The sequence below is a fragment of the Pseudarthrobacter sp. Y6 genome, from assembly GCF_050156205.1.
Classification (GTDB): Bacteria; Actinomycetota; Actinomycetes; order Actinomycetales; family Micrococcaceae; genus Arthrobacter.
Genome location: NZ_CP189574.1, coordinates 673,812 through 728,638, shown reverse-complemented (window position 1 = coordinate 728,638; position 54,827 = coordinate 673,812). Strand labels below are relative to the sequence as shown.

Below are 54,827 nucleotides of genomic sequence, written 5' to 3'. Positions count from 1 at the left end.
CCTGCAGGCGGCCGAAGGAGACCTGCTTGCCATCCTTGTCCAAAACCACCACGTCGTCGCGGCCGTTCTGTACGCCGGAGGGAACACGCGGCCGTCGGAAAGTTCCACGGTCTTGTTCTCGTCCATGCGGCCGCCGACGTTGGCACCCTTGTACCAGGTCACGCATTGATCGTTCGAATAGACGCTGTACGCCTGGATCTTGTTGGTGCCGTCGGCCTGGCGCACATCGCCGGCGTACTGCTGGATCAGGCAGCCCTTGTACTGGCCGTGCTTGAGCTGAATGCCTTCGCCGGAGGACACGAAGTTGCAGCGGATATCGCCGGCCACGGGGCTGGTCTTCCTGGTGCCCGGCTTGGTCACGTTGGTGATGAGCCTCGGCTGGCCCCACGTGACGCCGCCGTCGGAGGACTCGATGACGGCGGAGGAGATGACGGTACTGTCGGCGTCGTTGTTGCCGAACTGGCTGCCGAAGAAACCCTGGTCCTTGGAGTACACAAACAGTGCGAAGACCTTGCCGGCCTCGGCGCCGGCGTGTAGAACGTCACATGGCGAGGAGTTTCAAGAAGTTGCTTGGGAGCAGCCTGGGACAGCGCCTTCGGAACAGTGCATTTGCAGCGGAGCACCTGAGCGGGGCACAAAATGGGCGCCCCCGTTCAGGGACGCCCGTTTGAGGCTTGGGTAATGACTTGAGGGCTTGGGTAAGGAGTGGCGCCTACTGCCTGGGCGTCCGGACCACGTCGCTGATCCACTGGCGGGTCTTTTCGTCCATGGGGCCGGCCACGCGCGTTTCCCGGGCAGCCCGATCCGCCTTGATCTTCTGCACCACCATCCGGCCCAACCCGGCGAAAACGGCCACGGCCATCATCGGCAACAGCACGGATTTCGATTTTTCAGCCATGCCGCAATCCTAGTGACGCTGGCTCCGCGAGGCCATAGCCGCCGTCGTCCTTCACCTCCCAATAGCCCGCCCTGCCACGATGGCTGTGGCCGATCCCACCGAATACAGGGTGCAGCGCTCCGCCCGGTAGAATGGGCTAGCAAGCTCGCGGAGCGCCCGTCCACACCGTTCTAAAGACACTGTTCGAAAAAGAATGTCCCCAACATCCCGGAACGGCGTAAGACGGCGTGACTCCGCTGCGCCCTTACCCAATGCTCACGCACAGGAGTTGCCGGATGCCCCGGATCGTTGTTGACGTCATGCCCAAGCCCGAGATTCTGGACCCGCAGGGGAAGGCCATCGTGGGTGCACTCCCCCGCCTGGGCTTCACCAGCTTTAGCTCTGTCCGCCAGGGCAAACGCTTTGAACTGACGGTTGACGGCGAGGTGACCGACGCAATCCTGGCCCAGGCCCGCGAAGCCGCCGAGACCCTGCTGTCCAACCCCGTGATCGAAGACGTCGTCAACGTCGAGGTCGTCGAGGCCTGAGATGACTGAACTTCCCTTGATCGGCGAGGCGATCGCCGTCGCCGCCGAGCCGCGCCTTGCCGGCGCGAAAATCGGCGTCGTCACCTTCCCCGGCACCCTGGACGACCGCGACGCCGCCCGTGCAGTCAGGCTCGCCGGCGGCACCGCAGTGCCGCTCTGGCACGCTGACACTACCCTGGGTGACGTGGACGCCGTCGTGATCCCCGGCGGTTTCTCCTACGGCGACTACCTCCGTGCCGGCGCCATTGCCCGCTTCGCCCCGTTGATGTCCAAGATCATCGACGCCGCGAACTCCGATGCAAAGCTGCCTGTACTTGGTATCTGCAACGGCTTCCAGATCCTGACCGAGTCGCACCTGCTGCCCGGCTCCATGATCAAGAACGACCACCTGAAGTTCATGTGCCGCGACCAGGTCCTGCGCGTGGAAAACAGCAACACCGCCTGGACCCTTGACTACGAGGCCGGCCAGGAAATCACGGTTCCGCTGAAGAACCAGGACGGCCAGTACATCGCAGACGAAAAGATCCTGGACGCCCTCGAAGCTGAAGGCCGAGTGGTGTTCCGCTACGTGGGCTTCAACCCCAACGGCTCACGCCGCGACATCGCTGGCATCTCCAACGCCGCCGGCAATGTGGTGGGACTTATGCCCCACCCGGAGCACGCGGTGGAAGTTGGCTTCGGCCCCGAAACTGTATTGTCCGGCGGTGCCGGGATCGGCGGGTCCGATACCGACGGCCTGGGTTTCTTCACCTCCGTACTGAACAAGATTGTGGGAGGCAACAAATGACCGAGATCAATTCGGTGGTCGAGCCTGTCGAGACCTCATCCAAAAAGTTCAACATTGACACCGTCGAGAACGCCGCCAAGACGCCGGACACCGAACTGCCGTGGGCTGAGCTGGGCCTGAAGCAGAACGAGTTCGACGAGGTAGTCAAGGTCCTGGGCCGCCGCCCCACCGGCGCCGAGCTGGCCATGTATTCCGTGATGTGGAGCGAGCACTGCTCCTACAAGTCCTCGAAGAACCACCTGCGCCAGTTTGGCGACAAGGTGACCGACGAGATGAAGAAGGACATGCTGGTGGGCATCGGCGAAAACGCCGGCGTCACCAACCTGGGCGACGGCTGGGCCGTGACGTTCAAGATCGAGTCCCACAACTCGCCGTCGTTCGTGGAGCCCTACCAGGGTGCAGCCACCGGCATCGGCGGCATTGTCCGCGACATCATCTCCATGGGCGCCCGCCCGGTGGCTGTGATGGATCCGCTGCGATTCGGGGCCATCGACCACCCGGACACTGCCCGTGTGATGCACGGTGCCGTTGCCGGCATCGGCGGCTATGGCAACTCGCTGGGCCTGCCGAACATCGGTGGCGAAATGGTCTTCGACGCCGTTTACCAGGGCAACCCGCTGGTTAACGCGCTGGCTGTTGGCGTGATGCGCCACGAGGACATCCGCCTCGCCAACGCGTCCGGCAAGGGCAACAAAGTGGTCCTGTTCGGTGCACGCACCGGCGGCGACGGCATTGGCGGCGCCTCGGTGCTGGCCTCGGAGTCCTTCGACGACACCAAGCCGTCCAAGCGCCCCGCCGTCCAGGTGGGCGACCCCTTCGCTGAGAAGGTCCTGATCGAGTGCTGCCTGGAGCTCTTCAAAGGCTCGCTGGTTGAGGGTATCCAGGACCTCGGCGCCGCTGGCATCTCGTGCGCCACGTCGGAACTGGCCTCCAACGGCGACGGTGGCATGGAAGTTGAACTGACCTCCGTCCTGCTGCGCGACCCGACGCTGACCCCGGGCGAGATCCTGATGTCCGAGTCGCAGGAACGCATGATGGCCGTGGTCACCCCGGAGAACATCGCCGCCTTCGAAGCTGTGATGGACAAGTGGGCCGTGGAGTACTCCTGGCTCGGCGAGGTCACCGACACCGGCCGCCTGATCATCACCTGGGACGGCGTAGTCATCGTGGACGTCGACCCTCGCACCGTGGCCCACGACGGTCCGGTTTATGACCGCCCGTACGCCCGCCCCTCGTGGCAGGATTCCGTGCAGGCCGATTCCTTCACTGGCTCCGTACAGGACGCCGGCCGTCCCTCCGCCCCCGCGGAACTGGCCGCTGCCGTCACCGAGCTCGTGGCTTCGCCGAACATGTGCAGCAAGGACTGGATCACCAACCAGTACGACCGGTATGTGGGCGGCAACACCGCCCTGGCGTTCCCGGACGACGCCGGCGTGATCCGCGTGGACGAGGAAACCGGCCTGGGCGTTGCCCTGGCCACCGACGCCAACGGCCGCTACACCTACCTTGATCCGTACCACGGCGCACAGCTGGCACTGGCCGAGGCCTACCGCAACGTGGCCACCTCCGGCGCCGTTCCGATGGCCGTCAGCGACTGCCTGAATTTCGGCTCCCCCGAGGACCCGGACGTGATGTGGCAGCTCGCGGAGGCCATCCGCGGCCTGTCCGACGCCTGCATGGTCCTGGGCATCCCGGTCACCGGCGGCAACGTCTCGCTGTACAACCAGACCGGCACCACGCCCATCCACCCCTCCCCCGTGGTGGCAGTGCTGGGCAAGCTGGACGACGTCGCCCGCCGCACGCCGTCGGGCTGGAAGGAAGATGGCCAGGCCATCTACCTGCTGGGTACGACGGCGGCAGAACTGGACGCTTCCGAGTGGGCCAACATGCGCGGCCACCTCGGCGGACTGCCGCCCAAGGTTGACCTCGCCGCCGAACGCGAGCTGGGCGAAATCCTGATCAACGCGTCCCGCGACGGCATGGTGGACTCCGCGCACGACCTCTCCGAAGGCGGCCTTGCGGCAGCCCTGGTGGAGTCCGCACTGCGCTACGGCGTGGGTGCCCGGATTGCCCTGCAGGATGTCCTGGACCGCGACGGCGTGGACCTGTTCACGGCGCTGTTCTCCGAGTCCCAGGGCCGCGCAATTGTCGGGGTACCCCGCTCGGAAGAAGTCCGGTTCAAGGACATGTGCACGGCCCGCGGCTTTGCCCACACCCGCATCGGCGTGGTGGACGCAGCCAGCGGCAACCTTGAGATCAACGGCGTGGACACCATGTCGCTGGACGCCCTCCGCGAAGCCCACGAAGCAACCCTGCCGAAGTACTTCGGCTAAGAGATCCACGGAATCCGCGGCGGATTCGGACGAACGCTCCCCTGAACCGGGGCGCGGATGTCCGGTACCGCCGCGGATTTTTTGGAACATCACTGAGCTGCCAGCTTTTCCGCCAAACGAAGGCTTTGCTCAGTCGGGTCTTGAGGTCAGTCCTCGCTGTGGAGCTCCCGCTGCCTTGAGCTGAGCAGCTCGAACTCCGGCCGGGCGGCCACAAAGCGTTCGACGGCGGTGAGTACCTCCACGAGGTGCGCCCGGTCTGCCGCCACCAAGCCGGCGCCCACCTGCGAGCGCCGGTACTGTTCGTGGTCGCCCACCTCCGCGACGGACACATCAAAGCGGTGCTTGAGCTCGGCCAGCAGCGGCCTGATGACGGAGCGTTTCTCCTTCAGGCTCTGGACGTCGCCGAGGAGGATGTCGAATTCAATCCAGCCGATCCACATCAGATGGTCAGTTCACCCATCCGGTCCCAGCCGTCGCCGTCGAGCTGGCGGCTGATGATGCGCGGTGTTTCGGCCAGCGCCTGCGGCATGTCAGCCATGGCCTGCTTGAAATGGGTGCTGTTGACGTGGTCCCCTGCGGCGTCGTCCCGGAAGGCTTCCACCAGCACGAACTCGTTGGGGTCATCCACGCTGCGGGACCAGTCGAACCACAGGTTGCCGGGCTCCTCACGTGTGGCCTGGGTAAAGCCATCAACGAGGCCGAGCCAGCGCTCGGACCAGTCGGGTTTGACCTTGAATTTAACGACGATAAAGATCATGCAATGTTCCTTCCGTTGCGGGACATGGACTGTCCCGCGGCGAGCTGTCGTGCCCCTTCAACGTATCGCGAAGTGATGTGCCGTTGCGCGGCCCGGGCCAGCAGGCCGCCGGCCTGATAGAACCAGTTGGCATGCCGGCTGAAGGCTGTGACCTTCAAGAACACGCGCCCATCGGCGCCGATCTCAACTTCGAAAGCTTCCTCGCCGCGCTCCGGATGACCGGGCAACGTTCCGTAGCCAAAGCCCGCAGACTGCGGGCCGTCGCCCGGCACCGGCCGCCGGACCCAGACCACCTCGCAGGGGGCGTTAATCCGGAAAGGCCCGATGCCGAAGCCGCTCACCACGCGCGCACCCGGGATCACGACGTCGGACTCGGTCCGGACGATCAGGCCGGACCGCCGCTGCAGTTCCCAGGTAAGGATTCCCTGCGCTACACGGCGGTAGACCGCCAGCCCGTCCCCCAGGTAGGTCTGCGAGACCAGGCACGGGTATCCTTCGGGCGGCGGGCCATGTTCGGTGGAGCCGATGCCGGGGTAGTTGAGTCCGCCGGCAGCCATGCGCTTGCCCGTCAACGCGGTTCGCCCGGGAGAACGGCCGTCTCCGGGGAGGCGGTCAGCCGCGCCCACCCAAGCTGCTCCTGCTGCTTGCGGCTCAGGGAGACCACCACCAGGTCGTAGGAATCCTCCACCATGTCCCGGACCATGCCATCCGGGAGGTCGCCGTCCAGCCGCACACCGTTCCAGTGGGTCTTGTTCATGTGCCATGCGCCCGTGATTTCCGGGTGGGCGGCGCGCAGCTGCTCAGCGAGGGCGGGCTCGCATTTGAGGCTCACGGACCAGTCGTCAGGGTCCATGGCGGACGCCGCAAACATCTTGGCTTCTTGCCTTGCGCCGCCGGCGACGTGCGCCCGGACCTTAAACACGGAGGTCTCGGGACCGAAGGGAAAATCCTCGAAGGCCCCCGGAAATGACAGGCATAAGGCCTTGAGTTGCGCTGCGTCCATGGAGCGAGCCTACAAAGTCCTTCCCGGCGGTGCTAGTCTGCGAAGATGTCACCCGATCAGGCCACCATTCCCGTTCTGGACATGAGCGCCGCACGCCAGCCGTACGGCTCCTTCAGCCCGGAATTCATTGACCAGCTGCGGGACGCCGCCCATAACGTGGGGTTCTTCCAAATCACGGGATATGGCGCCGCATCCGGCCAGGCCGAGGAGCTGCTGGCCCTCATCAAACGCTTCTTCGATCTGCCCCTCGAGGACCGGATGAAGCTGGACAACAGGATTTCAGCACACTTCCGCGGCTACACACGGATGGGCACAGAAGTCACGCAGGGACGGGCCGACGCCCGCGAGCAGATCGACTACTCCCCCGAACGCGAGCCCGTCCACAACTATCCGGCCGACCAGCCATACTGGCTGCTCCAGGGGCACAACATGTGGCCCGACGAGGCATTACCGGAGCTCAAGCCCGCGGCCATGGCCTGGGCCGGCCTGATGTCCAGTGTGGGCATGGAGCTGCTGCGTGGCATCTCGGTTTCCCTGGGACTTCCGGAGGACCACTTCGACGAGCCCTTCGGCAACGAACCGGCCTGGATGGGCAAGCTGGTGCATTACGTCGGCGGCGTGGTGGAGGCGGCCGGCAACCAGGGCGTGGGCTCCCACGCTGATTACGGATTTGTCACCCTGCTCCTCCAGGACGAGGTGGGCGGACTCGAAGTGCTGCCGCCCGGGACAAAGGAGTGGGCGCCGGTTGAGCCTGTTTCCGGGGCACTCGTGGTGAACCTGGGCGAAATGCTGGAGGTGGCCACGGAAGGTTACCTTGCCGCCACGATCCACCGGGTTCAGGCGCCGCCACCCGGCGTGGACCGCTACTCAGTCCCGTTCTTCTGGTCGCCGCGGTTGGATGCTGTTATCGATCCGGTGCCCCTGCCTCCCGAGCTCAAAGCCCAGGCACGCGGCATCTCCGACGATCCGTCCAACCCGATGCTCGCGTCCTTCGGCCTGAACATGCTCAAGGGCCGCATGCGCGCCCATCCCGATGTGACCGAACGCCACTACCCGGAGCTGATGCAGCGCTGAGAACCGCGGGCACCTGCGCGTCCAGGGAACCAGTCAGAGGTCGTACTTCCACGCCTGCTGCGCGGGGCAAAGGTTCATCACCACGTCCAGGCCGGAGGCCTTGGCACGGTCCACTGCCGCTTCGTCGATAACGCCCAGCTGCAACCACACGGCCTTGGCGCCCACCGCAATTGCCTGGTCCACCACCGCCCCGACCTTCTGCGAATTCACAAAGCAGTCAACGACGTCGATGGGTTGCTTTTCAGGGGGGATCCCACCCAGGGTGCGGTAGCCGGTTTCGCCGTGGACGGCGTCACCGGGCAGGTTGACAGGGATGATCTCCATCCCGAGCCGGTCGCGGATAAACAGCGAGGTGTCGTGGGCTGCGCGCCACTCATTGGTGGTCAGGCCCACGATGGCCCACCGCCCTTTGTTTCGCATCAGACGCTCAATAACTGCAGGATCGTTGACGTGGCCCATGATCCAAGCGTACATCGTTCCCAAAGCGGCCCCTTGTCAAATATTTAACCGACCGGAGGTGTAAATGCCGGGCGTGAGCGAATATTACGTTCCACGGATCCCGATTTGGCGCAGGGTGTGCGGTTCAGCTCTCGCGGTAATGACCACACAGCGAAGGGTGCTAACGCCAGGGTCGATGAAGCACATCTATGACATCAGAAGTATCTTCTGCCACGCCTTTGCCCACCCTGAGTCCAGCCAGTGCCGCTTCAGCGGCCGCTGCTACGGGCTCCCCACAATCCACTTCGAACCCGACGGCGATCGAAGCAGGGCTGCGTGACGCGCCCGGCCCTTCCAGCGGCTCATCGGGATGATCCTCGGCCGAGCCCATGGACGTCGCCGTGCACGGCGCACTGTCGGGAGGGCCGGCGCGCCACAGCAGCACAACCACCGCCGGGTCCCGGCTGCAGTCGTCCACGAGGTACAAGGTGTACTTCGTGAACCCCGCGGTCAAGGAGATCCTTGGTGAACCCACCTACGCCTCACTGGCCGATCTTCCCGAGGGCCCGGACATCGTGGATGTGTTCCGCAAGCACGATGACCTCCCGGGCGTCCTGGACGAAGCCATCGCGGCCGGCGCCAAAACCCTCTGGCTGCAGCTCGGCTCCTGGCATGAGGACGTGGCCGCGGACGCGGAAGCCGCCGGGCTCAACGTGGTGATGGACCGCTTCGTGAAGATCGAGCATGCCCGGTTCCATGGCGGGCTGCACCTCGCCGGTTTCGACACCGGCGTGATCTCCTCCAAGCGGCAGCTGCTTTCCTGACGGAAAGGCCCTTCCTGACGGAGAGCCTGATTACCGGTTGAACTTCTTCAGCCAGATTGAACCGGGGCCGGCACTGCCGGCCCCGGTTTTCTCTGTCAGTGCGGGAGGCACAATGGCTGAAGTCAGGGACTCCCCCGCTTTGGCGGCGTCGGCCAGGGTACCGGCAACCAGCTTTCCGGCCTTGTCGAGCTCGGCAGCGGCGTCGGTGGCGGCCTTTGCAGGATCGTGGCTTTCCTGGGTGGAAGCGTCCCGGGACGCAGCACCGCCAGGGGTGACGCCGGCAGCGTTCCCCGGCGCGCCGCCGTCGTCCGCCTTTGTCTTGCCAGGCGCCGTGCCGTTTCCGCGGCCGGCCGGCTCCGTGCCCCGATCCTGGCCTGCGTTTTCCGGGCCGTTTGCTGGCAGGGCCGCTTCCGGTTCAACAGGTTGCGGCGGTGCCGGCACCCGGGCGTCGGGGGATGCCGGCTCCCCGGGCAACTGCACCTCCGTCGGATCGGCGGCGCTCCCGCTGGCGGCCGGAGTCCCTGCGATGGTCCAGTCAGGAGCCCAGTCCTGCAACAGCCGCTGAATGGAGCTGCTGGCCTGCGCGTTCGGAACCGTGCCGGTGGCGGCCACTCCGGTGACGCCCAGCCCCATCCCTGCGATGACAGCGAGGCCCACAACGGTGGTCCGGCGCTTGCCGAGCAGGCGGTTCCGGGCGAACTGGTGGGTGTGGCCTGACAGGATTGCCGCCAGTTCAGGGCCTGGCTCGGGGACCGGCAGGGAAGCCAGGGAACCCACCGCGAGCAGGGTTTCGCGGAGCCCGCCGGCATCGGTCCCGCCGGCGTCAAGGAGCAATTCATCCACGGTCCGGATCAGGGAGCTGGCATTGGCGGTCATGGCACCACGTATTCCTTCACTGCGGACTGCTCGCGCAACCGGATCAATGCACGGCGCTGGAGCTGTTTGACGGCGCCAGCACTCTTTCCCATCACGGCCGCCACCTGGTCCACTGTCAGGCCCGCGACGAGGCGTAACGACAGCACTTCCCGCTGATCTTCCGGCAGCTCGTTCAGGAGATCCGCGACCTCCCGCGGTGAGATCCGCTGCAGCACCTCATCCTCGGCCGAGGCCTCCTCGCGGCCGTCGAGGTCCGGTTCGAACGGGAGCTTAATGGGGGTGCGTTGCTGCCTCCGGTGATCGTCCACCATCCTGGCGTGTGCCACGGAGAAGACAAAAGTGCGCAGTCCGGCGACGCCGCCGGTAATCTTCTGCAGCCGCGGCAGTACCGCGAGGAAGACTTCCTGCATAACCGCCTCCGGATCTTCTACCCCGCGGGCTGTGAGGTAGCCCAGGACCTGTGACGCGTAGCTTCGGTACACCATGCTGAAGAGCTCCGGATCGCGGGCGCGCACACGCAGAACGTCGTCTGTCAGTGCATCGGTCACGGACACAGGGCCTTCGGTGGAGGGGACTGGGCTTGCTCAGCTTCGGGCCCGTACGTCATACGCAGAATGCCCTCGCCAACTAACTTTACCCTCCAGTAACAAAAGAACCGGGCTGGAACGTGATGGGGGACAAGTTCCAGACCGGCGCTTCAAAGGGGTAATCGCTCCAGGCACCGCAGGGGTTACGCCGTCGGACAAGAAACTTTCCGGGACCGTGACCCCGGGCTGGATTCTTGGGCTGGCTACGTCCAGCGCGGTTCAGGTCCAGCGCGGCGCGGTCACCCTCCGGCGCGAAGTCGTGTCAATGACAAAGGGGTGCGCCCGGGTGGCGGGAACGCACTGGTCGCCACAGTTCGGCTGGAGTTGGGCGGGGACCAGCACAGCCGCCGGCGAAGGGGCGATCGGTGCAGCCATGGCGGCGGGGCAGAGATCGGTGACCAGCCCTGTCCCGGCGCATTCGCGGACGGCGGCGATACCGGCAGCCACCGAGGCTTTGTCCTCAAAAGCTCCGGACACGGCCACCACTGTGCCATCCGGCGCCTTGAGGCGGAACCTGAAATATGAATCCGAGTCCAAGAAAACTTCAAACTTCCCGGCCATGGTGAATCCTTCCGGTCTGCGGGTCCCGTCCGGGCGACTGCTACGTCACCGGCGGTCCCGGAAGCATCGCTGCGTCCGGCACCTGCGGGTCTGGTTGAATGATCTGCTGATCGGTTCAGCGTGTGCTTAAGAGTCTGTCCGGCCCGCCTGCAGCCTCACAAGACCGGCCGCGTAAACGCTGTGTAAATTGCGTACAACGCCCGCCAGAACAGCGCAACAGGGGCAGCACCGACCCACTTGGGTCAGCAGACGACGACGGCGGGCCACCTTTTCAGGTGACCCGCCGTCGTCGCGCTTTACAGGCTATTAGTCGTTGATCAGATCGTGGACCACGATGGTCTGGTCGCGGTCCGGGCCGACGCCGATCGCTGAGAAACGCGTGCCGGAGAGCTTTTCAAGGGCCAGCACATAGTTGCGGGCGTTCTCGGGGAGATCCTCCAGCGTGCGCGCGCCGGTGATGTCCTCGGTCCAGCCCTCGAAGTACTCAAAGATGGGCACCGCGTGGTGGAACTCGGTCTGCGTCATGGGCATTTCGTCGTGCCGCACACCGTCAACGTCGTAGGCAACGCAGACCGGAATCTGCTCGATGCCGGTGAGGACGTCCAGCTTGGTGACGAAGTAGTCCGTGAAGCCGTTCACGCGGGAAGCGTGGCGGGCCAGGACGGCGTCGTACCAGCCGCAGCGGCGCGGACGGCCGGTGTTTACGCCGAACTCGCCACCGGTCTTCTGCAGGTACATGCCCATCTCGTCGAACAGTTCGGTGGGGAACGGTCCGGCGCCAACACGGGTGGTGTAGGCCTTGATGATGCCGATGGAGCGGGAGATCCGGGTGGGGCCGATACCCGAGCCAACGGACGCGCCGCCGGCCGTGGGGTTGGAGGAGGTCACGAACGGGTAGGTGCCGTGGTCCACGTCCAGGAACGTGGCCTGGCCGCCTTCCATCAGCACAACCTTGCCCTCGTCCAGGGCGTTGTTGAGGACCAGCGTGCTGTCGATGACCAGCGGGCGCAGGCGCTCGGCGAAGGCCAGGAAGTAGTCCACGATCTCGTCCACCACAATGTCGCGGCGGTTGTAGACCTTGACCAGGAGTTCGTTCTTCTGGCGCAGGGATCCTTCCACCTTCTGGCGGAGGATGGACTCGTCAAAGACGTCCTGGACGCGGATGCCCAGGCGGGCCACCTTGTCCATGTAGGCGGGGCCGATGCCGCGGCCGGTGGTGCCGATGGCGCGGCTGCCGAGGAAACGCTCGGTGACCTTGTCCAGGACCTGGTGGTACGGGGCAACGAGGTGCGCATTGGCGGAGATGCGCAGCTTGGACGTGTCCGCGCCACGGGCTTGCAGGCCCTCGATCTCCTGGAACAGGGCCTCAAGGTTCACCACACAGCCGTTACCGATGATCGGAATCGCGTTGGGGCTCAAAATGCCGGCCGGAAGGAGCTTGAGCTCATACTTCTCACCGCCTACGACGACGGTGTGCCCGGCATTGTTGCCGCCGTTGGGCTTTACGACGTAGTCAACGCGGCCGCCCAGAAGATCGGTGGCCTTGCCTTTTCCTTCGTCGCCCCACTGGGCTCCTACGATCACGATTGCTGGCATGGGATCCTCCCCCATTCGTTCGGGCCGCACAGGTCCGTCCACCGAGATGGCAGGCCTGCCTAGCGCCGTTCATGAGAATGCCCCGAAGGCCATAGCCTGGCTGGACCGCAACGGCGGCCAACCACGCAAGAGTTCGGGGCTCTTACCACCCAAGTTTAGCCGATGCGGGGGTTTCCTCCACCCGTTCGGCCTGCGGAGCCTGCCGCACCATCCAGGATCGTCCGCGTGCTTTCCACCCCAGTTGCGCGGGCCTGGTGTATGCCTTTCATCACGGAATGTCACCGGACGGGGTCCGCATTTCGCGGGGCTTGCTAAACTGATAGAGATCGACCAGGAATCGGTCCACACCACATTTGAAACCACGCCGGACCGGCGCGCCATCACGCGCCCATTTTCCGGATTGGCAGCATCGCCGAGCCCCGCAGGAGACATTGCACTATATGACAGCCCTGGCCCCCGAATCCCTCCGTGAACAGCTCCTGAGCCGCCGCTACGAGCCCAACGTTGCCGCCGTCAACGAGCTGTGCGATTCCCTGCAGAGCGTCAAGCCCCACACCGAAGTCCCGTACGTCGACCCCATGCACGACGTGGACGAGTGCCGCATCATCAGCCTCTACTCCAACATCGGCGAGGCTGACCCCTCCGGTTTCATCACTGCCGGCGACGAAGACGCCGCCACCCGCATGCTCGGCATCCAGTGGAAGCTGGGCCTGCGCCCCGAGTTCGTGATGCCCTGGAACGTGCACCCGTGGCACACCCCCGGCGAGGTCAACGGCAAGTTCACACCGGACCAGATTTCCGCCGGCCTCAAGCCTCTGCTGAAGTTCCTCGCCGTGGTTCCCCGCGCCTCGGTGATCGTGGCCCACGGCACCGAAGCCAACCGTCTGGCCAACCTGCTGCTCAAGACCGAAGTTCCGCTGCTCTGGCGCCGCGGGCTGAAGACCTACAAGGTCCGCTCCCTCAGCGGCCGCGCCTTCGCCGGGACGCCCGCGCGGCAGGAACAGTACCTCGAGGAAATGCGCGTCGTATACACCGACGCCATGGCCCGCACGGGACTCGCGAAGGTCTAACCAACTGGGTTCCCGGTGATTGTGCTCGTCGAAATCCAGGTTTCGACAAGCTCAACCACCGGAGCAAATCTCGACAGGTTCCACTACCGGAAATTATGACGTCGGGCGGTCACCTTCTTCTGAAAGGTGACCGCCCGCCGTCGTTCTTCTACTACTCAGCTTCGATGGCTGCCTTGGCTGCCGGGTCTGAGTCGTTGAGGAACTTCTCGATGCGTTCCGGTTCCTCGGCTTCGCCGATAGCCGCCGACGCACGGCCCAGCGAGTAGAGCGCGCGCAGGAAGCCGCGGTTGGGTTCGTGCTCCCACGGGATGGGACCTACGCCGCGCCAGCCGTTGCGGCGCAGCGAGTCCAGCCCACGGTGGTAGCCAACGCGCGAGTAGGCGTAGGAATCGACGGTGCGGCCCTCGGCCCACGCCTCCTCCGCCAGGACAGCCCACAACAGCGACGAGGTGGGGTGCTTTTCCACCAGGTCCAGGGCTTCGGCGCCGGCGTCCAACTGCTGGTAGACACCCGTCTCGGCAGGCAGGAGCGTGGGCTCCGGGCCCATCAGGTTCCTACGGAACTCGTCCGACATGGCTAGAACGTCTTGCCGAGGGAGCCGAGCTGGCGGGCGGCCTCGACGATGCGGGCAGCCATGCCGGCCTCGGCGGAGGCGCCCCAGACACGGGGGTCGTAAGTCTTCTTGTTGCCCATTTCGCCGTCGATCTTCAGGACGCCGTCGTAGTTGGCGAGCATATGGCCGGCCACCGGACGGGTGAACGCGTACTGCGTGTCCGTGTCGACGTTCATCTTGATCACGCCGTAGGAGACGGCGTCAGCGATTTCCTGGTCGCTGGAGCCCGAACCGCCGTGGAACACGAGGTCGAACGGGTTCTCCTTGCCGATCTTGGCGCCTACTTCGGCCTGGATCTGCTTGAGCAGTTCCGGGCGCAGCTTGACGCCGCCGGGCTTGTACACGCCGTGGACGTTGCCGAACGTCAGCGCCGTCATGTAGCGGCCGTTTTCGCCGGTCCCGAGGGCCTCGATGGTGGCCAGGGCGTCTTCGGTGGTGGTGTAAAGCTTCTCGTTGATTTCGTTCTCAACGCCGTCTTCCTCGCCACCAACAGTGCCGATTTCAACTTCGAGGATCATCTTGGCCGCGGCGGAGCGCACCAGCAGTTCGCGGGCGATGCGCAGGTTATCTTCGAGGGTCTCGTGCGAGCCGTCCCACATGTGCGAGTTGAAGATCGGGTTGCGGCCGGCCTTGACCTCGGCCTCGGAAGCTGCCAGCAGCGGCAGGACAAAGCCGTCCAGCTTGTCCTTGGGGCAGTGGTCGGTGTGGAGCGCGATGTTGACGTTGTAGTTCTTGGCCACTTCGCGGGCAAAGGCGGCGAAGCCGAGCGAACCGGCCACCATGTCCTTGACCGATGCGCCGGACCAGTACGCTGCGCCACCGGTGGAAACCTGGATGATGCCATCGGACTCAGCCTCGGCGAAACCGCGGATGGCTGCGTTCAGGGTCTGCGACGACGTCACATTGACCGCCGGGAATGCAAAGCCTCCGGCCTTGGCGCGGTCGATCATTTCGGAGTAGATCTCTGGGGTTGCAATGGGCATGGTGACTCCTATGCTGAGTTTTCGTCTGTGGGTTGTGACCCTGGAGAGTAGACCTCTTACGGCTAGCCACCATCCTAGCCATTTCTGTGCAGTGGCAGTGTTTCGGGTCACTCGGGCCGGTAACACTTACGCTCACACGCCTCACCGAGGTGGCACTTCGCGGCAGTGCCGAAGCCCGGGACTGCCGCGAAATGTCATCTCGGGCGCCAGCCGCGGCATTCCAGTGCGGCCCGGACTTTACGCACGACGGCGGAACGCTCCCCTGCGAGGTCGTCTTTGGACACGCGTACCTCAAGCCAGCCATACTCACGCGTCAGGGATTCCCGCCGGATGTCCCGCCGGTACTGCTCGGATCCACCATGGCCGGCTCCGTCGTACTGGATCGAGATCCGCCACTCCAGGTAGGCCGCATCCGGCCACAGCACTGGGGCGCCGTCCACTCCCCACAGCACGTGGTTCAGTTCAGGCTCGGGTAGGCCTGCCCGGACCAAGGCCAGACGCATCTCGGTTTCGGGCCGCGAGTCGGCACCGACGCGGATCAGCTCCAACGCCGCCTTGGCCAACCGGGCTCCCCTTATTCCGGGATGGTTCGCAACCATGGTGCGCAACTCCTCCACCCTGCACAGCGGTTCACGTGGCGCGGGGAACTCGGGGCCGTGGGTGCACACCAAAGAGTCTCCCGCGATGACAAGTTCATCCACACCGGCCATGGATGCCAGGTCCAGCCACGTCCTGGCGGGCGAGGTGAGCCGGACGCCGTCGTACTCAACCAGCTCGCCGGGAAGGAAGGTCAACAGGTGGCCCACCACATTGACCCTGCGCGGCATGCTGAACCCGGGTCTACGGGACAAGTGGACCCGCCAGTCATCTTCAAGCCTCCACCCCAGGGCAGCGCGCCAAATACGGGCCGCGGAAACATGCGTCAGTGCAGAGGAGTCATCCAGCTCCGTGTAGGCCCTCAAAGCCGCGCTGCCTTTGGCCTCTGATCCCAGGTGAACACGGATGCCCCGGGAAACTGTGGCCAGGTCGCTAGCCTCCGTGCGCGTCCTGCTGATACCGGCCTTGTCGGACATACGAAGCGAGAATGAACCGGCCGTCAGGTGTTCGGGAAGCGGAGCCCTATGCATCCCCGAATTCTTCCCGATCCGGACGTGCCGTGGAGGGTTATCCACAGTCCGGCGTCCCGACACGCACCGAGATGGCATTTCACTGCAGTGTTGGGGCCCTGGACTGCCGCGAAATGCCATCTCGCGCAGCGGTTCTTAGCCGTAGAGCCAGCAGTTGCTCACTGCGGACCGGTCCGAGAAGCGGCGCTCCAGGAAGATGAACGCCTGTGGGATGGCGGCAGCGTAACCGCCAACGTGGGTGGCCCCGGCCGTGACATCGAAGTACACGGAAGACCCTGCGGCGCACCAGCGCTTGGCCAGTTGCCTGCCCTGGTCAAAGGGGATCACGTCGTCGAGCATGCTGTGCGAGAGCAGCACCGGGACCCGCGGAGCCCGGCCGTTGCCAATCTTCTGGTCGGCAATGACAGCTTTGAGCTCAGGGAGGTCCAGCAAGGAACTCAGCTTTTGCCCGGACATTGTGAGCTCCGAGGTGTCCAGGAAGCCGCTCGAGGCCATCGACTGCAAGGTGCATTCGTTGTCTGTCGCCGCCAGCTTCGCCCGCCCGGCCGCGCTGAGATAGGGGCTCAGGTCCAGTCCGCCGACGGCGCTCATGCCCGTCACCGCGTAGAGCAGGAACCCCGTGTACAGGCTGCCGTCGAGGTTTCGTCCGACGGCGGGAAGATCGGCCGGAACCGCCCCCGCGTACGCTCCCCTGAGGTTCAGCTCCGGAGCGTATTGGGGTGCAAGCTCGACGGCGGCTGCCGAGGCGCCGCCGCCCTGCGAGTAGCCCGCCAGCGCCACCGGGCCGCCGGGAACGATCTGCGGGTTCCCCAACCGCTGGGCGGCACGGGCGGCGTCGAGGACGGCGCGCGCCTGCGATTCGCGCGCCATGTAGGTGTGGCTGCCGGCCGTGCCGAGGCCCTCATAGTCGGTCACCGCTACGGAGTAGCCTCGCGCCAGCAGCCCGGCGATGAAGATTCCTTCGTATTCCTCGCCGGTGGCCATGGCACGGGACGGCGCGCATTGGTCCCCCTGCCCCTGGGTTCCGGCGGCGTAGCTGACCAGCGGACGCGGGCCGGAGCCGGTCCAGGCGGCCGACGGCACGAGAACGGTGCCCGTCACGGCGATGGGCGCCCCGGATCTTTTCACGGACCGGTACATGATGCGCTGCACCAAGGCCTTGGCCCGGATGGTCTTGAGTGGATCGACGTAGAAGACAGACGGCTCCGTCCGGACCAGGTCGCCGTTGTTGGACGGAAGTGAGGCGGGGGTGATGTAGAAGTCGAGCGGGTTGGCCGTCGTCGCCGGTGTTATGGCAGGTGCCGGAGCGGCGTAGGCCACCGCGCCACAACCGAATGTGAGAACCGCAGCCAGGGCAACGGCCGAACAGACGCGTACAGAAGGATGCTTCATTGAACCTCCAGTCAGTGCCACACTCGCCAGTGAGTGTGACCCAGCCACATGCTACTGGCGGGTAACTTATGGACCTAGGGATTGGCGAAGATTACTGATAGTTTCATCTCGTATTCTCGGGCGGGGCCAGGCGCCCACCGCATCGAGATGGCATTTCACGGCAATGTTGGTCGCCAACACTGCCGTGAAATGCCATCTCGGCGGGTTTCAGAAGTGGCGCGGGTCAGACGGGCTGGCTAAAAACGTGCCGGCGGATCCACGCGTGCATGGCGATCGCGGCAGCCGAGGCGGCGTTGATGGAGCGGGTGGAGCCGAACTGCTCGATGGACAGGGTAGCCAAGGCCGCCTCGTGGACCTCCGGCGTCAGCCCGGGCCCTTCCTGGCCGAACACCAACACGCAGTCCTTGGGCAGCTCATACGTTTCCAGGGGCACGGAGTCCGGGAAGATGTCGATCCCGATGATCGCGAGCCCCTCCCCCTGCGCCCACACCACAAAGTCCTCCACGGTGGGGTGGTGGCGGACGTGCTGGTAACGGTCGGTGACCATCGCCCCGCGCCTGTTCCACCGGCGTCGTCCGATGATGTGGACTTCCTTGGCGAGGAACGCATTGGCGGTGCGCACCACGGTGCCGATGTTGAGGTCGTGCTGCCAGTTTTCGATGGCGATGTGGAAGTTGTGTCGCTTGGAATCGAGGTCCGCCACGATCGCGTCATGCTTCCAGTAGCGGTACTGGTCCACCACGTTGCGGCGGTCGCCGTCGGCGAGCAACTCCGGATCCCAGTGGTCACCCGCGGGCAGCTCCCCCTCCCAGGGCCCGACGCCGACTTCCGCCTTGGGCTCCTGCGCCTCCTCCGGCAGTGGAACGGGGAGCGGCGGGGTTTTGGGAAGATCAGTCACCCATCAACTCTAGCCCGCGTCAGCCTTAGAGCTTCCAGCGGTTGGCGCGGTACGAGTTGGCGATCTGCTCCAGCAGCTCCGGGTTTTCGTCCCAGTACGTCGAGTGGCCGCTGACGCCCACCATCTGCGGAGTGCCCCATGGGGTGACGCTGAAAAGGTTCACGGCCTGGATGGTCTCGCCGCGGGCGTTGAGGCACGTAAAGCCGATCACAACCGCCACCGTCCGGCGGAACTCGCGGGTTTCGGGGGTCGTTGTTTCAAAATTGCTGGTGCATTTGTGGCCTACGAGGTGCTGCGGTAGTTCGGCCGCAGGCATAGCGGTGAACTTGGCCTCGATCTCCTTGATGGCGGCCTGTACCTTCGCGGGCTCCTTGCCGTACTTGCCCTCTTCCGCCTCGGCGAAGAAGGCGTAGGCCAGGGCGATCCCGTCCCCGTCCCGCTCCTCGGTGCCCTGCGCTTTTTGCTGCATGGGTGCACCGGAGGTCGGGTCGGTGGTCAACCCGAAAGTGTCGTCGCCGGTCCAGGATGCGAGGTACTGGAAGGACGACTCCCCCGTGACAAACCGGCTGAAGAGCGGGTCTCCCTCGGCCGGAATATTCGCCGGCCCCTGTAGATCGGCCCAGCCCGGCGGCAGCGGGAAGGCTCCGGCCGGCACATCGTCCGCGGTGGCACCGTCCGATGGCGCCGCCGATTCTTCCGGGGCGGCGCTTTCCTCCGCCGCCCCGGACGTTGCCACGGGAGACGGGGTTTCCCCGGCCTGCGGTTTGGCGAAGGTGGGGATCACCCAGGCGAACACTGCCACAAGGGCAACAATCACGACGGCGGCAATGACGCCGAGAACGATGAAAAGGTTCTTGTTGCCGTGCGGGGGCTGCGGCGCAGGCGGCTGAGCAAACTGGCCCTGGTACTGCTGCTGGCCTGGGTACGCCTGGCCAGGGTACTGGCCCTGCTGCGGTGTCAGCGGGTTGCCCTCTGCATCCCTGGGCGGTGGCGGTGGCGCACTGTAATTGTTGCTCATGGCGGTCCCTTTCAGGTGCTGGCAGGCATCCTGCGGTTCGCGCTCGGTGCCCGGTGATTTCCGACGTCGGGGACCGACCGGCGCACGCCGACATCAACACCCACAGCGGATATCCCCCGACCCGCAGCCGATGGGCACACTCTCGTGCCAGCTACGAGCCTAGCCGACCCGCAGGACGCCAAAGCCCCCGGCTCCAGCCGTCGTTTCTTCGGCCTCAGGTCTTGCTGGGCAAGAAGCGCGTGTTGCCGGGCAAGAAGAATGAAAGACTGGACCAGGAATAGGCACATCTCGCGGAGGTAAACGTGGCAGAAGCAGACCAGGTACAGGGTTCACCGGCGGTTTACCGCAGCGGCCAGGAGATCGAATGCTGGCTGACAGACATGGACGGTGTACTCGTCCATGAAAACCATGCCGTCCCAGGAGCCGCGGAACTGATCCAGCGCTGGGTGGACACGTCCAAGCGGTTTCTGGTGCTGACGAACAACTCGATCTTCACGCCCCGCGACCTGGCGGCGCGGCTGCGTGCCTCCGGGCTGGAGATCCCCGAGGAAAACATCTGGACGTCCGCACTGGCCACTGCCCACTTCCTCAAGGACCAGGTGCGGGGTTCCGGCTCCGGGAACCGCGCCTACACGATCGGCGAGGCAGGGCTGACGACGGCGCTGCACGAGGCAGGCTTCATCCTCACCGACCAGGACCCGGACTATGTGGTGCTCGGCGAAACCCGTACGTACTCCTTTGAGGCCATCACCATGGCCATCCGCCTGATCCTGGCCGGGGCCCGCTTCATTGCGACCAACCCGGACGCAACCGGCCCGTCCAAGGACGGTCCCATGCCCGCGACGGGCGCCATCGCCGCGCTCATCACGAAGGCCACCGGCCGGGAGCCGTACGTTGTGGGCAAGCCGAATCCCATGATGTTCCGGTCCGCCATGAACCAGATCGATGCACACTCTGAGACCACAGCCATGATCGGGGACCGGATGGACACCGATATCATCGCCGGCATGGAGGCAGGCCTGCACACGGTCCTGGTCCTCAGCGGCATTACGCAGCGCGAAGACATTGCCGCCTATCCGTTCCGGCCCAACCAGGTGCTGAACTCCGTGGCCGACCTGAAGAACCAGATCTAAAAGACCGTCACCTTCGAGCCGCCGCGGGGCAGCGGGAAAAAGTCGTCCATCAGCCGCTCCACGATGGGCCGGTAGATGAGCGGATTCCAGCCCGGGCTCGCGTGCGCCGGCAGGGCACCGTCGGTTTGCAGGTCCATGGAGACCATGTGGGGTTGGAACGCTGCCGACCACGCGTCCTTGGCCGTCTGGTACCGGACCGTGCGGTCTTTCGGGTTGCCGATGTACGCCATCCGCGTGCCGCCGAGCTTGTCGACAAACCGGTTCCCGTCGAAGTGGTAGATGTACGCCGACTCGGACTGGATAAGCACACTGGACGGGGCGATCGGGGACAGCTGCTCCATGGTCTGGTCCAGGATCTGCCGCCAGGTCCGCTCGTCCTTGTGGATGACGCGCTCCCCCAGTTCGTAGCTGCCGCGGACCACGGACGGGACCCGGAAGCCGCTCTCATACAGGAACACCACACCGTCGAACCAGCTCTCGTCCAGCACGTCGCTCCGGCTGTAAGGGCTGGAGTCCAGCAGGATGAACTCCACCTCCACTCCGTGGAATTCCCTTAGGCGCGCGGCCACCTGGGTGGCCACCATGCCGCCGAAGCTGTGCCCATAGAAGAAGAGCTTGGTGAGCTTTTTCGCCCGGACGTGTTCGATGACGGCGATCACCACCTCATCGATATCCAGTCCCTGGTTGGAATAGCCGACGGCGGCCAGCTGGCCGCGCTTGTTCAGCGCGCCACGCATAGCGTTCAGGATCCAGAGCGCCTCTTCCCAGCTGGTCTTGTAGCCCGGGAAGAGGAACCAGCTGGCATTCGGGTAGTAGGCGTCGGCGAAGTCGTCCGCGACCTGCAGGATCCTGTTGACCCGCCGCTCCGCCTGGACGCGGCTGGTAAACAGCATGTCTGCTGCCAGCAGGGCCGAGGCGCCCGTACCGGCCAGGAACCCGCGGCGCGAAAACCGCTTGAGTGCGGAAGCGTTGGCAAGCAGCCGGGCATGATGAGCTCCAGGCTGTTCCTGCGGATCTGCTTCCTCCCTGTATGGCACACCTCTACCGTAGCCACAGCGGAAGCCGCCGCTGCAACCCCGGGGCTGGGCAACCGCGGGCGGGAGCGACTGCTGTACTCGCTTGGAGTGGCCGAACCTGCTAGGAGAGGCCCAGCTCGTCCTTGCCGTAGGCGAACAGGTAGGGTACGCCCGTCTCGGCTTCGATCTTTTCCTTGGAGCCGGTGTCCCGGTCCACGATGACGGCCACGGCAACGACGTTGCCGCCGGCCTTCCGGACACCCTCAACAGCGGTGAGGGCGGAGCCGCCTGTGGTGGACGTATCCTCGAGCACCAGGACCTTGCGGCCCTCAACCGACGGACCTTCAACCTGGCGGCCCATGCCGTAGGACTTCTGGGCCTTGCGGACCACAAACGCGTCCACGGTGCGGCCGGCGTCCACCGCGGCGTGCATAACAGCGGTGCCCACGGGGTCAGCACCCATGGTCAGGCCACCGGCGCACTCAAAGTCGATCCCGGCGTCGTCCGTAAGTGCCAGCATGACCTGGCCCACCAGCTTGGAGGCCTCATGGTGCAGCGTGATGCGGCGCAGGTCGATGTAGTAGTCGGCCTCGGCACCGCTGGACAGGATTACCTTGCCGCGGACCACGGCAAGTTCCTTGATCAGTTCCAGCAGGCGGGCACGTGCGGCTGTGTTGGAAGCGGCATCAGGGGTGGCAGTCATGGTCTCCAGTTTACTGGTTGCCGCGCTGCGGAAATGGACCCATGACGCAGAAATGGACTGGCGCTACGCGTATCCGCGTAGCGCCAGTCCAGATGCGCGTCGTCAGTCTAAAACCGCAGCGATAACCCTAGAGCCGCGTGTCGAAAGAATCGCAGAAGACATTCTCGTTGAACGTCCCCTGGAATTCAGAGTTGCCCATGATCTTCTCGATCGTGGCCCGGATGGCCTCCACGGATCCCGCATGGGCGTGGATGGCTGTCCTGACCATCGGCACGTCGATGAGGTGGTTGGGCTGGTTCAGCGACACAAACACCGTGGGAACCTCGGTGACGTACCACGGGATTTCCGCGGCCATCGGGGTGGACCACTTGATCCGGATAGCCGCTTCCTGGGCGAAGCCCTTGACGTTGGCGAAAACAAACGCCGCGTCGTACTTGTCCGCGTAGTCGCCGGTGGCTTCCTCGGAGATGACGGACATGAAGTTGATGCCCGTCTCCCCCGCAGCTTCGCGCTGAGCGGCGGTTTTGAACAGGTGCACCTCGAAGCCGGCCTTTTCCAGCTCGTCCTTGACCGTGTCCAGGTACGCCAGCGGGTCCGCCCGGGTGAAGTCCGAGCCGCCGGAGATACCGTACAGGCGGATCCGCTTGTGCGTCTCCGGCCGGATGGGCAGGTTGTTCGCAGTGTCCTTGACCAGGGTGACGGTCTTGTCCGCGATCTCCGCGGCAACGGCGCGGTGCGCCTTGCTGCCGATCACGGCCAGTGCCTCCACCGGAGGAACCAGTTCGTTGCGTGCCTTGAGGTGCAGCCCCAGCGAGGCTTTGAGGGCCAGGATGCGGCGCAGGGCGTCGTGCAGGCGCTGCTCGGTGATGACGCCGGACTTGTAGCCATCCAGCATGTACTGGAAGTCTTCGTCGGCGTTGCGGAAGAACAGGAACATGTCGCAACCGGCGGCAATGGTCGCAGGAACCAGGTCCTTGCGCTTCATAGCCTGGGTGAGCCCGATCATCTGCGAGGCGTCCGTGAGGATGAGCCCGTTGAAGCCGAGTTCGCCGCGCAGCAGGTCCTGGAGCAGTTCCGGGGCCAGAGTTGCGGGACGGATGTCCTTGTCCGCGAGGCCCGGGCGGAAATGCCGGGAAAGCTCCGGCGCGCCGATGTGCCCGATCATGATGGACTGCACGCCGTGCCCGATCATTTCGCGGTACACGTGCCCGTACGTTTTGTTCCACTCGTCGTAGCCGAGAGTGTTGTAGGACGTGACCACGTGCTGGTCGCGCTCGTCCATGCCGTCGCCCGGGAAGTGCTTCATGGCGCAGGCAGTGGGTGATTCACTGATGCCGTCGAAGTACTCCTTGGCCCGCTCCACCACGATCTCCGGCGTGTTGCCGAAGGCCCGGGTGGAGATGACCGTGTTCCGCCAGTTGTAGTGGATGTCCACGATCGGAGCGAAAGCCCAGTTGCAGCCCAAGGCTGCGGTTTCAACGCCGGCAATCTGCCCCATCTGGCGTGCGATGGACTTGTCCGGGTGCGAACCTGCCTGCAGGTGCGTGGACACAAACGTGCCGTCGTCGCAGCTACCTGCTCCACCCATTTCCGGGTTGGACGCCACCAGCAGCGGCACCTTGGTTTTGGACTGCGCGTGGCGGATGTGTTCCTGCACCGCGGCGGAGGGTCCGGGCCGGTAGCGCATGCCGCCCACGTGGTATTTGTCCACCACATCGTCGAGGTATTCCGGGGAGTAATCGTTGTTGTGGTTGATGAACAGCTGACCGATCTTTTCCTCAAAGCTCATGGAACCGATGGTGGAGTCCACCCAGGCGATGGCGTCGTCGTCGAGGTTGAACGGCGCGTCCTTCAGGTCCACGAGGAAGGGGCCCGGACGGACAGCGGCCGGCTGCGCCGGACCGATTTCGCCGACATCCACAAGGCCTGCCAGTGCTTCGGGAACAACCTGGTCCACGGGCGAGGCGATGTCCACCACAAAGCCTGCCTCATCGGCTTCCAGCAATTCGAGGGTGGCCAGCTGGGATTCGAGCAGCGCTGCAGGCATGAAGTGCCCGGAGCGGCCTTCCAGCCGCGCCCCCAGCACTTCCTTGCTGCCGTGGAGGTGAAGGAACACTGTATCCGGGGCCTTAGCCCGGATGGCGTCGCGGTAGCTGCGCTTGAGCGCCGAGCAGGCCAGGACAAGTCCGGCGGAACCGGAAGAAGCCAGTTTGCTGCCCACTGTGGCAAGCCACGGCCAGCGGTCCTCGTCGGTCAACGGAATGCCGGCAGCCATCTTGGCGACGTTCTCCACCGGGTGGAGGGAATCGCCGTCGATGAACGGCACGCCCAGCTGGTGCGCCACAAGGGCACCGATGGTGGTTTTGCCGCAGCCGGATACACCCATCACCACAATGCGCGGCCTGCTTTGCCGGGCGGACACGCCGGCTGCCAATGCGGAATCAGTAGTCATCACCAGTCATGCACCGTTCCGTCGACAAGGCGGTTGTAGGGCAGGTAGGCCTGCTGGTACGGGTAGGTGTTGGCTGCTTCCTCGTTGAATTCGACGCCGATGCCTGGCTTGTCGCCCGGGTGCAGGTAGCCGTCCACGAAGGTCATGGACTGCTCGAAGACCTCGTTGGTCTTGTCGGAGTGCGGCATGTATTCCTGGATGCCGTAGTTGTGGATGGCCAGGCCCACGTGCAACTGGGCGGCGAAGCCCACCGGGGAGATGTCCGTGGGGCCGTGGAAGCCGGACTTGATCTGGTACTGGGCCGCGAAGTCCATGACCTTCTTCAGCGGCGAAATCCCGCCGAAGTGCGTGGACGCGGCCCGGACGTAGTCGATCAGCTGTTCCTTGATCAGGCTCTGGAAATCGTACACGGTGTTGAAAATCTCCCCGATGGCCAGCGGCGTGGTGGTGTGCTGGCGGACCAGGCGCAGGGCTTCCTGGTTCTCCGCCGGGGTGCAGTCCTCGAGCCAGAACAGATCATACGGCTCCAAAGCCTTGCCGAGCTTCGCGGCCTGGATGGGCGTCATGCGGTGGTGGCCGTCATGGAGCAGCGGCAGCTCAGGGCCGAACTCGTTCCGCACGGCCTCGAACACGGACGGAAGGTGGCGGAGGTAGGCGCGGGTGTCCCAGTCCTCCTCCACCGGGAAGGCGCCGCGGCCGGCGGGCTCGTAATCGTAGCGCTCACCGGAGGCCTGGGCCTGCGCGGCCACACCGTAGACGGCCTTGATGCCGGGGACGGCGGTCTGGATCCGGACCGATTTGTAGCCGAGTTCCAGGTGCTCACGGACGGAGTCGAAGAGCGAGGGGATGTCCGCACCGGAGGCATGGCCGTAGGCGCGCAGGCCGTTCCGGGACGCACCACCGAGCAGCTGGTAGACCGGCATGCCGGCCGCCTTGCCCTTGATGTCCCACAGGGCCATGTCGACGGCGGCGATGGCGGCCATGGTGACCGGGCCGCGGCGCCAGTACGAGCTGCGGTACAGGAACTGCCAGGTGTCCTCGATCCGGTGCGGATCCTTGCCGATCAGCAGCTGCGCAACGTGTTCCTTGAGGTACGCGGCAACCGCCAGCTCGCGGCCGTTCAGCGTGGCATCACCGATGCCTGTCACGCCGTCGTCCGTGGTGATCCTCAGGGTCACGAAGTTCCGGGAGGGGCTTGTCACGAAAACTTCCGCGGCAACAATTTTCATAAGATTCAGCTGTTCCTTTCAGGACGTACAGGCACGGTAATCGGGGTGGCGGGCGCGGGGCCGCCGGCAAAAGTTCCACACAGACTGCGCACCAGCGCCACAATGTCCGCATCCCGGGCCAGTTCCGGGCTCAGGAGTTCCAGCAGCGAAACCACCCGGCGGTCCCCGTCCTGCGAATTAGCTGCCGCGATGTCAGCGGCGAGGGGGTCCTGGGGTTCCGCGGTGGCGCCGAGGTAATCTACCCAGGCGGCCAGCATGAGGGCACTTCCCGAACCGGAGCGGCCCAGGGCGCGCTCGGCTGACAACACGGGCACGGCCCTCATGCGCAGTTTGGTGGTGCCGTCCATGGCGATCTGCGACAAATGGTGGGCGATCCGGCGGTTGCCGAACCGGCCAAGCAGGGCCGCGCGGTACTCGGGGATGTGAAGGTCTTCACCGGCCAGATGTGCAGACGCCTCGTCCCAGAAAGCCTCCACAGCACGGAGGCACAGCCCGTCAGCCAGTGCCTCGGCAACGGTGGTGTGTCCACGCAACTGGCCGGCATAAGCCAGCAGCGAATGCGCACCGTTCAGCAGCCACAGCTTGCGGTTTTCGTAGGGTTCTATGTCATCCACAAAGACTGCCCCGGCGTCCTCCCAGCGGGGGCGCCCGGCGGGAAAATCCCCGCACAGCACCCAATCGCGGAAGGGTTCGGCAACCACCGGCGAACGGTCGCTATAGCCGCAGCCATCCTGCACTTCAATGACGTCCGCTTCGGTAGTCCGCGGCGTAATGCGGTCAACCGAGGTGCTGACAAAGCTGACGTTTTCCTCAATCCAGGCTGCCAAATCAGGGTCCCAGGCCTCGGCCATGCCGGCCACGGCGGCGCGGGCAACGGTTCCGTTGTCCGCGAGGTTGTCGCAGCTTACGACAGCGAGCGGTCCCGAACCGGCGTCCCTGCGGGCGGCGAGCGCCACCACCAGCCGGCCAATCGGCGTCGTCGGCAATCCCTGCCCGGCCTCACCCATCACCGCGAGGTCCGCGGCGACGTCGGGGGCGTTCCGGTCCAGGCGTCCGTCGGCGCCGAGGCCGTAGGCCACCTCGGTAATGGTAAGGGTGACGACGGCGGTCTGCGGGGCAGCCACCAGTTCGGAAAAGCGTCCGACGTCGGCCCCGTCCACGGCCTCCACGAGGCTACCGATCACTTCGAACGAGTCGCCGCTATCGGAGCGTTCGATCAGCGTGTACAGGCCGTCCTGCGCCGCGAGCGCAACGGCCGCATCCGGCCGCCGGCCGGTGAAGGCGGCGATGCCCCACTCCGAAGCGTCGGAAGCGTGCTGCGTGTACCACGCCTGATGTGAGCGGTGGAAGGCACCCAGCCCGAGGTGCACAATGCGCACCGGCGCCTTTGGAAGCGACTTGAGTCCGCGGCCAAGCACGGGAAGCTGACTGGCTGTCACAGCTTGAACACCCTGCGGGGGGCGGTGTCGACGACGTCGACAATGAGTTCATGGGCGCGCTCTTCGCTGATGCGGTGCTCGGCAACAAGGCGGGCGAGGAAGGCCGATTCGATTCGCCGCGACGTATCGTGCCGGGCCGGAATGGAGCAGAACGCGCGCGTGTCGTCGATGAACCCGGAGGACCGCGAGAATCCGGCGGTCTCGGTGACCGCAGACCTGAACCGCAGCATGGCATCAGGCGCGTCCAGGAACCACCACGGGGCGCCGATGTAGACCGCCGGGTAAAAGCCGGCCAAGGGCGCAAGCTCGCGGGAAAACACGGTCTCATCGAGGGTGAAGAGGACCAGGTGGAAGTCCTTGGCGGTACCGAAGTCCTGCAGCAGCGGCCGGATGGCCTCCGTGTAGTTGACGGCGAACGGGATGTCATGCCCGGTATCCGCGCCAAACGCCTCGAAGGTGGGGGCATGGTGGTTGCGGTAGGAGCCCGGGTGGATGGTCATCACGAGTCCGTCCTCCACGGACATTCTGGCCATCTGGTACATCATGTGCGCCTCAAAGACTTCCCTGTCCTCCGGGGATGCCTTGCCGGTTCGCGCACGTTCAAAGAGCCGTGCAGCCTCGGCGTCGTCGAGCTTGAGGGTTGCAGGCGTACGGACACCGTGGTCGGCGGAAACAGCGCCGTTCTCCACAAAGTAGCGCCTCCGGCCCTCCAACGCCGTGATATAGCCGGCGTAGCCGGAAACCCCGCCCGCAGCCGAGCCGATGAGCCGTTCCACCTTCGCCTGCCACTCGGGATGGGCGATGTTCAGGTAGGCATCCGGGCGGAATGTGGGAAGGACGCGTCCGGCAAAAGCCGGGTCTGCGGCCAGGGCTTGGTGGCTGTCCAGGGAATCCAGGGGATCGTCCGTGGTGGCCAGTACCTCGATGTTGAATTCCTTGAACAACTGCCGGGGCCGGAAGCCGGGTTCCTCCAGCTTCGCGGCAATGGCGTCGAAGATCCGGTCCGCGGTGTCAGCGCTGGGCTCGTCGCGCAGGCCGAACACGTGCTCAAACTCCTGGCGGATCCAGTAGCCGGAGGCCGTTCCCTCGAAGAGCGGCCACGCCGCGCAGAAGTTGCGCCAGATCCGGCGTGAGTCTACCGGTGCGTTGCCAAGACCCAGCTGGTCCATGGGAACGCCGCCGGCGTGGATAAGGCGGGTCACATAGTGGTCCGGCGTAACCAGCAGGGCCGCGGGGTCAGGGAAAGGGAGGTTCTGTTCAATCACTGCAGCGTCCACGTGACCGTGCGGCGAAATGATCGGGAGGCTCTCCACAAGGGAATACAGCGAGCGGGCTACCCGCCGCATTCCGGGATCCGCGGGGAGAAGCCGGTCCGGGTTGGCTGCTATCGGCTGTGACATCAGCGCACTCCGGCGCCCGTGCTGAGGCCGGCAAGCGCAGCCGTGCGCCGCAGGTAGCCAAGATTCCCTGCGGTACGTTCCTCAAGCGGCAGCTCCGTGGAGAAATCCTCCACGGTGACCCAGCCGTCGTAGCCGAACGCTGCCAGCGCCTTGAAATACTCGAGGACGCTGCCCTGGCCGGACTGCAGCGGTGCCCATTCGTTCTGGTATACGGCTGCACCGGAGGCATCAGGCTCGTCCCGCCGCACCCACACGGCGTTCTTCACGTGGATGTGTGCAAGGTAGTCGCCCAGCAGTTCGAAGGCCGGCAGGTAGTCTTCCTGACCCTCGATCAGCAGGTTGCCCAGATCGTGGATAACACCGACGTGCTGCGGGTCCAGGCCCTCCAGCAGGCGGCGGGCAGAGGATGCGGAGGCCGTGATGGTGCGGTGGTGCAGTTCCACCAGGGCCTTCACTCCGTGGTGTGCAGCGCGCTCCGCCACCCACTCGAAATCCCCCCGGGCACTGTCGAACAGGACCGGATAGGGAGTGCCGCTCGGCCCTTCCTGGCCCCACCCAGCCGTTCCGAGCGGTAACGTCGTCACGCGCACCTGCCGTGCGCCCAGCGCTGCCGTCGCCGCAAGCATGCGCTCGACGTCGTCGTGGTTGTCGCAACGCGCGTACCCGCCGATCCCGGAGAAATCGAGGCCCGACTCGCGGGTGATGCGCCCAATCCGTTCGAGGTTGTCTTCCAGTCCGGTCAGAGGCACATTGGCCTTGTTCCCTGCCCAGAAGCCGGCCGGTGTGGCCTCGGTCTGGTCTGTGATCCGCCATTCGATGCCGTCCCAGCCCTGGGCTGCAAGGGTTGACACGGCCTCCTCCGGAGTCCAGTCGGGCGTGGACGCTGTGAATACTGAAAACTTCATAGGTTTCAGACGCTTTCTGTTGCTGTGTTGCCGGTCCGGACTTCGAGGTGGTTGTACTTGCCTGCGAGAACGTCCTCGAACAGCACAGGCTGGTTCAATGTGGCGGACACGTAGACGGCGCGAACAGTGGCAAGCGCGTTGACTGCGTCGCTTACGGTGACTCCCGGTGCACGACCCTCAGCGATTGCGCCAAGAATGTCGCGGTATTGGCGCACGTGCCCTGCAGGGTAGACGGTCGGGTCCTTGGCCTCGTAGTCCTCGGCCGGATATTTGGCCAGTTCCTGCTCGGCCTGGTTCCCTCCGCCCTGCAGACCCATGTCGGAGGACTCGCTGGTGGCATCCGCGCTGTGGAAGTACTCCAGGCGGTCGTTGTCGACGACGGCCGACCCTTCCGAGCCCATCAGCTGCACGCGCACTGTCAGGCCGGGGTAGGCGGCGGTGGTGGCGTGCAATATGGCGAGGCCCCCGTTTTCGAAGGTCACGGTGGCAACTGCGGTGTCCTCGACTTCGATCCGGTCGTGCGCCAGCCGTGCGGTGCGGGCGTGGATCTCCACCGGACGTCCCATGAACCACAGCAGCAGGTCCACGGTATGGACGCCCTGGTTCATCAGGGCGCCCCCGCCGTCCATGGACCAGGTGCCGCGCCAGTCGCCCGAATCGTAATAGCCTTGGCTGCGCCACCATGCCACAGAGGCGATGGCGGACGTGAGCCGGCCGAACCGGCCCTTGTCCACGGCGTCGGCCACTGCGACGCTGGCCTGGTCGAAGCGGTGCTGGCTGATCACGGAAGCAACAACGCCGTGCCGGGCGGCGGCCTGCGCGGCAGCCTCGATCTCCTGAGCACGGCTCAGGTCCACGTCGAGGGGCTTCTCGATGATGACGTGCTTGCCGGCCGCGAGGACCTCCAGGCCCTGCTGGATATGCAGTCCGCTGGGAGTGGCGAGTGCCACCAGATCGATGTCCTCGGCGGCGAAGGCCTCGGCGATCGTTGTGTAGACGGCCGGCCGCGGGCGTCCGCTCTTCTCGATGAATGCGGCGAGCGTTTCGGCCGCATCGGGAATGGCATCAACGAGCGCGACGATTGACGTCTCCGGAAATTCCTGCAGGGCGACTGCGTGGGTGCGTCCGATGACCCCGCACCCCGTGATGGCAACCTTCAGAGCGCCTTTCATGCTGTCTGGACTCCTGCTTCTGCGGCAACTTTTGCGAAGGCCCTGGCCGCGATGCCGAAGGCCGTGGGGCCGGAATACCCGCCGAGGCCGTGCGCACCGGCCAGATGGGGTTCGAGGGAGGCAAAGCCGCTGTACCCGTCCGCCTTGAGGGCTTCAACGGTGCGCAGCAAATCGCCGTCGCCTTCCCCTGCCGGCGTCACATGTCCATTGGCAAAATGGGCATCCTTGACCTGAAGGTATTCCAAGTGCGGGCGGAGCTTTGCATAGGCCTCATCGAACGGCTTCACCCCCACCTGCACGAAGTTGGCGGCGTCCCAAGCCACCTTCAATGCCGGGGAGTTCACCGTCTCGATGATGTCCAGCACGCGGTCAGGCACGTCCCCGAAGATGTCCTTTTCGTTCTCGTGCAACAGCACCACGCCTGCTTCCTCGGCGACGGCGGCAAGGGCGCGCATCCGCTCGATGACGTCGTCGCGGATGCTTTCCACGGGCACCGACTCGCCGTAGTAGAAGGAGAAGATGCGGATGTATTTCGCGCCGAGCACCTTCGCGGCATTGACCGCCCGGCGCAGCCGTTCCACCTCGTGTTCGACCGGGAGGCTGATGTCGACCTTCCCGATCGGCGAGGCGACTGCCGAGACCAACATGCCCTTTTCAGCCAACAGGTCCTTCAATCGGCGAAGCTGATCATCGGAAAGTTCCACGATGTTGGTGCCCCAGGCACTGCGCACCTCGATGTGGTTGGCGCCGAGCGCCTGCAGCACTGCAATCTGGACAGCGGGATCGTCGTCGATCTCGTCGCCAAAACCAGATAGCAACCAGGGGGTCTGAATGTCCGAAACCATAGTTATTTCACTCCTCCGGCGGTCAGGCCGCCTACTAGATAGCGTTGGAAAATCAGGTACAGGATGACCACCGGCGCCGCGCAGACCAAGGCCGCGGCCATCATCTGGCCGTAATACGGGATGGCGCCGCCTTCCTGCGAGGCACCGAAGATCTGCAGTGCGACGGCGGCGGTCTGGCTTTCCGGCCGGGTCATGACCGACGCGAAGAGCACGTCATTCCAGCCCAGCAGGAACGCGAAGATGCCCGAGACAACGATGCCGGGCCAGCTCAGCGGCAGGATGATCCTGAACAGGACCACGAGGTGACTGGCTCCGTCGATGCGCGCCGCCTCCTCCAGTTCCTTGGGCAGTCCGCGCAGGTACGTGACCATGACCCAGGTGGAAAACGGCATGGCGAACGTCAGGTAGGTGACGAAGAGCCCCCACTGCGTCCCGATGACCTGGATGCCCAGATAGGTTGACGCCGAGGAGAAGAGCACAAAGACCGGGAGCACCATCAGCGTTCCGGGAACGGATTGGAGCGCCAGCAGGCCACGCAGGATGGTGAGGCGGCCCCGGAAGGTGTACCGCACCAGCACGAAGGCCGTGGAGACTGACAGTGCCGCCGACACAACGGCGGTGGACCCCGCCACCAGCACACTGTTTGCCAGGCCGGTGGCCAGGCCCACACTGGTCCAGATCTTCGAATAGTTCTCGAACGTGACCGAGGAAGGCCAGAACTCGCCGTTGGCAACGCCGATGTCGGAGTTCACGGAAGCCAGGAAGATGTACAGCACCGGGATCAGGACTATGGCGCCGAGGAACACCAGGATGATGACCAGCAAGGGACGGGGCAGCAGCCGGGTCACTTCGTGTTGCCGGGCGGATCCTGGTCGAAAAACGCCGGCGTCGGCCGCACGGCGCGCAGTGGCGGCGGAGGTACTCATTTCTTGGCTCCTGGTGACTCGGCGTCGTCGAGCTTGACGGCGCGAAGGTAAACGAACAGCGGGATGGCGATCAGCACCAGCGAGACGAAAGCCATGGCCGCGCTGAGTCCGAAGCGGAAGCTCTGGAAACTCGTGACGTAGGTGAGGATCGGGAGAACCTCGACGTCGGACGGCGCCGGTACGCCGAACAGCACATACGGCAGCGTGAAGTTGTTGATGTGATGCAGCATGCCGATCAGGAATGCGAGTGCGAGCGGGCCCTTCAGGTAGGGAAAGACCACATAGCGGAGCTTGTTCCACCAGAGGGCACCGTCCAGCGCGGATGCTTCGTGGACCTCGTGGTCCACGGACTGCAGGCCGGAAAGGGCCAGCAGGTAGATGAAGGGCCAGGACGCCCAGATCTGGACCAGGATCAGGGTCCAGTAACTCTGCGGACCGTTGAGCCACAGCCCGGTATCGATGCCGACCGTGCCGAGCGCCTTGTCCACGATGCCGCCGGGCTGGAACATGGTGCGCCACACGGTGGCCACCACAAAGGCGGGAAGCACATAGGGGATGAGAAAGACGGACCGGACCACCGCGCGCCCCTTGAAAGCATTTTGGGTGGCGACGGCGGCGGCGATGCCCAGTGGCAGGGTCACCACCATGGCGATCAGGGAGTAGCTGACGCTCAGCCAGACAGCGTTCAGTAGTGGCGATGAGCCGACCGCTTCGACAAAGTTCTCCACCCCGATAAACGGGGCACTGACCCATTTACGCAGCGTGTACTGGTCCAGGTTGAGCGTAGACATGTAGATGCCCAGCACCAGCGGAACGACGATGATGATCAGCATCAGCGTCCCGCCTGGAATGAGCATCCACAGCGGACGGTTGCGCTCGCTCATGCCCTTACGGCGGCCTTTGGGCCCGGCAGGGGGCGGGCCGGAGACGTCCGCCAATGGCCGGGCGGCCCGGGTTGCGGCGGACTCCGCCGCAACCCGGACTTCGTTGGAAGTGTCAGACATAGTACTTATCCCTTGGAAGCGCGGTCCAGGGACGCCTGGCCCTTGGTCTGGGAGTCCTTGATCCTGGCTTCGAGGCCGGACTCGTCCAGGCTTCCCTTGGCAAGGTCAGGGATCGACTGCACGGTCACGTTCAGCAGAGCCAGCTGGATGTCGCCCCAGGCACCCGTAAACGGGGTGGCCTTGGACTTGGCAGCGGCATCCGCAATCGGCTTGAGCTTGGGATCGGTCAGGCTCTTCAATGCCTCGGCGTTGGCGGGCAGATCACCAAACGTCTTCTGGTAGATCAGCTGCTCTTCCGTCGAGGTGATCAGCTTGATATAGGCAAACGCGAGGTCCTTCTGCTTGGAATAGTCAGCCACCACCAGGTTGTCACCGGAGAGGATGCTCGCGGCGTTGGCGCCGTCGCCCTTCGGGCTGGATTCACCGGGAGCCGTTGTTGGCATCAGCGCGTACTCGTACTTGCCGGCCACCGCCGACTTGTCGAGCGTGGGGATAGAGCTCGACGTCGTCATCATCAAGTAGCCTGCCTTACCGCTGGCAAACGCAGCAACGGCATTGCTGTTGCTCCAGCCGACCGAGGCCGGGTCGACAATTTTGTCCTTGGTCAGCCAGCCGAAGTAGGTTTCATAGGCCTTCTTGACCGTGGGGTCATCAAATTTGAGGTTTTTCCCATCCACCAAAGGATTGCCGGCCTGAATGGACATGGCCCAAATGAACTTCCAGGGGTCGAAGTTGTCCTTGTACCCGGTGGCAATGCCGAAGGTGCCGTCCTTGGTCATCTTCTTGGCCTGCTGTGCCAGTTCGTCCCAGCTGGTGGCCGGCTTATCGATGCCGGCAGCGGCGAGGAGGTCCTTGTTGTAGGCCATCACGAACGGACGGCTGACAAAGGGAATGCCGGCAAGGTGGTCCTTGTCCGGACCCGAAATACCCAGGGCCGCCTGATTGAAGCGGTCCTTGCCGCCCACCTTCTTCCAGTCGTCGTCGGACAGGGTGACGAAGGCCTTCGTGGCAAAAGCGGTGGGTGTGAATGTAGTACCGAGTCCGTAGATGTCGGGGCCCTGTCCTGACACCACCGAGGTCTGGATGCGGGTGAGTTCGTCGTTGGCCGAGGCGAACGTCTCGAACTTCACGTCAGCTCCGGTCTGTGCTTTGAACTTCGCGGCAATGTCGCTTTGCCACTGCTTCTGCTGTTCGGGGTACTGGCTGAGGACACCGTTAAGTACGCTCAGGGTCTTACCCTTTCCATCGACGGCTCCCCCGGGGCTGCCGGAGGTGTCGGAACTGCCGGACCCGGATCCGCAGGCCGTCAGGGCGAGGGCCGCCGCTGTGACGATTGCCGCGAGACCGGTAAACGATGCAAACTTCATTGTTTCCTCCTCTGGGACACCCACAAGGCCACAAATACGTGTGGCGCAGATCACTGCGGGCGATTCGATTCTCAGTCTAGGACGAGGCAACATTGACAGCAAGCGATTGCCAAAAGTTGCCAAATATGATGGAATTCATGGCAGATGAGTGTGGAAACACCACCTACCCGGAGCCGCTGCTCCCCCTCCGCCAATGAAAGGGTGTGTCCATGCCTCTGACCAAGAAGCATCCGGCAGGCGACAACCAAGCGGCTTCCGCCGACGGGACTGCAGTCCAGCCGAGCCACCCAGCGGAAAAGGTGCCGACCATCCGGGATGTTGCCGAACTCGCAGGTGTTGCCACGTCCACAGTGTCCCGAGCCCTCTCTAACCCTGACCGCGTCAACCGGCGGACCCGGGAACGCATCGAACAGGTGGCCGCGCAACTAAACTACGTACCCAGCTCACAGGCCCGTGCCCTCAGCTCCGGACGCGCGAACGCCGTCGCCGTGCTGGTGCCTGACATCACCAACCCCTTCTACTTCGACATCATTCGCGGCACACAGCACCAGCTGAAGGCCGCCGGCTACACGCAGCTTCTCGTGGACACCGAGGAATCTGCCGAAATGGAAGCGGACGCCCTGCAGAAAATGCGCCGGTCCGCGGACGGGTTCATTCTGGCGGCCTCCCGCCTGACGGACGCGCAATTGGCTGAGGCGGCGGCTCAGCATCACTTGGTCACCATCAACAGGGCTTCCGCCAACGCACCAACCGTGGTGATCGATACGCCGTCGGCAATCATCCAGGCCCTGGAACACCTGGTATCTCTGGGTCACAGCAGGATTTGCTATGTCGGCGGACCAGCCAGTTCCTGGTCAAACGCCAAGCGCTGGAAGGCATTCGACGACGAGGCAACCAGGCGCGGCCTGACCACCTTCAGGGTTGGCCCCTTTGCGCCCAAAACCACTTCAGGGGCCGCGGCGGCAGACGGCGCCGCCCACACCGGCGCCACCGCCTGCATAGTGTTCAACGACCTCCTGGCCATCGGCATGCTGCAGCGGCTGCGCGAACGCGGCATCCGGGTTCCGGAAGACATGAGCATTGTGGGCTGCGATGACATCTTCGGCGCAGACTTCTGCAACCCGCCGCTGACCACCATGGCCTCCCCCATAGAGCAGGCAGGCCGCGTGGCCGTCTCCATGCTGTTGTCCCAGCTCAACCCCCTGCATGGGGGCACGAGCCGGCGGCTGGCGGTCATGCCCACCCATCTGACGGTCCGCGGTTCCACCGGGTCTGCACCGAAAGTCCGCTAAACCACGGACACAGTTGAGCGCGGTTGACTCTGCTGACTAGGCTGGGACGCATGCGCGAACTCCAGGCCGAAATCATTGCAGAAATGGGCGTGCAGCCCAGGATCGACCCCGCAGGGGAGGTGCGCAAACGCGTCACGCTCCTCAAGGAGTATCTGAAGGCCACCGGCACCAAGGGCTTTGTGCTGGGAATCTCCGGCGGCCTCGATTCCTCGCTGGCCGGGCGCCTGGCGCAGCTAGCCGTGGAGGAGCTCGAGGCCGAGGGCGTGGACGCCAACTTTGTGGCAGTCCGGCTCCCGTACGGTGAGCAGCACGACGAAGACGATGCCCAGGCGGCGCTGGACTTTGTCCAAGCGAAAACCGAGTGGTTGTTTAACATCTCTGCCGCCGTCAACGCGATCGAGGATGAGTTCGAGAAAACCACAGGCTCCCCCATCTCCGACTTCAACAAAGGCAACGTCAAGGCGCGCGCACGGATGATTGCCCAGTATTCCCTGGCCGGCGAACACAATTACCTGGTAATCGGCACCGACCACGGTGCCGAGTCCGTCACCGGCTTCTTCACCAAGTTCGGGGACGGCGGTGCGGACGTCCTCCCCCTCTTCGGCCTGAACAAGCGGCAGAACCGCGCCCTGCTGGCTGAACTCGGCGCCCCGGCCAAGGTCTGGGAGAAAGTGCCAACTGCCGACCTCCTGGACGGCAGGCCCGGCCGCACCGACGAAGACGAGCTGGGCCTCAGCTACGATCAGATCGACGACTACCTCGAGGGCCGCGAGGTCACCGAGGGAGTGGCCGAGCTGATCGAGGAGAAGTACCTCCGCACCCGCCACAAGCGCACCGTACCGGTCACCCTGTTCGATTCCTGGTGGAAGTAGGGGAAGGCGACTGACTTCGGATCGCCGAGCTGCCGCCGTCGTGGGGTACATTGACCGCCAAAACAGGGGCCAGGGCGTCAAAGCCCGGCGTGTCTGTGTCGATATGCCCCAGGACGGCGCCATCGAGTGTGGCGGTGACCTGAAGTGAACCACGACGTCGGGGGCTACTTGGCGGGAAAGCCGCCGGCCGCCGTCGGACTTTTCCTGCTGTTCCGCACCATGGTGCTGGAGGCCGGAGAGTGCGAGGAGCGGGCGCACCCGTCCGAGGTAGCCTGGGCCGGCAAACGGGTTTTCGCCGCGGCGTTCCTCAAATCCGGACGGCTGGAAATTGCCATCGATCTGCTGCGCCAGGTGGAGCATCCTGCCCTGCGCGAGAGCTTCCCCACCACCAAAAAGGTGTACACCCACCGTTTCAAGATCGAATCCCCGGATGAGCTGGATGACCGGATCAGAGACTGGCTGGTGGAAGCACACGATACCGTGGGGCCGGGCACCCGCTGATGTCGACTGGCCCGACGGACGCGATCCCCCGCCCCAGCTCTGGGGGCGCGCTTTTTCATACTCGGCTACGGCCCGGAGTGACCGCACTGACCGTCCAGCTTGTGGCCGAACAATGCCGGGCTGGAGAAATCGGTGAATCCATCCGTTGTGGCAACCAATGACGCGAGGTCGCTGTTCGTGGAATGGCTTCCGTAACCCGGGGTGACGCCGGGCGGATCGGCCACGTCCCCCAGGGGATGGTGCTCATTGGCTGTGGCGTTAGCACAGTCATAGGATTCCACGAGCGGGTGAATCGTGGCAGAAGCGGCCGGTGCAAAGCCTAGGGTTCCGGCAAACAACAGAACCCCCACCGCCAGTGTTTTTTTGGTCCGGGACATTCTCGTCCCTCCTTATCGATTAGGAGCACGGAGATCGCGCTCGCTCCCTATTTACCTCTCGCGACGGCAAGAAAACAATAGGCCGTGACTACCCGGCCAGGGCCGGGCACCCGCTGACCGGCAGTGCGTCAAGAGCCTCCGGACGCTTCGAAACCGGCCATGGGAATGCCGGCCTTGGCTGCGTGGGTAAACTTGTCGTCAATGAGCACAACCTGCTGTCCGTTGGCCGCCAGAAATGAGGCGGCGATGGAGGCGCGGTAGCCGCTGGCGCAGTGCACCCAGATTTCCCCCGCCGGCAGCTGATCCAGCCGGCCGGGAAGTTCATGCAGCGGGATGTGGACGGCGCCGTCAATGTGTTTCCTGGACCATTCGTTGGAGCGCCGCACATCCAGCACGGCCACTTGCCTGTGGTGCCGGATTCCGGAGAGCTCGCTGAAATCGGCACGGGGGAAGCTGGCCACTTCGCCTGCCGCCCATTCCCGGGGGTTCCCCGTGGCAGCGGCGGCCGGACGGTCGATGCCGATCCGGACCAGTTCACGCTGCGCTTCGGCGACGTCCTCGGCACTGGCACCCAGCAGGGTCACCGGCGTCCCCCAGGGGATGAGCCACCCAAGGTACGTGGCAAAGGAACCATCCAGTCCAAAGTTCAGCGTCCCGGGCGCATGCCCGGCGGCAAAAGCGGTCCGGGTACGCAGATCCACCACCCACTCGCCGGCCGCGATCCGGGCCCGCAATTCGGCGGCGTCGGCCTGGTCAGGAAACTCCAGGTCCGGTGCCGACGGTCCTGCAAGGTTCAGCGGCGCCATCCGTGCGTAGTACGCGGGGAACGCGTCCAGCCCCTCCAGCAGGTCTTTGACGTAGTCCTCCTCATCCTGCGTCAGGACAGGATTGGAACGTTTTTCCTCCCCGATGGTGGAAGCCGTGACGGCAGGCTGGCCGATGGAGCAGAAGCTGCCGAACCCGTGGGTGGGCAGCAATTCTGCGGACTCGGGCAGCTCCGCGGCGAGACGCTGAACGGAGTGGTACTGATGACGCGCCAAGTCATGGGTGTGCTCCGGTCCGGCCAGGTCCGGGCGTCCCGTCGATCCGTAGAGCAGCGAGCCGCCGGTGAACACGGCGACCTGCTCGCCGGAGGACTCCAGGACGTATGACAAGTGCGTGAAGGTGTGGCCGGGTGTGGCCATAGCCGTAATCGTTAGGGACGGACTGACCGTGATCCGCTGCCCGTCTTTGACGGGTGTGCGCGCAAAGGAGACTTCATCCTCCTCGTTGACGAGGTATTGCGCGCCGGTGGCCTGCGCCAGTGCCAAGCCACCAGTGACATAGTCGTTGTGGATGTGGGTTTCAAAAATATGGGTGATCTCGACGCCCGCTTCCAGCGACCTGTCCAAAACCCGGTCAATGTCCCGCTGCGGATCCACTACGAAGGCCACGGCGCCGTCGTGCACCAGGTAGCTGCGGTCCCCGAGGGTGGGCGTCTCGATGGTAATGATCTCCGTCATTGTCACTCCTTATTGTCACTCCTTATCAGGCCTAGGTATTGCAGTCCCGGTACTTTTGGGGTCAGCTGGTGTGTGCCAGGATCGACAGGCTCATGACGCCATACTTCGTGGTGGCCGCCCGGGCGCTGTCGGAGAGGAATTCGTACGGATTCCGCCTGATCTTTTCAACGGCGAACCCGCTACCGGCGATCAGTTCCTGGTAGGTGTCCTCTTGTGCGGCACCGCCGATGCATGCGGCCCAGAGGTCGATGTTGCAGACGATCTGTTGGGTAAGCGGTCTCTCGGTGACGATGTCAGCAATCGCCAGGCGTCCTCCGGGGCGCAGCACGCGTGCCGCCTCGCGGAAGACAGCGCGTTTGTCCGGGGAAAGATTGATGACGCCGTTGGAGATGATGCAGTCGAAGCTGGCACCTTCGAAGGGGAGGTCTTCGATGTGGCCATGTGTGAAGGTGACCTGACGAAAGCCCGTCATCATTCTCAGTCCTTCGGCCTTTTCCAGCTGTTCCTCCGTCATGTCAAGGCCCACCACCTGCCCGCCCTCGCCCACTTCGATGGCGGCGGTGAAGACGTCCATCCCCGAACCGGAGCCCAGGTCCAGAACCTTTTCTTCGGGCTTGAGGCCCGCCAGATCGAAGAAGTATCCCACGCCGGCGAACGACTCGACGGCGCCTGCAGGGATCGCGTCGAGCAGCCGGGGCGGGTAGCCCAACTGCTCGGCCAGAGCGCGTCCCATCCTGAAGTGATAATTGCCGGCGGGGTTTTGCGCCACCGCCCGGTAGACCTGTTTGACCTTGGCAACAAGTTCAACGCGGTCAACCGCCGCCGTTTCCGTGTCCATGGCGTTGCCTGCGATTCACACGACGTCGAGGGTGGTTTCAACCGGGACCGGATTGGCCAGGCAGTCGCGGACGGGCGACGTGTCCTGGACGTACCGGCACAGCTCCTGCAGCTGCTCCCAGGTCGCGTTCGGGCTGGAGACCCGGGCGTGTGCGCGGATGGCGGTGAATCCGGGCCGCGGGCCGTCAAGGCCCAGGAAGGGCCGGACGTCCAGGTCGCCTTCAACCTGGAACTCCAGCGAGCTGATGTCGATGCCCCGGGCAGCTGCATTGGCGGCGTAACCGACGGCGTAGCAGAAGCCCAGCGCCTGCAGAAGTAACTCGACGGCGTTGGGCCCTGAATTGTTTCCCAAAAGCACGGGCGGCTCGTCCCCCTCCAGGGCGAAACTCTCCGACCGGCTGGTGTCTGGCTGGCCCGCATGAGTGAATCCCAGGATCTGTCCCACGTTGTGCGTGCCTTCGCGCCAGGTGCTGGTCGCGCTGAACGTAAAGCTGCCTTGCGCGGGATCCGATTGGATGCCCTGGATCGTCTCCAGCAGACGATCGACGTCAATGCCATTGCGGATGGTTGCTGTGGTTCCCATCGCGGTTCGCCTCTCTTCCGATTGACCCGTGGGACCGAACGCGGACCCCGTGGTTGTTATTCAAGTGAATACTTGAATAACAACCCCAGCGGGTATATCTTGTCAAGTACCTTCTTGAATTCATTATTGGTGAGGAGATGACATGGGTGACAGAGCAGCCAAGGTCACACTGTTTGACGCGTTTGCTTCGGTGGCAAAGGTGATGGGAAGCGGCCGGCGGGCCGAGATCGTGGACGTCCTGGCCCAGGGTGAACGTGGCGTTGACGAGATCGCCATGGAGATTGGGCAGAGCACCGCAAACACGTCTCAACACCTCCAGCAGCTCCTGCGTTCGGGCCTGGTGATCACCCGGCGTCAGGGAACACGTATCTACTACAGGCTGAGCGGCCCCGCGGTGGTTCAGCTGTGGGCGGCGGTCCGCCGGGTTGCTTCCGAACACGTCGCAGAGCTGGACGAACTCGCCGCCGTCTACCTTGGAGACAGGTCAGCCCTGGATACCCTGACCCGCACGGAGCTGAGCGAGAGGATGGCCGCCGGCGACGTGGTGGTACTCGACGTGCGGCCGGAGCCGGAGTTCCGGTCCGGCCACATCACGGGCGCGGTCTCGATCCCCGTGAAGGAGCTGGCGGGGAGATTGAAGGAGCTGCCCACGGGCCGCACGGTTGTTGCCTACTGCCGTGGGCAGTACTGCGTGTTCGCGGACGAAGCGGTCCGGACGCTGCATCAGAACGGCCTGGCTGCCGCCCGGCTGGAGGATGGGTATCCCGAATGGTCAGTGACCGGCCTGCCTGTCGAAGGCGGTGCGCCGCCCGTGCCCCCGAAAACTGATAGCCGGACGAGGGTTTCAATGAGATCACGCGCCAATTCGTCCTGATGCCGCGAGCAAGGGGCACCATCCGTGGACTCCCTCTTCGGCGGTCTAGGGAATGCCCGCGCCCATGGAATGCTCGTCAGGGACGGTGGTCACCGCCCGGCCGAGGTCCGCGAGCACTTCCCTCGTTGTACTCGTGGTTCGCTTCCGATGCCGTTCCGATGACCCTGGCCCCAAGGTCCCTGGCAATCTGAACGGCAGCTGAACCCACTCCCCCGGCCGCTGCATGGATCAGAACCGTATCCCGTTCGCCCACTCCGATCTGTTTCAGCGCCGAATAGGCCGTGCCGCCGGACAGCGGGATGGACGCTGCCTGCTCGAATCCGACTCCGGCCGGAATGGCAATCAGCTGCGATGCCGGAACGTTTGCTGCCGAACGGTAGCCGCCCGTGAGTCCGCTCTGGATCACTTCGTCGCCCACCGTGAATTCACTGACGCCCGGCCCAACAGCCTCAACCACTCCGGCGGCGTCATTGCCCGGCACAACCGGAAGATCGAGGGGAACCCATTGCTGCAGATATCCGGCAGCAAGCTGCCAGTCGACCGGATTAACTGCCATGGCCCGGTAGTTCACCTGGACCTCGCCCTCGCCGGGGGCTGCCAAGGACTCCTCTCCCACCTTGAGCCCCTGTGGGCCGCCGTATTCCTCGAAGTAGATTTTGGTGCTCATTGCCTTCCGCTCCTCTTGTATTGCAGCCGACGGCACCGCGCTTTCGGGCACTGCTCAGTGCGGTTGACTGCGGATCGCGCCGGTCAATCCAGCAGGCCCAGATACTGTCAGCATCCGCCCCTACCGGCGCGTCGGCAAGGGATTTTCGGGCAGCCTGCTGCTCCTGGAGGCCGCTGACCGTTCGTGGCCAGGCCAGGCATCTCGCCAGGAGCTCAACCAAGCTACGGAACTGCTGCGCCGGAATCTCTCCGAGACGCGCAGTCTGGTCCACGAGCTCGCCTCGCCGGGCCTCGACGCGTCGCCGCTTCCCGAAGCCCTGCACCAGGCGGCCGCCCAGTACGTCCCGCACGCCCGGCTCCTCGGTACTTGTGCGGCCACGATGGTCACTTCGCCGGGGGTGCTTTCCACCGAGAATACGCCGCCCAGCTGCTCCACGCGCTGGCGCATGGCCCGCAGTCCATAGCCTCCGGCGTCCGACGGCGGTGCTGCCGCCGACGGGTCAAAGCCCGTCCCGTCGTCGTAGATGTCAAGGGTGACCGAGTCAGGAAGGAACCCCAGCGTCAGGGTTGTGGTGCCGGCGTTTGCGTGCTGCTGGATGTTCGCGGCCGCACTCTGCACCACCCGCAGCAGGGTGTGCCGGACTTCCGCAGGGACGTCCCTCGGTTCGCCGGTGACCGGCACGGGTGCAGCCAGCGCCACCCGTGCGGCAGACCACCCTGGACGACGCATGACTACTATCACCGTCCTCCTGGTGGACGACCATCTGGTGGTCCGGAGCGGCCTCAAGGCGCTGCTGGGTACGCAGCCTGACTTTGACGTGGTAGCCGAGGCCGCCTCCGGCGAAGAGGCCCTGGAGTTGGTGGAACAAGACTCCCCTGCCGTGGTGGTTATGGACCTGGCCATGGGCGCCGGAATGGACGGGATCGAGGCCATCAAGCAGCTGCGGCAACGCAACAGCCAGCAGGCCATCCTGGTGTTCACCACGTACGATTCGGACGCGGACATCGTCCGGGCAGTGGACGCCGGGGCCATGGGCTATTTACTCAAGGACGCCGCCCCGGACGAAATCTTCGCCGCCATCCGCGGTGCCGTTCAAGGGAAGAGCGTCATGAGCGCCCCGGTGGCCTCCCGGCTCTTCCAGCAGCTGCGCAATCCCGACGAGGTCCTGACGCCCCGGGAGGCGGAGCTGCTGAGCCTCCTGACCGAGGGGCTCAGCAACCGGCAGTTGGGCCAGCGGCTCTTCATCTCCGAGGCCACGGTCAAGACCCATCTGGCGCATATCTACGCCAGCTCGGTGTGGAGACCCGCGCCGCGGCCATCGCCACGGCCATCCGCCGGGAGGGTATGCGCTAGCCCGGAGCAGTTAAGGCAAATACAGCCACGGAGCCGGGCGGCAGCTGACTTCGGCGGTCCGACCGCGATGCGTTTCCCGGGCACCATTTCCGTAACAGGAGTGACAGTTGATGACCGCAGCTATTGCACGGCCACCGCGCACCCCCTAGGTTTGAGACAGCGGACTACAGAATCCGCGTCTGCCTGCCGTCCGAGCAGGACCAGAAAAGGGTTACAAAGGAAGTTAGCAATGGCAACAGGCACAGTTAAATGGTTCAACGCTGAAAAGGGCTTTGGCTTCATCGCTCCGGACGACGGATCCGCCGATGTTTTCGCGCACTACTCCGCAATCTCCAGCAGCGGCTACCGCTCGCTGGATGAGAACCAGAAAGTCGAATTCGATGTGACCCAAGGTCCCAAGGGCCCGCAGGCAGAGAACATCCGCCCGCTCTAAGGTTCTGATCAACTGCCCTGGCCGTGCTGCAAAGCATGGCCAGGGCAGTTTTTTGTTAAGTACTTGCTAAGCGGGAATCTCTAGACAAAGGCCGATTTTCCGGTGACGGCCCTGCCCACAATAAGCGAATTGATTTCGTAGCTGCCCTCATAGGTATAGAGGATTTCGGCATCACCAAACAGCTTGCCCATTTCGTAGTCCGAGCTGATGCCGTTGCCGCCCAGCAACGAGCGTCCCATCGCCACCGACGCGCGGGCCAGCCGGGTGCACGTGGACTTTGCCATGGCCGCCTGCGCCATCTCCAGCTTGCCGTCCGTCTGGATCCGGGCGAGCTGTGCCATGAGCGCCAGTGACGCGGAGGCGTTGCCCAGTATTTCCGCCAGCTGCTGCTGGACCAGCTGGAAGCATGCCAGTTCCTTGCCGAATTGCCTGCGTTCCAGGGAGTAGGAACGGGCGACGTCGAACGCGGCCAGCTGGATCCCGGCACCTTGCCAGCCAACCCAGGCGCGCGAATCCCGCAGGAGGTCGTTGGCTTTGGAGAAGTCCGTGGCGCCCGGCAGCATGTTGGACGCCGGAATCCTGACGTTGTCCAGCACGATGTCCGCGTTCTGCATGATCCGCAGGCCGATCTTGTTGGCAATCTTGGTTGCCCGGTAGCCTGCGCGGTCCGTCTCCACAATGAAGCCCTTGATGTGCCCGTCCGCTGCGTCGCGCGCCCACACCAGGGCAAAGTCCGCGATAGTCCCGGAGCCGATCCAGCGTTTGGCGCCGTTGATCACCCACTCGCCGCCCTCCAGCCGCGCGGACGTTTCCAGCCCGCCGGCGATGTCCGAGCCGTGCTCCGGTTCGGTCAGGGCGAAGGCGCCCAGCTGGGTAAAGTTCTTCAGGCCAGGCAGCCACCGCTGCTTCTGTTCCTCGGAACCGAGGGCGTCGATCATCCCCACGATCAGTTCGTTGTGGATCCCCACGAGTGCCGACAGCGAAACGTCCGCCCTGGCCACTTCGACGTACATCAGGCCCTTGAAGAGCTTGGACGTGCCGTCCGTCTGCAAGGTGCCAAGCCCGTGCTTGCCCATTTCCGCCAGCAGCCCGAACGGGAATTCCTCGCGGTTCCAGTAGTCAATGGATGCCTGCCGCACCGTGGACTGCAGGAACGCCCGGATCTCCAGGTAGCGCGCACGTTCCGCTGCGGGCAGGAGGTCCACGATGTGCATCAGGTCCGCCTCGGGAAAGGGCGGGGCTTCGGTCACAACACGCTCACGTCCTTGTGGCTGCACGCTTCATATCCCTTCGGTCTTCCAAACCCTTGGATGTCCTAGTATATTGCACAGGGATGGATCTTTAGTGATGCGCATCACTGGACGAAAGGTGTCCCCCTTGTCAGTCACCGATGACTTCCGCGCGGCACGCGACCGCCTGCTGACCCTCCATTCCGACTACCACCAGGCCAGGCGCGAGTTCGTGTGGCCGCGGTTCACGGAATTCAACTTTGCCCTTGACTGGTTCGACCAGATCGCCGCAGATCCTGAGAAGGCCAACAATCCGGCCCTGGTCATCGTGGAGCAGGATGGCTCGGCCACCCGCCGGAGCTTCGCGGACCTGGCCGCCCGTTCCAACCAGGTGGCCACCTGGCTGAGAAGCCAGGGCATGCGCCGCGGGGACCGGATGATCATCATGCTGGGCAACCAGGTGGAGCTCTGGGAGCTGATGCTGGCCGGCATCAAGCTGGGCATCGTCCTGATCCCCACCACTACCCTGATGGGTCCGGAGGACCTGGCCGAACGCGTGGAGCGCGGCGAGGCGGGCTGGGCCGCCGTCGGGCGTTCCAACATCGGTAAGTTTGCCGGCGTCCCCGGTGATTACCGCCTCATCGAAATCGGCGGGATCGGCGCAGCCACAACAACCGCCGCAACAGCCGCCAACACAACCGCCAACACAGAGGCCCTCCAGTACACGGATTCGACGACGGCGGCAGTCACCTTCACGGCCGACGCCCCCACCCAGGCGGACGAGACGCTGCTCCTGTATTTCACCTCCGGAACCACGTCGAAGGCCAAGCTGGTGGAGCACACGCACACGTCGTACCCGGTGGGGCACCTCTCCACGATGTTCTGGATTGGACTGGAACCTGGTGACGTCCACCTGAATGTGGCATCGCCGGGCTGGGGCAAACACGCGTGGTCCAATTTCTTCGCCCCGTGGATCGCGGAGGCCTGCGTTTTTGTCTACAACTATGAACGGTTCGACGCCCGTGCCCTGATGGAGCAGATGGACCGCGAGCGCGTCACCAGCTTCTGCGCCCCGCCCACGGTCTGGCGGATGCTGATCCAGGCGGACCTGAAAGTGCTGAAGACCCCGCCCACCAAGGTGGTCTCCGCGGGCGAACCGCTGAACGCCGAAGTGATCGAACAGGTCCAGCGCGCGTGGGGCCAGACCATCCGGGACGGCTTCGGCCAGACCGAAACCACCGTCCAGGTGGCCAACACCCCCAGCCAACCGGTCACTATCGGCGCCATGGGGCGGCCGCTTCCCGGCTATGACGTGGTGCTGGTGGACCCGAACACCGGGGAAGAAGCCGACGACGGCGAGCTCTGCCTCCGCCTGGACCCCCGGCCGGTGGGGCTCATGAAGGGCTACTACGGGGACGCGGAACGGACCGCCGAGGCGTTCCGTGGCGGCTACTACCACACGGGCGACATGGCCAGCCGGGATAAACACGGCGTCATCACCTACGTGGGCCGCGACGACGACGTCTTCAAATCCTCCGACTACCGGCTCTCGCCGTTCGAACTGGAGAGCGTGCTGCTGGAACACCCGGCCGTGGCCGAGGCGGCTGTGGTTCCGTCGCCCGAGGCGCTCAAGCTCTCCGTCCCCAAGGCCTATGTTGTCCTGGTGTCCGGTCTGGAGCCGGGGCCGGAGCTGGCGGAGGACATCCTGCGGTACTGCCGCGAACACCTGGCGCCATTCAAGCGGATCCGGCGGCTGGAATTCGCGGCACTGCCCAAGACCATCTCGGGCAAAATCCGCCGTGTGGAGCTGCGGCACAATGAGGAGCTCCGGCATAGCGGGGGCACCCGTCCGGACGGCTTCGGAGTGGAGTACTCCGAGGCGGATTTCCCGCGACTGAAGGGCTGAGGGATGGCCGCGCCACTGCCCCGGGACCCCATCGCCGACGCCCAACGGAACTGGGAGCAGCACGGCTGGGCCGACGTCGCCGCTCCCATGGCTGCGATCACGGCGATCATGCGCACCCAGCAGATCCTGCTGGCCCGGATCGAGGGCGCCCTGAAGCCGTTCGGGCTGACTTTCGCCCGCTACGAACTGCTCGCTCTCCTCAGCTTCGCCCGCAGCGGCGCGCTGCCCATGAACAAGGCGAGCGCCCTGCTCCAGGTCCATCCCACCTCGGTGACGAACGCCGTCGACCGTTTGGAAGGCTCGGGACTGGTTGCCCGTTCGCCGCATCCTACGGATGGCCGCACCACCCTGATCGAGCTCACCGCGGAGGGGCGGATCGTTGCCAAACGCGCGACGGCGGTGCTCAACACCGAGGTTTTTGGCCAGTCAGGTTTCGACGCGGCCCATGTGGACCAGCTGATCCGTATCCTGGGCACCTTCCGCCGGAATGCCGGGGACTTTACGGACTGAGTGGTGGGCGCTGGCCGCAGAGGGCGTGGGATTGGGAATCCGTTGACGAGCGTACGGGCCACTGCCATAGTCAGGGTATCCAAGCAATGGTGCAAAGGAGCTCGTCATGACCGCTATGATCCGCAAGAGCCTGAATGAACCCGAAGAAACCCGGCCGTTTGAGGAAGGGATGGGAAAAGTCGACCTCGTCAATCTTGAGGCCGGCGCCGTGGGGAGGGCCGTTTTCGAATCAGGTTGGCAGTGGTCCAAACACGTCAAGCCGATCGCCAAGACGGACAGCTGTCAGGCCTCACACATGGGCTATGTCATATCCGGGCGCATGAAGGTTGTCATGGACGACGGCGAAGAACAGGAGTTCGGGCCCGGGGACTATATGGTTGTCCCGCCAGGCCACGACGCGTGGATACTGGGGGACAAGTCATGCGTCGTCATCGACTGGCAGGGCCTGGCCGATTACGCCAAGCGCTGATGTAGCTTTACCCGTCAAGCGGTATAGGTGAGCGGCTCCGGGTTCTTTGGGTCCGGGGCCGCTCGGCGCCTGTCCGCTTTGTTTCCGCAGGAGTAGTCTCTGTCCATGACGGCTGCTGTCAGTATCTCCGGGCTCGTCAAGTCCTTCGGGAGTTTCAGGGCCCTGGACGGCCTGGACCTTGAGGTCCGTGCCGGTGAGGTCCATGGATTCCTGGGCCCCAACGGCGCGGGCAAGTCCACCACGCTCCGCATCCTGCTTGGGCTCTTGAGGAAGGATTCGGGCCGCGTCGAGGTACTGGGCGGTGATCCTTGGCGCGACGTTGTCCCCTTGCACCGTCGCATCGCATATGTCCCTGGGGATGTCAGCCTTTGGCCCAGCCTTACGGGAGGCGAAGCGATCGACCTCCTCGGCCGTCTCCGGGGCGGGATCGATGAATCCCGCCGGAGCGAACTCCTGGAGATCTTCGAACTGGACCCGTCCAAGCGCGGACGTGCCTATTCCAAGGGCAACAGGCAGAAGGTAGCAATCGTGGCGGCGCTGGCTTCAAGGGCCGAACTCCTGATCCTTGACGAACCAACCGCCGGCCTGGACCCGCTCATGGAGGCCATCTTCCGTGACGAGATCCGCAGCGAGAGGGCCATGGGCCGCAGCGTGTTGCTTTCCAGCCACATCCTCGCCGAGGTGGAGGCCCTGGCGGACCGCATCAGCATCATCCGCAGGGGCAAGGTGGTTGAAACCGGCAGCCTGGAGCAGATGCGCAGCCACGCCCGCACCAATGTCTCGGCCACACTCAGGGACGGTGCCGCGCGGATCACGGGATTGCCCGGCGTCAAGGACCTCAGCAGCCAGGACGGCCGCGTGCATTTCAGCGTCGAAGCCGACAGCCTTGGGGCGGCGATGAGTGTCCTGGCCAGCCACGGGGTCACCGCCCTGACCGTCACCCCGCCGAGCCTTGAAGACCTGTTCCTGCAGCATTATGGCGAGCGGATCGAGTCCCGGCAGACACACGACGACCGGCGGCCGGGCGGCACGGGCGGCAACGGCTTCGACGCGGGCGCCGGCACCCGAGGACCCGCACGCTTCAGGGGGCGGCGCGGCCGGAGGCATGCGGAATGAGCGGCCAACTCACCGGGACGTGGCCCCTATTGCGCCACGCGATCCGCCTGGACCGCTGGAAGCTCCTGCCGTGGCTGCTGATCATCGGCGCGTTCCCCACCGTGTCCTTTACGGCCTACGGATCGCTGTTCTCCTCGCCGGTGGAAGCCCTGGTCCTGCAGGCCAACCTTGGCACCAACCCTGCGTTTTCCCTGCTCTACGGCCCGGCCACGGATCTCACGACGGCGGCAGGCTTCACCGCGTGGCGCGTGCAAATGTTCGGGATGTTCTTCGCGTCCCTCATGGCCGTCTTCACCGTCACAAGGCACACGCGCGCAGCGGAAGACTCGGGGCAGGCGGAACTGCTGGACTCCGGCGCCGTGGGCCGGCACGCCCGGCTGGCTTCCGGCGTCATTCTCGCGTGGCTGGCGTCGGCCCTGGTAGGCCTGCTCGTCGGCGGGGCGATGACGGCGGCGGGCGCCCCGTCGGCCTCGGCATTTGCCCTCGGAGGCATGTTCGCAGGCATGGGCGTGACCTTTGCCGCGGTGGCCGCAATCACGGCGCAGCTGGGCTCGGTGGCCCGGACGGCGAACACCCTGGCGGCGTCCGTGCTTGGCATCGGCTACCTCCTGCGCGGCCTTGGGGACACACTCACCGACGCGGAGTGGCTGCTGTGGACCGGCCCCATGGGCTGGGCGGAAATGATGAGGCCGGCCTCGGAAAACAACTTCTGGCCGCTCACGCTGCTGCTGACCGCTGCTGTTGTGCTCACGGCATTGGCGGCATGGCTGTCCGCAAAGCGGGATTTCGGCCTCGGCATCATCCCTGGAAGATCCGGACCCGCCCGCGGCCGCGCCGGGAATTGGGGCCTCATGGCACGCCTGAACCGAGGCCCGTTCTGGACCTGGGGTGTGACGTTTGTGGCGCTTGGCTCCGTCTATGGGATGGTCACCAACACGATGAGCAGTGTTTTTTCGGGCAACCCGTTCGTACATCAGATGATTGCGTTCCGTGCAACTACTGAGGAGCAGCTGACCTTCGCATTCGTCGAGGTGCTGCTGCTGGTGCTGGCCTTCATCGGCGGGGTGTTCGGCATCCAGCTTGCGTTGCGCTTCTACACCGAGGAGGACGAACGCCGGGCAGAATGGGTCCTGTCCGGCCCGTTGTCCAGGCTGGGCTATTTCACTCCCACGGTGGCCATGGCCATCCTGGCGCCGGCTGCCGGAATGACCGCCGGCTCCTGGGCGCTGGCAACGGCCGCCAATGCGTCCGGCTCATCGCTCGACGCCGGCAAAGTCACCCTGCAGGGAATGGTGGAACTGCCGGCATTGTGGCTCGCGACCGCCGTCGCCCTTGCCCTTGTGGGGCTGGCCCCCCGGCTGCGTTGGCTGGCCTGGCTGCTGCTGGTCTATTGGCTGCTGCTGACAATGTTGGGCCCGCTGCTCAAGGCACCGGAGTGGCTGCTGAACACGAGCCCGTTCCATGTGGTGCCGAACGTCGCAGCCTCCGATGCCAACTGGCAACCGTTGCTCCTCACCTTTGGATTCGCCATCATCCTGGTGGCCGCAGCGCTGGCCGGATACCGGCGTCGGGACCTTGTGTGCACGTGAAGGCGCAGCAAACTCTCCATCTCCCCTTGGCAGGAACCCGGTGCCGCACTTCGGCCGCTTAGAGCACAATGGCCATTTCCGCTGGCGATCCGCTCACAGCACCCCACGGATTTAGCCGGGGCGGAGCGTGGTGCCGTCCCCAGGAACGTCGACTGATAGGCTCCCAACTGACATTCCAGGAGGAACCATGGGCTTTGCTGAGGAACTCAGGAACGGCTGTTCGGCCGACTGGGACGCTGCCGCCAATCACGAGTTTGTGGACCGTTTGTTGGACGGCACGCTAACCGACTCCATCCTGCGCCACTATCTGGTGCAGGACTACCAGTTCTGCGACGCCTTCACGGCGTTGCTGGGACAGGCAGTGGCTTCGGCGCCCACCCTGCAATCGCGCCTGGTGTTCGCCAGGGTTCTTGGCGGATTCGCCTCGGATGAGAATACGTATTTCCAGGACACCTTCGATGAGCTGGCGGTCCCGGAGGCTGACCGGGTCGCCCCGCTCCTGGCGGCCGTCACCCGGGATTTCGATGCCCTCATGCGCAGCGCCCTGGCTACACGCTCGTACCCCGAGGTATTGGCCGTGCTGCTGGTGGCGGAGTGGCTGTACATGGACTGGGCCGCGCGTGCCGGGGCACCCGGTGCATGGCCGGCGCAGGCGAAGCATGCGGAATGGATCTGCCTGCACAACAACCCTGAATACAACACCTGGGTGGGGTGGCTGAAGGCGGAGTTCGACGCTGTCGCCCCCTCACACCTCGAAGCCCGCGGACGCGTGGCTGCCGCCTTCACCGAAGCCGTGAGGCTCGAGCGCGCGTTCTTCGACGCCGCGATGGCAGCCTGAGGCGAAGCTGGCGCGGGAGGGAACTAGAGGTAGACCTCTCGGCAGTGGCCCGCTTGCACCACAACGATAATGAGCCTGCCATCATCCATGCGGTACAGCACCCGGTAATCGCCGGTGTGCACCCGCCATTCCACCCGGCCGCTAAGTTTCTCAGCCCCTGGCGGACGTGGGGTTTCAGCCAGCAGTTCGATGGCTGCCTGTATCCGGCGCCGCGCCTCGAGCGGGAGTTTGCGCAGCTGGCGCGCAGCGGCTGGCAGGACTTCGACGCAGTACCTCATATTAGGCCGAGGTCGCGCTTGACGTAGCGGAGGCCGGCATCGTCGTACCTGTGGTGAAGGAGCTCGCCTCCCCAAATGTCGGACCCCATCATTAGATTCTGTCGCATGGACATCATCTTGTGGATCGGCTGGGGTTGCAGCTTAGTCATGATTTTCTTCACTGCAGCAATTCTTATCGTTGGTGCGCGTTCAGTGAAGTCTCCGCACTGGGGCATCGAGTTTCGTCAAGCTGCGGAGTATGAACTCCATCGTCGTCGACTCGATGAGCGAAAGCGCTCTCAGTCCGAAATGAGCGCTATCCCCCGAATGCTTGGGCCTGAACCAGCGGCTATCACCGCCGAAGAGTCAACCGCTGTGTTCGACTTTCTGCAGGCGCTGACCGCCGCCCCGGACCGTGCTGTGCTTGAACGGGAGCTAGAAGAACGGCGTGATGAAGTGTTGGACGCCGCACTGTCGCGACAACTCGCTGCCGTATCAAAGGTGCCCAGCCGTACCATCGCGAGTCGGTGGTGGGTTGCCCACCGTTACTTCAGCGAAGCAGTGACATTCGCCCGGGGACTGGGATGGTTCCTGCCGCGCTGCCTTCCCCAGATTCGGCATGTCGGGGAAAAGTACCTTGCAACAGCAACCCTCCTTGGCGTGTGGTGCGGACTCTTGTACTGGGGATTTAGCACTTGGGCCACTGGGCCTGGGGCCGCGGGCGGGGCCAGCTGGCTGAATATAGTCGGCGTGGTGATCACCCTGAGCACTGTGATGGGGCTTGTTCTCGCCGTTGGCAGTCAGTTCAAGCTGATTGCGACTTACCGCTTCGGACCAATCCGCCATTGGACCGCAAAAGGCATCTCGACAGGCATCAGCCTTCTGCTTATCGTCATGATCGTAACGCTACTGTTCAGTACCGGAGTGCCCACTGACTGGACCACGGGGCTGACCAACTATGTCTCACGCATCCGATTGGACTCCGGCGCTTCTATGTGGATCGGTAATGTCATTTTGGTGCTTTGCGTAGGCTACGTAACTCGCAACGCAGTGTCGTGGGCTCGACTCCGACAACTCAAGCTCAGAGATCGTATCGGAGCAGCAGCTGCAGCTTTCGTCGCGCTAATCCTGATCATCTTTGTGATCCTCCTGGCCTTCGATGCACCCAGCACCGCCACGGATGTAACGGTTCTGGTGTTTGGCTGGGGTGTTCTCGTCGCTGGGATGTCCTACGTTACATGCGTCGGCGTGGAATGGCTCGGGAGCTATCGAGCCCTCAACAAGGCAGGCTCCGAGATCCCTCGTCGCGGTTTCCGTTGGTGGGCGCTGACGGCTTGGATCCTGGCGCTCCCATCGCTGAGCCTCATGTCCTCCGCGCTCACGTCAGAATCTATTTCCGCACAGTACCGCTGGTCCTCACGGTCTTGTCCTGGATCGAGCTCATGGTTAGCATGACGCTTTTCCTGGCATTCTGGCCGGGCGTTATCATTTCTTGTCTCTTCGTCCAAAGGGTGGCCAAGGAGCACCAGCGCCTCACATTCACCAGGGCCCAGGCTCCTCAACCAGAGGATAGTAAGTAGGGATCAGCGAGCCAGAAATAATGAGAGGCCAGCAGAACGACGCTCCCGACCATCGCCAGATCAGGGCCCAGCTTATGCCCGGACGTGCATCCGCTCGCCTTGGCGGCCAAACAGACTGAGGAACTCCACCGGCATGGCGTCAGCGCAGCCAAACCAGTGGATACGGGTGCCGACTTCCACGGCCTCTCCGGCGGCCACAACAAAGTCCTGCTCGCCGAGCACCATCCGGAGATTCCCGTTGAGAACATGGAGCAATTCATAGCCCTCGTGAACCCATGGCGTGGGCTCCTCCTGGCCGACTGAGTGCAGGATGTGTTTGGGGGCCTGGACCCCGCCGGGGCGTCGGGTCAGTGGAATGATAGTCATCCGTTGGCTGACTCTGGGGTTCAGATGCACCCGCGGATCCCCGGTGGCTGGCCACCGGGGATCTGAATTTAGCGGTGCTTGAACACGGGCTGGCGCTTCTCGGTGAAAGCGGCCATGCCTTCTTTCTGGTCTTCGGTGGCGAACAGCGAGTGGAATACACGGCGCTCAAAAAGAACGCCCTGCGCCAGCCCGGTTTCGAACGCGGAGTTGACGGCTTCCTTGGCCACCATGGCCACCGGCTTGGACTTGGATGCAATCACCTCGGCGGCTTTCAGTGCTTCCTCAACCACGTCCGACGCCGGGACCACCCGGGAAACCAGACCGGAACGTTCGGCTTCTTCCGCGCCCATGAACCGGCCGGTCAGAATCATGTCCATAGCCTTGGCTTTGCCCACCGCACGGGTGAGCCGCTGCGAGCCGCCCATGCCGGGAAGGACACCCAGGTTGATTTCCGGCTGGCCGAACTTGGCGTTCTCTCCGGCAATGATGAAATCGCACATCATGGCCAGTTCGCAGCCCCCGCCCAAGGCAAAGCCGGAAACCGCGGCAACAAGAGGGATCCTGAGCCGGGTCAGGTCTTCCCAACCCCGGAACCAGTCGGCCGCGTACATGTCCATGTAGCCCTTGGACGCCATTTCCTTGATGTCTGCACCGGCCGCGAATGCCTTGCCGGAGCCGGTGATCACCACGGCACCCACCTCAGGATCCGTATCCAAGGCGGAC

At 64.6% G+C, this 54,827-nt stretch carries 56 protein-coding genes and 4 pseudogenes (1 of these 60 only partly in view); 20 read left to right on the top strand and 40 right to left on the bottom strand.

Annotated elements, in window-relative coordinates:
• Nucleotides 1-84: 84 nt before the first annotated feature.
• Both ACQCSW_RS03585 and ACQCSW_RS03580 read right to left on the bottom strand, forming a co-directional pair.
• A pseudogene (locus tag ACQCSW_RS03585) lies at nt 85-525 on the bottom strand (sialidase); the annotation flags it as partial.
• Nucleotides 526-712: 187 nt separating this feature from the next.
• Nucleotides 713-898, bottom strand: coding sequence for a hypothetical protein (locus tag ACQCSW_RS03580; RefSeq protein WP_111907149.1), 186 nt, complete (start codon nt 896-898; stop codon nt 713-715).
• A 275-nt stretch (nt 899-1,173) separates the two neighbouring features.
• Here ACQCSW_RS03580 and purS point away from each other — a divergent pair, with 275 nt between their 5' ends.
• From purS to purL, 3 genes are read left to right on the top strand one after another with little or no spacing between them, the layout of a single operon-like run.
• Nucleotides 1,174-1,425, top strand: coding sequence for a phosphoribosylformylglycinamidine synthase subunit PurS (gene purS / locus ACQCSW_RS03575; RefSeq protein ID WP_056631212.1), 252 nt, complete (start codon nt 1,174-1,176; stop codon nt 1,423-1,425).
• A 1-nt stretch (nt 1,426) separates the two neighbouring features.
• Entirely contained in the window at nt 1,427-2,212 is a 786-nt protein-coding gene (purQ, locus tag ACQCSW_RS03570; protein WP_426989528.1) for a phosphoribosylformylglycinamidine synthase subunit PurQ, read from the top strand.
• Complete coding sequence (purL, locus tag ACQCSW_RS03565; RefSeq protein ID WP_426989527.1) at nt 2,209-4,545, top strand: phosphoribosylformylglycinamidine synthase subunit PurL; 2,337 nt, start codon at nt 2,209-2,211, stop codon at nt 4,543-4,545. The genes purQ and purL overlap by 4 nt, the downstream gene beginning before the upstream one ends.
• 146 nt (nt 4,546-4,691) lie before the next feature.
• Here purL and ACQCSW_RS03560 read toward each other — a convergent pair whose 3' ends face one another.
• From ACQCSW_RS03560 to ACQCSW_RS03545, 4 genes are read right to left on the bottom strand one after another with little or no spacing between them, the layout of a single operon-like run.
• Nucleotides 4,692-4,985 carry a DUF503 domain-containing protein gene (locus tag ACQCSW_RS03560; RefSeq protein WP_426989526.1) on the bottom strand — a complete coding sequence of 98 codons (294 nt, stop codon included), beginning with the start codon at nt 4,983-4,985 and terminating at the stop codon, nt 4,692-4,694.
• The gene (locus ACQCSW_RS03555; protein ID WP_426989525.1) at nt 4,985-5,302 is read right to left on the bottom strand and encodes a putative quinol monooxygenase; all 318 of its coding nucleotides are present in this window, start codon (nt 5,300-5,302) and stop codon (nt 4,985-4,987) included. Before ACQCSW_RS03555 ends, ACQCSW_RS03560 begins: the two co-directional genes overlap by 1 nt.
• Nucleotides 5,299-5,859: a DUF1990 family protein gene (locus tag ACQCSW_RS03550; protein WP_426989524.1), complete on the bottom strand. Its 561-nt coding sequence runs from the start codon at nt 5,857-5,859 to the stop codon at nt 5,299-5,301. The genes ACQCSW_RS03555 and ACQCSW_RS03550 overlap by 4 nt, the downstream gene beginning before the upstream one ends.
• An 11-nt stretch (nt 5,860-5,870) precedes the next feature.
• Nucleotides 5,871-6,305, bottom strand: coding sequence for an MmcQ/YjbR family DNA-binding protein (locus ACQCSW_RS03545; protein ID WP_426989523.1), 435 nt, complete (start codon nt 6,303-6,305; stop codon nt 5,871-5,873).
• 45 nt (nt 6,306-6,350) lie between these two features.
• On the opposite strand from ACQCSW_RS03545, the gene ACQCSW_RS03540 reads away from it, so the two are divergent.
• Nucleotides 6,351-7,379, top strand: a complete 1,029-nt coding sequence (locus tag ACQCSW_RS03540) for an isopenicillin N synthase family dioxygenase (RefSeq protein WP_426989522.1) — start codon at nt 6,351-6,353, stop codon at nt 7,377-7,379.
• A 33-nt stretch (nt 7,380-7,412) separates the two neighbouring features.
• Here the strand turns inward: ACQCSW_RS03540 and ACQCSW_RS03535 are convergent, their stop codons facing one another.
• A complete protein-coding gene (locus tag ACQCSW_RS03535; RefSeq protein ID WP_426989520.1) occupies nt 7,413-7,838 on the bottom strand; it encodes a CoA-binding protein in 426 nt (141 codons plus the stop codon).
• A 160-nt stretch (nt 7,839-7,998) separates the two neighbouring features.
• The gene (locus ACQCSW_RS03530) at nt 7,999-8,331 is read right to left on the bottom strand and encodes a hypothetical protein (protein ID WP_426990750.1); all 333 of its coding nucleotides are present in this window, start codon (nt 8,329-8,331) and stop codon (nt 7,999-8,001) included.
• Here ACQCSW_RS03530 and ACQCSW_RS03525 point away from each other — a divergent pair.
• A pseudogene (locus ACQCSW_RS03525) lies at nt 8,213-8,641 on the top strand (CoA-binding protein); the annotation flags it as partial. The gene ACQCSW_RS03530 and the pseudogene ACQCSW_RS03525 sit on opposite strands and share 119 nt — an antisense overlap.
• Before the next feature lie 30 nt (nt 8,642-8,671).
• Here the strand turns inward: ACQCSW_RS03525 and ACQCSW_RS03520 are convergent.
• From ACQCSW_RS03520 to ACQCSW_RS03505, 4 genes are all read right to left on the bottom strand, one after another.
• Nucleotides 8,672-9,517: a hypothetical protein gene (locus tag ACQCSW_RS03520; protein WP_426989519.1), complete on the bottom strand. Its 846-nt coding sequence runs from the start codon at nt 9,515-9,517 to the stop codon at nt 8,672-8,674.
• Complete coding sequence (locus tag ACQCSW_RS03515) at nt 9,514-10,065, bottom strand: RNA polymerase sigma factor (RefSeq protein ID WP_426989518.1); 552 nt, start codon at nt 10,063-10,065, stop codon at nt 9,514-9,516. Before ACQCSW_RS03515 ends, ACQCSW_RS03520 begins: the two co-directional genes overlap by 4 nt.
• A 258-nt stretch (nt 10,066-10,323) precedes the next feature.
• Nucleotides 10,324-10,665 (bottom strand): YegP family protein, encoded by a 342-nt coding sequence (locus ACQCSW_RS03510; RefSeq protein WP_426989517.1) that lies wholly within the window; start codon nt 10,663-10,665, stop codon nt 10,324-10,326.
• A 306-nt stretch (nt 10,666-10,971) separates the two neighbouring features.
• The gene (locus tag ACQCSW_RS03505) at nt 10,972-12,261 is read right to left on the bottom strand and encodes an adenylosuccinate synthase (RefSeq protein WP_058932815.1); all 1,290 of its coding nucleotides are present in this window, start codon (nt 12,259-12,261) and stop codon (nt 10,972-10,974) included.
• 440 nt (nt 12,262-12,701) lie between these two features.
• Here ACQCSW_RS03505 and ACQCSW_RS03500 point away from each other — a divergent pair, with 440 nt between their 5' ends.
• Nucleotides 12,702-13,331 carry a uracil-DNA glycosylase gene (locus tag ACQCSW_RS03500; RefSeq protein WP_056348638.1) on the top strand — a complete coding sequence of 210 codons (630 nt, stop codon included), beginning with the start codon at nt 12,702-12,704 and terminating at the stop codon, nt 13,329-13,331.
• 151 nt (nt 13,332-13,482) lie between these two features.
• On the opposite strand, the gene ACQCSW_RS03495 is transcribed toward ACQCSW_RS03500, so the two are convergent.
• From ACQCSW_RS03495 to ACQCSW_RS03470, 6 genes are all read right to left on the bottom strand, one after another.
• Nucleotides 13,483-13,905: a DUF3151 domain-containing protein gene (locus ACQCSW_RS03495; protein WP_426989516.1), complete on the bottom strand. Its 423-nt coding sequence runs from the start codon at nt 13,903-13,905 to the stop codon at nt 13,483-13,485.
• A 2-nt stretch (nt 13,906-13,907) separates the two neighbouring features.
• A complete protein-coding gene (gene fbaA, locus ACQCSW_RS03490; RefSeq protein ID WP_426989515.1) occupies nt 13,908-14,927 on the bottom strand; it encodes a class II fructose-bisphosphate aldolase in 1,020 nt (339 codons plus the stop codon).
• A gap of 194 nt (nt 14,928-15,121) precedes the next feature.
• Nucleotides 15,122-16,054: a hypothetical protein gene (locus ACQCSW_RS03485; protein ID WP_426989514.1), complete on the bottom strand. Its 933-nt coding sequence runs from the start codon at nt 16,052-16,054 to the stop codon at nt 15,122-15,124.
• Nucleotides 16,055-16,189: 135 nt separating this feature from the next.
• Nucleotides 16,190-17,446, bottom strand: a complete 1,257-nt coding sequence (locus ACQCSW_RS03480) for a lipase family protein (RefSeq protein ID WP_426989513.1) — start codon at nt 17,444-17,446, stop codon at nt 16,190-16,192.
• A 223-nt stretch (nt 17,447-17,669) separates the two neighbouring features.
• Entirely contained in the window at nt 17,670-18,344 is a 675-nt protein-coding gene (locus ACQCSW_RS03475) for a TrmH family RNA methyltransferase (RefSeq protein ID WP_426989512.1), read from the bottom strand.
• A 25-nt stretch (nt 18,345-18,369) separates the two neighbouring features.
• On the bottom strand, nt 18,370-19,362 hold the full coding sequence (locus ACQCSW_RS03470; protein WP_426989511.1) for a hypothetical protein: 993 nt from the start codon (nt 19,360-19,362) through the stop codon (nt 18,370-18,372).
• Nucleotides 19,363-19,664: 302 nt separating this feature from the next.
• On the opposite strand from ACQCSW_RS03470, the gene ACQCSW_RS03465 reads away from it, so the two are divergent.
• On the top strand, nt 19,665-20,495 hold the full coding sequence (locus tag ACQCSW_RS03465; RefSeq protein ID WP_426989510.1) for an HAD-IIA family hydrolase: 831 nt from the start codon (nt 19,665-19,667) through the stop codon (nt 20,493-20,495).
• On the opposite strand, the gene ACQCSW_RS03460 is transcribed toward ACQCSW_RS03465, so the two are convergent.
• The 12 genes from ACQCSW_RS03460 to ACQCSW_RS03405 form a co-directional block, all read right to left on the bottom strand.
• Nucleotides 20,492-21,532 carry an alpha/beta fold hydrolase gene (locus ACQCSW_RS03460; RefSeq protein ID WP_426989509.1) on the bottom strand — a complete coding sequence of 347 codons (1,041 nt, stop codon included), beginning with the start codon at nt 21,530-21,532 and terminating at the stop codon, nt 20,492-20,494. The two genes, ACQCSW_RS03465 and ACQCSW_RS03460, sit on opposite strands and share 4 nt — an antisense overlap.
• 100 nt (nt 21,533-21,632) lie before the next feature.
• On the bottom strand, nt 21,633-22,214 hold the full coding sequence (gene pyrE / locus ACQCSW_RS03455) for an orotate phosphoribosyltransferase (protein WP_426989508.1): 582 nt from the start codon (nt 22,212-22,214) through the stop codon (nt 21,633-21,635).
• Between the two features lie 127 nt (nt 22,215-22,341).
• Nucleotides 22,342-24,666, bottom strand: coding sequence for a gluconokinase, GntK/IdnK-type (locus tag ACQCSW_RS03450; protein WP_426989507.1), 2,325 nt, complete (start codon nt 24,664-24,666; stop codon nt 22,342-22,344).
• A complete protein-coding gene (gene manD, locus ACQCSW_RS03445; RefSeq protein ID WP_426989506.1) occupies nt 24,666-25,895 on the bottom strand; it encodes a D-mannonate dehydratase ManD in 1,230 nt (409 codons plus the stop codon). Before manD ends, ACQCSW_RS03450 begins: the two co-directional genes overlap by 1 nt.
• Before the next feature lie 5 nt (nt 25,896-25,900).
• Nucleotides 25,901-27,334, bottom strand: a complete 1,434-nt coding sequence (locus ACQCSW_RS03440; protein WP_426989505.1) for a mannitol dehydrogenase family protein — start codon at nt 27,332-27,334, stop codon at nt 25,901-25,903.
• Entirely contained in the window at nt 27,331-28,734 is a 1,404-nt protein-coding gene (gene uxaC / locus ACQCSW_RS03435) for a glucuronate isomerase (RefSeq protein ID WP_426989504.1), read from the bottom strand. The genes ACQCSW_RS03440 and uxaC overlap by 4 nt, the downstream gene beginning before the upstream one ends.
• A complete protein-coding gene (locus ACQCSW_RS03430; protein ID WP_426989503.1) occupies nt 28,734-29,639 on the bottom strand; it encodes a sugar phosphate isomerase/epimerase family protein in 906 nt (301 codons plus the stop codon). The genes uxaC and ACQCSW_RS03430 overlap by 1 nt, the downstream gene beginning before the upstream one ends.
• Before the next feature lie 5 nt (nt 29,640-29,644).
• Complete coding sequence (locus ACQCSW_RS03425; protein ID WP_426989502.1) at nt 29,645-30,811, bottom strand: Gfo/Idh/MocA family protein; 1,167 nt, start codon at nt 30,809-30,811, stop codon at nt 29,645-29,647.
• Complete coding sequence (locus ACQCSW_RS03420; protein WP_426989501.1) at nt 30,808-31,656, bottom strand: sugar phosphate isomerase/epimerase family protein; 849 nt, start codon at nt 31,654-31,656, stop codon at nt 30,808-30,810. Before ACQCSW_RS03420 ends, ACQCSW_RS03425 begins: the two co-directional genes overlap by 4 nt.
• A gap of 2 nt (nt 31,657-31,658) precedes the next feature.
• The gene (locus ACQCSW_RS03415) at nt 31,659-32,582 is read right to left on the bottom strand and encodes a carbohydrate ABC transporter permease (RefSeq protein WP_426989500.1); all 924 of its coding nucleotides are present in this window, start codon (nt 32,580-32,582) and stop codon (nt 31,659-31,661) included.
• Nucleotides 32,579-33,586, bottom strand: a complete 1,008-nt coding sequence (locus ACQCSW_RS03410; protein ID WP_426989499.1) for a carbohydrate ABC transporter permease — start codon at nt 33,584-33,586, stop codon at nt 32,579-32,581. The genes ACQCSW_RS03415 and ACQCSW_RS03410 overlap by 4 nt, the downstream gene beginning before the upstream one ends.
• Nucleotides 33,587-33,591: 5 nt before the next feature.
• Entirely contained in the window at nt 33,592-34,953 is a 1,362-nt protein-coding gene (locus tag ACQCSW_RS03405) for an ABC transporter substrate-binding protein (protein WP_426989498.1), read from the bottom strand.
• A gap of 209 nt (nt 34,954-35,162) precedes the next feature.
• On the opposite strand from ACQCSW_RS03405, the gene ACQCSW_RS03400 reads away from it, so the two are divergent.
• The 3 genes from ACQCSW_RS03400 (at nt 35,163) to ACQCSW_RS03390 (ending at nt 37,618) form a co-directional block, all read left to right on the top strand.
• Entirely contained in the window at nt 35,163-36,245 is a 1,083-nt protein-coding gene (locus ACQCSW_RS03400) for a LacI family DNA-binding transcriptional regulator (RefSeq protein ID WP_426989497.1), read from the top strand.
• Nucleotides 36,246-36,295: 50 nt separating this feature from the next.
• Nucleotides 36,296-37,117 carry an ammonia-dependent NAD(+) synthetase gene (nadE, locus tag ACQCSW_RS03395; RefSeq protein ID WP_426989496.1) on the top strand — a complete coding sequence of 274 codons (822 nt, stop codon included), beginning with the start codon at nt 36,296-36,298 and terminating at the stop codon, nt 37,115-37,117.
• Between the two features lie 144 nt (nt 37,118-37,261).
• Nucleotides 37,262-37,618, top strand: a complete 357-nt coding sequence (locus ACQCSW_RS03390; RefSeq protein ID WP_426989495.1) for a DUF5655 domain-containing protein — start codon at nt 37,262-37,264, stop codon at nt 37,616-37,618.
• A gap of 65 nt (nt 37,619-37,683) precedes the next feature.
• On the opposite strand, the gene ACQCSW_RS03385 is transcribed toward ACQCSW_RS03390, so the two are convergent.
• The 4 genes from ACQCSW_RS03385 to ACQCSW_RS03370 form a co-directional block, all read right to left on the bottom strand.
• On the bottom strand, nt 37,684-37,995 hold the full coding sequence (locus ACQCSW_RS03385) for a hypothetical protein (protein ID WP_426989494.1): 312 nt from the start codon (nt 37,993-37,995) through the stop codon (nt 37,684-37,686).
• A gap of 128 nt (nt 37,996-38,123) precedes the next feature.
• The gene (locus tag ACQCSW_RS03380; RefSeq protein WP_426989493.1) at nt 38,124-39,497 is read right to left on the bottom strand and encodes an MBL fold metallo-hydrolase; all 1,374 of its coding nucleotides are present in this window, start codon (nt 39,495-39,497) and stop codon (nt 38,124-38,126) included.
• Nucleotides 39,498-39,558: 61 nt separating this feature from the next.
• Nucleotides 39,559-40,335, bottom strand: a complete 777-nt coding sequence (locus tag ACQCSW_RS03375) for a methyltransferase domain-containing protein (RefSeq protein ID WP_426989492.1) — start codon at nt 40,333-40,335, stop codon at nt 39,559-39,561.
• Between the two features lie 15 nt (nt 40,336-40,350).
• A complete protein-coding gene (locus tag ACQCSW_RS03370; protein ID WP_426989491.1) occupies nt 40,351-40,917 on the bottom strand; it encodes an OsmC family protein in 567 nt (188 codons plus the stop codon).
• Between the two features lie 142 nt (nt 40,918-41,059).
• Between ACQCSW_RS03370 and ACQCSW_RS03365 the strand changes: the two genes are divergently transcribed.
• Nucleotides 41,060-41,791 carry an ArsR/SmtB family transcription factor gene (locus tag ACQCSW_RS03365; protein ID WP_426989490.1) on the top strand — a complete coding sequence of 244 codons (732 nt, stop codon included), beginning with the start codon at nt 41,060-41,062 and terminating at the stop codon, nt 41,789-41,791.
• A gap of 76 nt (nt 41,792-41,867) precedes the next feature.
• On the opposite strand, the gene ACQCSW_RS03360 is transcribed toward ACQCSW_RS03365, so the two are convergent.
• Complete coding sequence (locus ACQCSW_RS03360; RefSeq protein ID WP_426989489.1) at nt 41,868-42,458, bottom strand: alcohol dehydrogenase catalytic domain-containing protein; 591 nt, start codon at nt 42,456-42,458, stop codon at nt 41,868-41,870.
• 360 nt (nt 42,459-42,818) lie between these two features.
• A pseudogene (locus ACQCSW_RS03355) lies at nt 42,819-43,139 on the bottom strand (sensor histidine kinase); the annotation flags it as partial.
• Nucleotides 43,140-43,185: 46 nt separating this feature from the next.
• On the opposite strand from ACQCSW_RS03355, the pseudogene ACQCSW_RS03350 reads away from it, so the two are divergent.
• Nucleotides 43,186-43,811, top strand: a pseudogene (locus tag ACQCSW_RS03350) (response regulator).
• A 67-nt stretch (nt 43,812-43,878) separates the two neighbouring features.
• Nucleotides 43,879-44,244: a cold-shock protein gene (locus tag ACQCSW_RS03345; RefSeq protein WP_426989488.1), complete on the top strand. Its 366-nt coding sequence runs from the start codon at nt 43,879-43,881 to the stop codon at nt 44,242-44,244.
• Nucleotides 44,245-44,324: 80 nt separating this feature from the next.
• On the opposite strand, the gene ACQCSW_RS03340 is transcribed toward ACQCSW_RS03345, so the two are convergent.
• The gene (locus ACQCSW_RS03340; RefSeq protein WP_426990612.1) at nt 44,325-45,458 is read right to left on the bottom strand and encodes an acyl-CoA dehydrogenase family protein; all 1,134 of its coding nucleotides are present in this window, start codon (nt 45,456-45,458) and stop codon (nt 44,325-44,327) included.
• 163 nt (nt 45,459-45,621) lie between these two features.
• On the opposite strand from ACQCSW_RS03340, the gene ACQCSW_RS03335 reads away from it, so the two are divergent.
• The 6 genes from ACQCSW_RS03335 (at nt 45,622) to ACQCSW_RS03310 (ending at nt 51,901) form a co-directional block, all read left to right on the top strand.
• On the top strand, nt 45,622-47,379 hold the full coding sequence (locus ACQCSW_RS03335; protein WP_426989487.1) for an AMP-binding protein: 1,758 nt from the start codon (nt 45,622-45,624) through the stop codon (nt 47,377-47,379).
• A 3-nt stretch (nt 47,380-47,382) separates the two neighbouring features.
• Nucleotides 47,383-47,889, top strand: a complete 507-nt coding sequence (locus ACQCSW_RS03330; RefSeq protein ID WP_354249942.1) for a MarR family transcriptional regulator — start codon at nt 47,383-47,385, stop codon at nt 47,887-47,889.
• A gap of 106 nt (nt 47,890-47,995) precedes the next feature.
• On the top strand, nt 47,996-48,358 hold the full coding sequence (locus ACQCSW_RS03325) for a cupin domain-containing protein (RefSeq protein WP_426989486.1): 363 nt from the start codon (nt 47,996-47,998) through the stop codon (nt 48,356-48,358).
• Nucleotides 48,359-48,463: 105 nt separating this feature from the next.
• Complete coding sequence (locus tag ACQCSW_RS03320) at nt 48,464-49,474, top strand: ATP-binding cassette domain-containing protein (RefSeq protein WP_426989485.1); 1,011 nt, start codon at nt 48,464-48,466, stop codon at nt 49,472-49,474.
• Nucleotides 49,471-51,063, top strand: coding sequence for an ABC transporter permease (locus ACQCSW_RS03315; protein WP_426989484.1), 1,593 nt, complete (start codon nt 49,471-49,473; stop codon nt 51,061-51,063). The genes ACQCSW_RS03320 and ACQCSW_RS03315 overlap by 4 nt, the downstream gene beginning before the upstream one ends.
• A 187-nt stretch (nt 51,064-51,250) precedes the next feature.
• Nucleotides 51,251-51,901, top strand: coding sequence for a TenA family protein (locus tag ACQCSW_RS03310; protein WP_426989483.1), 651 nt, complete (start codon nt 51,251-51,253; stop codon nt 51,899-51,901).
• Nucleotides 51,902-51,924: 23 nt separating this feature from the next.
• Here the strand turns inward: ACQCSW_RS03310 and ACQCSW_RS03305 are convergent, their stop codons facing one another.
• The gene (locus ACQCSW_RS03305; protein WP_426989482.1) at nt 51,925-52,179 is read right to left on the bottom strand and encodes a type II toxin-antitoxin system RelE family toxin; all 255 of its coding nucleotides are present in this window, start codon (nt 52,177-52,179) and stop codon (nt 51,925-51,927) included.
• Between the two features lie 105 nt (nt 52,180-52,284).
• On the opposite strand from ACQCSW_RS03305, the gene ACQCSW_RS03300 reads away from it, so the two are divergent.
• The gene (locus ACQCSW_RS03300; protein WP_426989481.1) at nt 52,285-53,613 is read left to right on the top strand and encodes a hypothetical protein; all 1,329 of its coding nucleotides are present in this window, start codon (nt 52,285-52,287) and stop codon (nt 53,611-53,613) included.
• 197 nt (nt 53,614-53,810) lie between these two features.
• On the opposite strand, the gene ACQCSW_RS03295 is transcribed toward ACQCSW_RS03300, so the two are convergent.
• Nucleotides 53,811-54,104, bottom strand: a complete 294-nt coding sequence (locus ACQCSW_RS03295; protein WP_426989480.1) for a cupin domain-containing protein — start codon at nt 54,102-54,104, stop codon at nt 53,811-53,813.
• A gap of 68 nt (nt 54,105-54,172) precedes the next feature.
• Nucleotides 54,173-54,827, bottom strand: the 3' portion of a protein-coding gene (locus tag ACQCSW_RS03290; protein WP_426989479.1) for an enoyl-CoA hydratase. Its footprint extends 125 nt past the window's final position; 655 of the gene's 780 nt are visible here — the last part of the coding sequence; its start codon lies off the right edge, out of view — the gene reads right to left on this strand; the stop codon is at nt 54,173-54,175.

Coding starts and splice junctions, on each gene's coding strand:
- ACQCSW_RS03370 (WP_426989491.1), bottom strand. CDS start 40,917: ATGGGAACCACAGCAACCATCCGCAATGGCATTGACGTCGATCGTCTG.
- ACQCSW_RS03500 (WP_056348638.1), top strand. CDS start 12,702: ATGACAGCCCTGGCCCCCGAATCCCTCCGTGAACAGCTCCTGAGCCGC.
- ACQCSW_RS03340 (WP_426990612.1), bottom strand. CDS start 45,458: ATGCACATCGTGGACCTCCTGCCCGCAGCGGAACGTGCGCGCTACCTG.
- ACQCSW_RS03535 (WP_426989520.1), bottom strand. CDS start 7,838: ATGGGCCACGTCAACGATCCTGCAGTTATTGAGCGTCTGATGCGAAAC.
- ACQCSW_RS03375 (WP_426989492.1), bottom strand. CDS start 40,335: ATGGACACGGAAACGGCGGCGGTTGACCGCGTTGAACTTGTTGCCAAG.
- ACQCSW_RS03300 (WP_426989481.1), top strand. CDS start 52,285: ATGGACATCATCTTGTGGATCGGCTGGGGTTGCAGCTTAGTCATGATT.
- pyrE (WP_426989508.1), bottom strand. CDS start 22,214: ATGACTGCCACCCCTGATGCCGCTTCCAACACAGCCGCACGTGCCCGC.
- ACQCSW_RS03425 (WP_426989502.1), bottom strand. CDS start 30,811: ATGAAAGGCGCTCTGAAGGTTGCCATCACGGGGTGCGGGGTCATCGGA.
- ACQCSW_RS03415 (WP_426989500.1), bottom strand. CDS start 32,582: ATGAGTACCTCCGCCGCCACTGCGCGCCGTGCGGCCGACGCCGGCGTT.
- ACQCSW_RS03295 (WP_426989480.1), bottom strand. CDS start 54,104: ATGACTATCATTCCACTGACCCGACGCCCCGGCGGGGTCCAGGCCCCC.
- ACQCSW_RS03550 (WP_426989524.1), bottom strand. CDS start 5,859: ATGGCTGCCGGCGGACTCAACTACCCCGGCATCGGCTCCACCGAACAT.
- fbaA (WP_426989515.1), bottom strand. CDS start 14,927: ATGCCCATTGCAACCCCAGAGATCTACTCCGAAATGATCGACCGCGCC.
- ACQCSW_RS03520 (WP_426989519.1), bottom strand. CDS start 9,517: ATGACCGCCAATGCCAGCTCCCTGATCCGGACCGTGGATGAATTGCTC.
- ACQCSW_RS03330 (WP_354249942.1), top strand. CDS start 47,383: ATGGCCGCGCCACTGCCCCGGGACCCCATCGCCGACGCCCAACGGAAC.
- ACQCSW_RS03325 (WP_426989486.1), top strand. CDS start 47,996: ATGACCGCTATGATCCGCAAGAGCCTGAATGAACCCGAAGAAACCCGG.
- purQ (WP_426989528.1), top strand. CDS start 1,427: ATGACTGAACTTCCCTTGATCGGCGAGGCGATCGCCGTCGCCGCCGAG.
- ACQCSW_RS03305 (WP_426989482.1), bottom strand. CDS start 52,179: ATGAGGTACTGCGTCGAAGTCCTGCCAGCCGCTGCGCGCCAGCTGCGC.
- ACQCSW_RS03450 (WP_426989507.1), bottom strand. CDS start 24,666: ATGACTACTGATTCCGCATTGGCAGCCGGCGTGTCCGCCCGGCAAAGC.
- ACQCSW_RS03485 (WP_426989514.1), bottom strand. CDS start 16,054: ATGCATAGGGCTCCGCTTCCCGAACACCTGACGGCCGGTTCATTCTCG.
- ACQCSW_RS03380 (WP_426989493.1), bottom strand. CDS start 39,497: ATGACGGAGATCATTACCATCGAGACGCCCACCCTCGGGGACCGCAGC.
- ACQCSW_RS03580 (WP_111907149.1), bottom strand. CDS start 898: ATGGCTGAAAAATCGAAATCCGTGCTGTTGCCGATGATGGCCGTGGCC.
- ACQCSW_RS03420 (WP_426989501.1), bottom strand. CDS start 31,656: ATGGTTTCGGACATTCAGACCCCCTGGTTGCTATCTGGTTTTGGCGAC.
- ACQCSW_RS03480 (WP_426989513.1), bottom strand. CDS start 17,446: ATGAAGCATCCTTCTGTACGCGTCTGTTCGGCCGTTGCCCTGGCTGCG.
- ACQCSW_RS03360 (WP_426989489.1), bottom strand. CDS start 42,458: ATGAGCACCAAAATCTACTTCGAGGAATACGGCGGCCCACAGGGGCTC.
- ACQCSW_RS03560 (WP_426989526.1), bottom strand. CDS start 4,985: ATGTGGATCGGCTGGATTGAATTCGACATCCTCCTCGGCGACGTCCAG.
- ACQCSW_RS03310 (WP_426989483.1), top strand. CDS start 51,251: ATGGGCTTTGCTGAGGAACTCAGGAACGGCTGTTCGGCCGACTGGGAC.
- manD (WP_426989506.1), bottom strand. CDS start 25,895: ATGAAAATTGTTGCCGCGGAAGTTTTCGTGACAAGCCCCTCCCGGAAC.
- ACQCSW_RS03470 (WP_426989511.1), bottom strand. CDS start 19,362: ATGAGCAACAATTACAGTGCGCCACCGCCACCGCCCAGGGATGCAGAG.
- ACQCSW_RS03510 (WP_426989517.1), bottom strand. CDS start 10,665: ATGGCCGGGAAGTTTGAAGTTTTCTTGGACTCGGATTCATATTTCAGG.
- ACQCSW_RS03320 (WP_426989485.1), top strand. CDS start 48,464: ATGACGGCTGCTGTCAGTATCTCCGGGCTCGTCAAGTCCTTCGGGAGT.
- ACQCSW_RS03545 (WP_426989523.1), bottom strand. CDS start 6,305: ATGGACGCAGCGCAACTCAAGGCCTTATGCCTGTCATTTCCGGGGGCC.
- ACQCSW_RS03540 (WP_426989522.1), top strand. CDS start 6,351: ATGTCACCCGATCAGGCCACCATTCCCGTTCTGGACATGAGCGCCGCA.
- ACQCSW_RS03410 (WP_426989499.1), bottom strand. CDS start 33,586: ATGTCTGACACTTCCAACGAAGTCCGGGTTGCGGCGGAGTCCGCCGCA.
- ACQCSW_RS03405 (WP_426989498.1), bottom strand. CDS start 34,953: ATGAAGTTTGCATCGTTTACCGGTCTCGCGGCAATCGTCACAGCGGCG.
- ACQCSW_RS03400 (WP_426989497.1), top strand. CDS start 35,163: ATGCCTCTGACCAAGAAGCATCCGGCAGGCGACAACCAAGCGGCTTCC.
- nadE (WP_426989496.1), top strand. CDS start 36,296: ATGCGCGAACTCCAGGCCGAAATCATTGCAGAAATGGGCGTGCAGCCC.
- purS (WP_056631212.1), top strand. CDS start 1,174: ATGCCCCGGATCGTTGTTGACGTCATGCCCAAGCCCGAGATTCTGGAC.
- ACQCSW_RS03315 (WP_426989484.1), top strand. CDS start 49,471: ATGAGCGGCCAACTCACCGGGACGTGGCCCCTATTGCGCCACGCGATC.
- ACQCSW_RS03430 (WP_426989503.1), bottom strand. CDS start 29,639: ATGAAGTTTTCAGTATTCACAGCGTCCACGCCCGACTGGACTCCGGAG.
- ACQCSW_RS03505 (WP_058932815.1), bottom strand. CDS start 12,261: ATGCCAGCAATCGTGATCGTAGGAGCCCAGTGGGGCGACGAAGGAAAA.
- ACQCSW_RS03385 (WP_426989494.1), bottom strand. CDS start 37,995: ATGTCCCGGACCAAAAAAACACTGGCGGTGGGGGTTCTGTTGTTTGCC.
- ACQCSW_RS03345 (WP_426989488.1), top strand. CDS start 43,879: ATGCGTTTCCCGGGCACCATTTCCGTAACAGGAGTGACAGTTGATGAC.
- ACQCSW_RS03365 (WP_426989490.1), top strand. CDS start 41,060: ATGGGTGACAGAGCAGCCAAGGTCACACTGTTTGACGCGTTTGCTTCG.
- purL (WP_426989527.1), top strand. CDS start 2,209: ATGACCGAGATCAATTCGGTGGTCGAGCCTGTCGAGACCTCATCCAAA.
- ACQCSW_RS03495 (WP_426989516.1), bottom strand. CDS start 13,905: ATGTCGGACGAGTTCCGTAGGAACCTGATGGGCCCGGAGCCCACGCTC.
- ACQCSW_RS03555 (WP_426989525.1), bottom strand. CDS start 5,302: ATGATCTTTATCGTCGTTAAATTCAAGGTCAAACCCGACTGGTCCGAG.
- uxaC (WP_426989504.1), bottom strand. CDS start 28,734: ATGTCACAGCCGATAGCAGCCAACCCGGACCGGCTTCTCCCCGCGGAT.